Source organism: Actinomycetes bacterium (assembly GCA_022599915.1).
GTDB lineage: Bacteria > Actinomycetota > Actinomycetes > S36-B12.
This window is the reverse complement of record JAHZLH010000063.1, coordinates 1-53,041: the sequence shown is the minus strand read 5'-3', so window position 1 is coordinate 53,041 and position 53,041 is coordinate 1. Positions and strand designations below refer to the sequence as shown.

General features: G+C 61.7%; 48 protein-coding genes and 1 tRNA gene. 17 read left to right on the top strand and 32 right to left on the bottom strand.

From position 1 onward, the window contains the following. Both K0U62_10285 and K0U62_10280 read left to right on the top strand, forming a co-directional pair. Positions 1–1,003, top strand: a 1,003-nt coding sequence (locus K0U62_10285; GenBank protein ID MCH9801899.1) for a fibronectin type III domain-containing protein, incomplete at its 5' end; no start/stop codon positions are given. Positions 1,004–1,521: 518 nt separating this feature from the next. Beyond that, a complete protein-coding gene (locus tag K0U62_10280) occupies positions 1,522–1,803 on the top strand; it encodes a DUF2510 domain-containing protein (GenBank protein MCH9801898.1) in 282 nt (93 codons plus the stop codon). Between the two features lie 184 nt (positions 1,804–1,987). On the opposite strand, the gene K0U62_10275 is transcribed toward K0U62_10280, so the two are convergent. After that, positions 1,988–2,791 (bottom strand): Pr6Pr family membrane protein, encoded by an 804-nt coding sequence (locus K0U62_10275; protein MCH9801897.1) that lies wholly within the window; start codon positions 2,789–2,791, stop codon positions 1,988–1,990. A 170-nt stretch (positions 2,792–2,961) separates the two neighbouring features. Here K0U62_10275 and K0U62_10270 point away from each other — a divergent pair. Further along, positions 2,962–3,035, top strand: a tRNA-Ile gene (locus K0U62_10270). 127 nt (positions 3,036–3,162) lie between these two features. After that, entirely contained in the window at positions 3,163–3,636 is a 474-nt protein-coding gene (locus tag K0U62_10265; protein MCH9801896.1) for a hypothetical protein, read from the top strand. Here the strand turns inward: K0U62_10265 and K0U62_10260 are convergent. The 3 genes from K0U62_10260 to dnaG all read right to left on the bottom strand — a co-directional run bounded on the left by K0U62_10260 (position 3,613) and on the right by dnaG (position 6,753). Then, positions 3,613–4,260, bottom strand: coding sequence for a hypothetical protein (locus tag K0U62_10260; protein ID MCH9801895.1), 648 nt, complete (start codon positions 4,258–4,260; stop codon positions 3,613–3,615). The genes K0U62_10265 and K0U62_10260 overlap by 24 nt on opposite strands. A gap of 127 nt (positions 4,261–4,387) precedes the next feature. Continuing rightward, a complete protein-coding gene (locus tag K0U62_10255) occupies positions 4,388–4,870 on the bottom strand; it encodes a hypothetical protein (protein ID MCH9801894.1) in 483 nt (160 codons plus the stop codon). A 38-nt stretch (positions 4,871–4,908) separates the two neighbouring features. Continuing rightward, a complete protein-coding gene (gene dnaG, locus K0U62_10250) occupies positions 4,909–6,753 on the bottom strand; it encodes a DNA primase (protein MCH9801893.1) in 1,845 nt (614 codons plus the stop codon). Between the two features lie 85 nt (positions 6,754–6,838). Between dnaG and K0U62_10245 the strand changes: the two genes are divergently transcribed. After that, on the top strand, positions 6,839–8,110 hold the full coding sequence (locus K0U62_10245; GenBank protein ID MCH9801892.1) for an aminotransferase class V-fold PLP-dependent enzyme: 1,272 nt from the start codon (positions 6,839–6,841) through the stop codon (positions 8,108–8,110). Here K0U62_10245 and K0U62_10240 read toward each other — a convergent pair. The 4 genes from K0U62_10240 to dusB form a co-directional block, all read right to left on the bottom strand. Next, a complete protein-coding gene (locus K0U62_10240; GenBank protein ID MCH9801891.1) occupies positions 8,100–9,350 on the bottom strand; it encodes a deoxyguanosinetriphosphate triphosphohydrolase in 1,251 nt (416 codons plus the stop codon). The two genes, K0U62_10245 and K0U62_10240, sit on opposite strands and share 11 nt — an antisense overlap. After that, positions 9,347–10,006 (bottom strand): YdcF family protein, encoded by a 660-nt coding sequence (locus tag K0U62_10235; GenBank protein ID MCH9801890.1) that lies wholly within the window; start codon positions 10,004–10,006, stop codon positions 9,347–9,349. The genes K0U62_10240 and K0U62_10235 overlap by 4 nt, the downstream gene beginning before the upstream one ends. A 96-nt stretch (positions 10,007–10,102) precedes the next feature. Then, a complete protein-coding gene (gene ppdK, locus K0U62_10230; GenBank protein MCH9801889.1) occupies positions 10,103–12,811 on the bottom strand; it encodes a pyruvate, phosphate dikinase in 2,709 nt (902 codons plus the stop codon). Between the two features lie 111 nt (positions 12,812–12,922). Beyond that, complete coding sequence (gene dusB / locus K0U62_10225) at positions 12,923–14,071, bottom strand: tRNA dihydrouridine synthase DusB (GenBank protein MCH9801888.1); 1,149 nt, start codon at positions 14,069–14,071, stop codon at positions 12,923–12,925. A 240-nt stretch (positions 14,072–14,311) separates the two neighbouring features. Here dusB and K0U62_10220 point away from each other — a divergent pair, with 240 nt between their 5' ends. Beyond that, positions 14,312–15,643: a cation:proton antiporter gene (locus K0U62_10220; protein MCH9801887.1), complete on the top strand. Its 1,332-nt coding sequence runs from the start codon at positions 14,312–14,314 to the stop codon at positions 15,641–15,643. Here the strand turns inward: K0U62_10220 and K0U62_10215 are convergent. The 3 genes from K0U62_10215 to K0U62_10205 all read right to left on the bottom strand — a co-directional run bounded on the left by K0U62_10215 (position 15,628) and on the right by K0U62_10205 (position 18,278). Then, a complete protein-coding gene (locus K0U62_10215; GenBank protein ID MCH9801886.1) occupies positions 15,628–16,263 on the bottom strand; it encodes a class I SAM-dependent methyltransferase in 636 nt (211 codons plus the stop codon). The genes K0U62_10220 and K0U62_10215 overlap by 16 nt on opposite strands. 99 nt (positions 16,264–16,362) lie before the next feature. Further along, positions 16,363–17,736 (bottom strand): glycine--tRNA ligase, encoded by a 1,374-nt coding sequence (locus tag K0U62_10210; protein MCH9801885.1) that lies wholly within the window; start codon positions 17,734–17,736, stop codon positions 16,363–16,365. A 101-nt stretch (positions 17,737–17,837) separates the two neighbouring features. After that, on the bottom strand, positions 17,838–18,278 hold the full coding sequence (locus tag K0U62_10205; protein MCH9801884.1) for an antibiotic biosynthesis monooxygenase: 441 nt from the start codon (positions 18,276–18,278) through the stop codon (positions 17,838–17,840). Positions 18,279–18,363: 85 nt separating this feature from the next. Between K0U62_10205 and K0U62_10200 the strand changes: the two genes are divergently transcribed. The 7 genes from K0U62_10200 to K0U62_10170 all read left to right on the top strand — a co-directional run bounded on the left by K0U62_10200 (position 18,364) and on the right by K0U62_10170 (position 23,319). Beyond that, on the top strand, positions 18,364–18,753 hold the full coding sequence (locus K0U62_10200) for a hypothetical protein (GenBank protein MCH9801883.1): 390 nt from the start codon (positions 18,364–18,366) through the stop codon (positions 18,751–18,753). 141 nt (positions 18,754–18,894) lie between these two features. Next, a complete protein-coding gene (locus tag K0U62_10195; GenBank protein MCH9801882.1) occupies positions 18,895–19,389 on the top strand; it encodes an Hsp20/alpha crystallin family protein in 495 nt (164 codons plus the stop codon). 150 nt (positions 19,390–19,539) lie between these two features. Continuing rightward, positions 19,540–20,577 (top strand): metal ABC transporter substrate-binding protein, encoded by a 1,038-nt coding sequence (locus K0U62_10190; protein MCH9801881.1) that lies wholly within the window; start codon positions 19,540–19,542, stop codon positions 20,575–20,577. Further along, positions 20,568–21,347 (top strand): ATP-binding cassette domain-containing protein, encoded by a 780-nt coding sequence (locus K0U62_10185; GenBank protein MCH9801880.1) that lies wholly within the window; start codon positions 20,568–20,570, stop codon positions 21,345–21,347. Before K0U62_10190 ends, K0U62_10185 begins: the two co-directional genes overlap by 10 nt. Continuing rightward, positions 21,344–22,156: a metal ABC transporter permease gene (locus K0U62_10180; protein MCH9801879.1), complete on the top strand. Its 813-nt coding sequence runs from the start codon at positions 21,344–21,346 to the stop codon at positions 22,154–22,156. Before K0U62_10185 ends, K0U62_10180 begins: the two co-directional genes overlap by 4 nt. Beyond that, entirely contained in the window at positions 22,153–22,551 is a 399-nt protein-coding gene (locus K0U62_10175) for a transcriptional repressor (protein MCH9801878.1), read from the top strand. The genes K0U62_10180 and K0U62_10175 overlap by 4 nt, the downstream gene beginning before the upstream one ends. Positions 22,552–22,563: 12 nt before the next feature. Beyond that, positions 22,564–23,319, top strand: coding sequence for a DUF1275 domain-containing protein (locus K0U62_10170; protein MCH9801877.1), 756 nt, complete (start codon positions 22,564–22,566; stop codon positions 23,317–23,319). Here the strand turns inward: K0U62_10170 and K0U62_10165 are convergent. Further along, positions 23,316–24,548 carry a hypothetical protein gene (locus K0U62_10165; GenBank protein ID MCH9801876.1) on the bottom strand — a complete coding sequence of 411 codons (1,233 nt, stop codon included), beginning with the start codon at positions 24,546–24,548 and terminating at the stop codon, positions 23,316–23,318. The genes K0U62_10170 and K0U62_10165 overlap by 4 nt on opposite strands. Before the next feature lie 138 nt (positions 24,549–24,686). Between K0U62_10165 and K0U62_10160 the strand changes: the two genes are divergently transcribed. Next, positions 24,687–25,241 (top strand): hypothetical protein, encoded by a 555-nt coding sequence (locus K0U62_10160; protein MCH9801875.1) that lies wholly within the window; start codon positions 24,687–24,689, stop codon positions 25,239–25,241. Between the two features lie 7 nt (positions 25,242–25,248). Here K0U62_10160 and K0U62_10155 read toward each other — a convergent pair whose 3' ends face one another. The 6 genes from K0U62_10155 to recO all read right to left on the bottom strand — a co-directional run bounded on the left by K0U62_10155 (position 25,249) and on the right by recO (position 35,474). Then, positions 25,249–27,705 (bottom strand): glycogen/starch/alpha-glucan phosphorylase, encoded by a 2,457-nt coding sequence (locus tag K0U62_10155; GenBank protein MCH9801874.1) that lies wholly within the window; start codon positions 27,703–27,705, stop codon positions 25,249–25,251. Positions 27,706–27,857: 152 nt separating this feature from the next. Next, entirely contained in the window at positions 27,858–29,288 is a 1,431-nt protein-coding gene (locus tag K0U62_10150) for a pentapeptide repeat-containing protein (protein ID MCH9801873.1), read from the bottom strand. Between the two features lie 109 nt (positions 29,289–29,397). Continuing rightward, positions 29,398–32,379: an SMC family ATPase gene (locus K0U62_10145; GenBank protein MCH9801872.1), complete on the bottom strand. Its 2,982-nt coding sequence runs from the start codon at positions 32,377–32,379 to the stop codon at positions 29,398–29,400. Positions 32,380–32,402: 23 nt separating this feature from the next. Further along, positions 32,403–33,572, bottom strand: coding sequence for an exonuclease SbcCD subunit D (locus tag K0U62_10140; protein ID MCH9801871.1), 1,170 nt, complete (start codon positions 33,570–33,572; stop codon positions 32,403–32,405). 385 nt (positions 33,573–33,957) lie between these two features. After that, positions 33,958–34,794, bottom strand: coding sequence for an isoprenyl transferase (locus K0U62_10135; protein MCH9801870.1), 837 nt, complete (start codon positions 34,792–34,794; stop codon positions 33,958–33,960). After that, entirely contained in the window at positions 34,743–35,474 is a 732-nt protein-coding gene (gene recO, locus K0U62_10130) for a DNA repair protein RecO (protein MCH9801869.1), read from the bottom strand. The genes K0U62_10135 and recO overlap by 52 nt, the downstream gene beginning before the upstream one ends. Before the next feature lie 84 nt (positions 35,475–35,558). On the opposite strand from recO, the gene K0U62_10125 reads away from it, so the two are divergent. Continuing rightward, entirely contained in the window at positions 35,559–36,872 is a 1,314-nt protein-coding gene (locus tag K0U62_10125) for an AI-2E family transporter (GenBank protein ID MCH9801868.1), read from the top strand. Positions 36,873–36,882: 10 nt separating this feature from the next. Here K0U62_10125 and era read toward each other — a convergent pair whose 3' ends face one another. The 9 genes from era to hrcA all read right to left on the bottom strand — a co-directional run bounded on the left by era (position 36,883) and on the right by hrcA (position 44,320). Continuing rightward, entirely contained in the window at positions 36,883–37,815 is a 933-nt protein-coding gene (gene era, locus K0U62_10120) for a GTPase Era (GenBank protein MCH9801867.1), read from the bottom strand. Further along, positions 37,796–38,137 (bottom strand): cytidine deaminase, encoded by a 342-nt coding sequence (locus K0U62_10115; protein MCH9801866.1) that lies wholly within the window; start codon positions 38,135–38,137, stop codon positions 37,796–37,798. The genes era and K0U62_10115 overlap by 20 nt, the downstream gene beginning before the upstream one ends. 13 nt (positions 38,138–38,150) lie before the next feature. Then, positions 38,151–39,449, bottom strand: a complete 1,299-nt coding sequence (locus K0U62_10110) for a hemolysin family protein (GenBank protein MCH9801865.1) — start codon at positions 39,447–39,449, stop codon at positions 38,151–38,153. Further along, entirely contained in the window at positions 39,446–40,024 is a 579-nt protein-coding gene (gene ybeY, locus K0U62_10105) for an rRNA maturation RNase YbeY (GenBank protein ID MCH9801864.1), read from the bottom strand. The genes K0U62_10110 and ybeY overlap by 4 nt, the downstream gene beginning before the upstream one ends. Next, positions 39,915–40,922, bottom strand: a complete 1,008-nt coding sequence (locus K0U62_10100; GenBank protein MCH9801863.1) for a PhoH family protein — start codon at positions 40,920–40,922, stop codon at positions 39,915–39,917. Before K0U62_10100 ends, ybeY begins: the two co-directional genes overlap by 110 nt. Positions 40,923–41,047: 125 nt before the next feature. Beyond that, complete coding sequence (locus K0U62_10095) at positions 41,048–41,389, bottom strand: histidine triad nucleotide-binding protein (protein MCH9801862.1); 342 nt, start codon at positions 41,387–41,389, stop codon at positions 41,048–41,050. Positions 41,390–41,439: 50 nt separating this feature from the next. Next, on the bottom strand, positions 41,440–42,186 hold the full coding sequence (locus K0U62_10090) for a 16S rRNA (uracil(1498)-N(3))-methyltransferase (protein MCH9801861.1): 747 nt from the start codon (positions 42,184–42,186) through the stop codon (positions 41,440–41,442). After that, positions 42,183–43,301: a molecular chaperone DnaJ gene (dnaJ, locus tag K0U62_10085; protein MCH9801860.1), complete on the bottom strand. Its 1,119-nt coding sequence runs from the start codon at positions 43,299–43,301 to the stop codon at positions 42,183–42,185. Before dnaJ ends, K0U62_10090 begins: the two co-directional genes overlap by 4 nt. Next, a complete protein-coding gene (gene hrcA, locus K0U62_10080; GenBank protein ID MCH9801859.1) occupies positions 43,301–44,320 on the bottom strand; it encodes a heat-inducible transcriptional repressor HrcA in 1,020 nt (339 codons plus the stop codon). The genes dnaJ and hrcA overlap by 1 nt, the downstream gene beginning before the upstream one ends. Before the next feature lie 328 nt (positions 44,321–44,648). Between hrcA and K0U62_10075 the strand changes: the two genes are divergently transcribed. Further along, the gene (locus tag K0U62_10075; protein MCH9801858.1) at positions 44,649–45,272 is read left to right on the top strand and encodes an HdeD family acid-resistance protein; all 624 of its coding nucleotides are present in this window, start codon (positions 44,649–44,651) and stop codon (positions 45,270–45,272) included. A 27-nt stretch (positions 45,273–45,299) separates the two neighbouring features. On the opposite strand, the gene hemW is transcribed toward K0U62_10075, so the two are convergent. The 3 genes from hemW to lepA all read right to left on the bottom strand — a co-directional run bounded on the left by hemW (position 45,300) and on the right by lepA (position 50,343). Then, a complete protein-coding gene (hemW, locus tag K0U62_10070; protein ID MCH9801857.1) occupies positions 45,300–46,493 on the bottom strand; it encodes a radical SAM family heme chaperone HemW in 1,194 nt (397 codons plus the stop codon). A 90-nt stretch (positions 46,494–46,583) separates the two neighbouring features. After that, on the bottom strand, positions 46,584–48,422 hold the full coding sequence (locus K0U62_10065; GenBank protein ID MCH9801856.1) for a long-chain fatty acid--CoA ligase: 1,839 nt from the start codon (positions 48,420–48,422) through the stop codon (positions 46,584–46,586). Positions 48,423–48,549: 127 nt separating this feature from the next. Then, positions 48,550–50,343, bottom strand: a complete 1,794-nt coding sequence (lepA, locus tag K0U62_10060) for a translation elongation factor 4 (GenBank protein ID MCH9801855.1) — start codon at positions 50,341–50,343, stop codon at positions 48,550–48,552. Positions 50,344–50,522: 179 nt separating this feature from the next. Here lepA and rpsT point away from each other — a divergent pair, with 179 nt between their 5' ends. Then, positions 50,523–50,786, top strand: coding sequence for a 30S ribosomal protein S20 (rpsT, locus tag K0U62_10055; protein ID MCH9801854.1), 264 nt, complete (start codon positions 50,523–50,525; stop codon positions 50,784–50,786). An 89-nt stretch (positions 50,787–50,875) separates the two neighbouring features. Here rpsT and K0U62_10050 read toward each other — a convergent pair whose 3' ends face one another. After that, entirely contained in the window at positions 50,876–51,913 is a 1,038-nt protein-coding gene (locus K0U62_10050; GenBank protein ID MCH9801853.1) for a hypothetical protein, read from the bottom strand. 371 nt (positions 51,914–52,284) lie between these two features. Next, positions 52,285–53,041: pentapeptide repeat-containing protein (locus K0U62_10045; GenBank protein MCH9801852.1), on the bottom strand; the 757-nt coding region annotated here is incomplete at its 5' end.

The window sequence follows — 53,041 nt, the reverse complement described above, 5'->3', positions numbered from 1 at the left end:
GTATGAGGTGGCCATCACTCCCGACGGCAGCACCGCCTACGTCACCAACTTCGAGAACAGCAACGTGTCGGTGATCGACACCGCCACCAACACCGTCACCACCACAATCGCCGTCGGCGGCCTACCGGTTGGGGTGGCCATCACTCCCGACGGCAGCACCGCCTACGTCCCCAACTTCGGGAACAACAACGTGTCGGTGATCGACACCGCCACCAACACCGTCACCACCACAATCGCCGTCGGCAGCCGACCGTATGGGGTGGCCATCACTCCCGACGGCAGCACCGCCTACGTCCCCAACTTCGGGGACAACAACGTGTCGGTCATTTCGATTCCGCCCAGCCCCCCCACGACGGTGGTCGCCACAGCCGGGGATGGACAGGCTAACGTCTCTTGGCAAGCATCAACGACAACCGGCGGCGACCCGATCACTGGCTACACCGTCACCTCGGCTCCCGGGGGCAAGCTGTGTACTACCACCGGCGCCACCAGTTGCACTGTCACCGGGCTGACCAACGGCACCAGCTACACGTTTACCGTCACCGCCACCAACACCAACGGCACCAGTGCACCCAGCAGTCCCAGCGACTCTGTCACCCCCACCGCACCCGCCCCGACACCGACACCGACACCCACACCCACACCCACAGATACCGACCTGGTGGTCGAAGCCCGCTCGAAAGCCAAGACACTCACCCCAGGCAAGCGGACCAAAGTTGTCCGCACAGCTGCAACGAACGCACAGATCAAGAAAGTGAAAACCCGCTGCTACCTCTACGGCGACAAACTCACCGGCAAAGACAAACAAGCCGCCTGCAAGATCAAGACCAAGAAGACCAGCAGCAACGCCAAAGTCTGGGTCACCCCAACATGCAGCGTCGGCCTCAAAGTCCGCGTCAACATCGTCGCCAACCAAACCGGCATGGACAAAGCCACCTGGCAACGCACCTGGAAAGTCAAAGACCAGCCTCGAACCCACTGCCCTATCAACGCCAACGGATAACACCCACCCAGCCGACAGGCACAGCCCTTCGTCCAAGCAAAGCACGCACCCAACGCCTACTGCGCGCCTCCTACCCAACCTAACCAACGAGGCACTGGATCGATTCTTCCTAGGCCCATCAACCCCCACCTCGCGGAACGACTCATCTAGCCTTCCGGTAACCACCAGTTGAGAGCACCGAAGGAGCGAAAACGACCACCCTCACCAACAATCAGCCGCCACTGGGACACCCGTTGGACACCTAAACCCCCAGATACCTCCGATTCACCCCGAACCAAACCAGCCTTCTACACGCACCCCCACCTGAAATCCCGCTAGAGCCCACGACGCACCACCCCAACCGACACACCTACTCGGACGGCTACTGGTTCGAATCCAGTCGCGGGAGCCCACGACCCCCGTAGAGCGACGGGCCTCCACCCATCACCGACTCTGCGGTGAGACCCCCGGAGCGGATTCAACAGGGTGACGCGGGTACCAACCGACGGGAAGCCTTGTGGTCCAGTACGCTCGCCACTATGAGCCACACCCCTCCTGGCTGGTACGACGACCCCAATAATCCCGGGGAACAGGCCTATTGGGATGGGCAAGAATGGGCGGGTCCGCAAGCACCGGACCGGAACCCGGGGAACACGTTGGCCGTTGTGGGCATTGTCTGTGGCGCGATTGCGGTACTGGCTGCACTTTTTGGTCCATTCGCTATTCCGTTTGCCATCGCCGGGCTGGTCATCGGAATCTTGGCCGCTCTCCGCGGACGGAAGGCACTTGCCTGGGTCGCGCTGGGACTATCCATCGTCTGACTGGTGATTTCAGTGATGGTCACTACTTCCGCGTTGGATCCAGCAATTCTCTAACCGAGCTACCGACCCGCTGCCAAGACTTTCTGACTAATCCCCACTGGTGATCCGCAACTGCTGCCCACCACACCACCACGCAGTTGTGCGGGCCGCCCCAGTGGGCGACCCTCACAACTGCGAACAACGACTAGACCAGCATCGGTTCGCGAGATCTCGCCGTCACTGCTGAGTCGGTCATCTCGGCAACATCCACGGGGGCAACTGTGACCGACAAATCGGCGGGCTTCGCGCCTCGGCTCAGCAGCCGATCCAGACCCAGGTAGACGAATCCCAGAATCACCCCGAATAGCGTGATGACGATGACTGCGGCCGCCACACCTGTTTCCCCGCCTGCGTTGAGGCTCGGGTCCAGGAATGGGTACGGATACTCGCCGGCCGGGTTCAGTAACGCGCCGTAGGTGATGGCGTAGGCGGTATAGGTCAGCGGGATGATCGGCAGCGCCAGCAACGCTGCCCAACTGATCCGCGGTCGCGGGCCAAAGATCAGGAATCCCAGAACTGTGGCCCACGGCACGATGTAGTGCAGCGCGAGACTCGTATAGACAAAGACCCCAGTCAGGTCCGCACTGCCTGCCAACACCAGCGGGTACACGATCCCCACAATGGTGATCATCACCAGAGTACTGAGCCGCAACCAACGAAAGATCCGACCGTCTCGTTGCGGGTTCAGCACCAACGCAAAGCCCACAATGGCAACCAGGATGTTCGTCCAGTAGGTCATTTCGCTGAGCATGGAAACTAGCCCGGCCCATCCGCCATTGGTAGTGGCCACCGTCATTCCAGCCGTCAGGGCTGCAGTGCCGATCATCGCTACCAACCCGAAGTAGATGCGAGCTGCCAGGTTCTTCTTGGGTCTATCCGGGGATGCCTCGGCGCCACCGAGGGTTCCGGTTTCGGAATACATATCGAGTGTGTTCGTCCTGTTCTTCATGGGGTTGTTCTGTAACAAAAACTCACACTTCAAACCTGTATTTAGAAGAAAACTCTTGCAAGGGTCAGTCACCCTTCCCGCCGACGATGGACTCTCGCCGTCTAGGTCAACACATCAGCCACTCGCCCACTGCGGACCGTCCGCAGCACTCGGCTAGGCTGTGTGATTCCGGGGCGGTAGCTCAGTTGGTTAGAGCAGCGGACTCATAATCCGCCAGTCGTGGGTTCGAGCCCCACCCGCCCCACCGGCCGATGCGTTGCGGCTCAGTGGGTTGCTTCAACGCGCTGCTGCCGTGCCTATCCCTCGGCGGGTGCGGTGCGTCGTGGAGCACGAGGGTGTGCATCGACTAGCGGGGGTCTTAAACTGTGGCGGTGCGCGATTTCCGTTATCTGCTCCCCCCAGCTTCCGCGGACTACCGGGGATCCAGGTTCTCATTGTGGTTCTTGGTGTTCATCACCACGTTGAGCACGGCGCGCAGCCTCGTCCACATCTTCGCTGCCGACGGCGGCGCGAACTCCATCGCCGGCATCGATGTCGACGTCGAAGGCGGCGACAACCTGATTGCACTGTTCGCCCAATGGGGATGGGAGCAACTGCTACTTGCAATGGTTGCGTGGGTAATCATCGCGAAGTACCGATTCCTCGTGCCGCTAGCCCTCCTATTGCAGGTCCTGGACTGGGGAGGCCGGTGGGCGGTCGGAGAGTTCAAGCCGCTCGTGGTGGACACGCCACCGCCCGGTGCGGTCGGGAACTTGATCTTCCTCCCGTTGTCGGCGATCGCACTGTGGTTCGCGCTGCCGAGGAAGTCAGCTGCCGCCAACTCAATCCGAGAGGCCGGGCATTAGGTCCGCGCTCTCGGCGGCGTAGAGCCAGCTACCCGCAGGCGCCATGCTGGCGGCATGGCGCAGACGGTCGGCATCCGGATGCACAGTGGCGTCGATCGCTGCGAACCGCTTGCCCCGGCCGATGAGCAAGTCGTCGAACGATCCGCGCCAAATCCGCTGGCCTCCCGCCTGCTGAGCCTTCGGCGCTTGTGGGAGCAGCTGCACCAGGACCGGCCCGTCGGCCACGGGTGCCTCGTCAAGGGTGGTCGCTGATACGAGCCACTGGCCCAACAAGCCAGCCGCCCGGGCATCGGCCTTGCCGCCGCCCGTCCGCGCGAAGCGGAGAAATGCTCTCGGACTCGCGTACTCCAGAAAGGCGATCACGTCGAGGTCGGGACCCTCGGGGCTGAGCCGTTCCCGGCACTCCCCGCTCCACACCAGCCGGGACCCCATCGATCGCTGCGCCAACGCTGCGCCGCGCGCGTAGTCCTGGTAGGCCTCGCGTCCGCTGCGACCCGCATAGGACCCTGTGGCTCTTTCCTTGAAGGCGAGGAGGTTGACCATGACGACGGGTCCGCTCGGCCGCATGAGCAGCCGGGGCAGCTTGTCCACCCTGGGGTAGCGCCCCAACTTGTGGCGGTCCATGCGTCGAGCGTAGTGCCGACCGGTCGTGGGTGCGAGCCTCGGTTCGCGCTTTGGCGGCCCGGCCGCTGCACTGTGGTGCCGGGCTTTCCTCGTTGTAGCGGCTGCGGCTCGACAGCAGCCCTCATGATCACATCTGCCACTGCGAGCGCGCGTCTCGCAGCGCAGTCTCGATGGCAGCAGCCACTTCCGGCTTCTGCGGGTCAACACCCGGTCCGGGTACCACCCGCCAGTCCATGTCACCGGTCTCAAAGATTCGCCGCGCCACTACCCGCACCCAACTGCGGCCAACATCGATCTGGTTGTTGACCACAATGGAATCCGTCACCCGGTTACGGACGACGGCCGGCAGGTCTGATCGGTGATCCAACTCCAGCACTATCGTTTCAGCCACGGATTCGGTGTCTCGTCGCATGTCCAACGCGAGTGCTGGTGGCGACCAGTTGACGTTGTCGATCAGATCCCACCGGATACGATGATCGCGCAACTGTTCATCCTCCTGCGGCAACAGCAGATGAAGGGCCTGGTCGGTGGCTACTGCGTAGCCGCCGTCTTGCACCTCGACAGCGGCACGAACAACTTCACCACGCTGCAACTGCACAACGGTTTTCACATCATCTGGTAGCGGAGGGCGACTCCACGGCAGCCGCATCAGTCCACCGCCGCCCAATAGCCGCGCAAGTTTCGCCGATACGCTTCCAGCTCCTGCAGATCAGCCAAGACCGCCGCGGTGCGGGCACCGTCTTCCGCGGTCTCTTGGGAACCCAATGAAGCCCGCAGGTCACCCGCCCGCCGACCTGCGGCCTCGAACAACAGCCGGGCTACGATCCCGATGGCGTATTCCTGATCAGTGGAACCATCGGCAGCAGCCGGCAGTGGTTTGGCTACCATCGCCCCGATGAGTCGGCGTTCCTCATCGTCCTCGCAGTGCTCCATCACGACCCGCAACCACTGCGCACTGCCCAAGTCGTCTCGTCCAGCGGCAGCCACGGCTGCATACAGCGACTGGGTTCGTGGGTCCGCAAAAGCATCGGCGTCAACAGAGTCCAACCACTCCGCAACTAGATCGGGCGCCCGCACCAGCACTTGCAGCGCCTGCCACTCCCACTGGCCAGTGCCGGAGCCACTGGGCCGTCGCGGCGGTGGCGCCGACTTGCTGCTGTTGCGACCGGTCGGCGCCGCAGCGCGGGAACGACTGGCGCCCGCGGCCGCCCGCACCTCGGCAGGTTCCACTCCCAGCCAGCCAGCGACTTGCCGGTCATACTCTTGCCGCAGCAGCTCATCCTTGATACCGGCCAGGATCGGTGCCGCGGCGCGCAGCGCCCCGGAGCGACCCTCAGCGGTACCCAAGTTGAGTCCCTCGATGCTGTCGCGCAAGACGAACTCGAACAAGGGTGAACGACTGACCACCAGTTCCCGGACTGCTTCGTCACCATCACGCAATCGCAGGTCGCAGGGGTCCAACCCGTCCCGGGCAATGGCCACGTACGTGCCGCCGGCGAACTGCTGATCTTCCTCATACGCGCGCAACGCAGCCTTACGACCCGCCTCATCACCGTCGAAGGTGAACACTACTTGAGCGTTGCCGTCATCGAGTAACAACCGCCGCAGCACCTTCACATGCCCGTCACCGAAGGCAGTGCCACAGGTGGCAACAGCGGTGCTGATCCCAGCCAAGTGACAAGCCATGACGTCGGTATAACCCTCAACGACCACCACCTGCTGCTCTTTGGCGATGTCTTTGCGGGCCTGGTAGGCACCGAACAACACGTTGCTCTTCTTATAGACCAACGTCTCCGGCGTGTTCAGATACTTCGGTCCGCTTTCTTCAGCCAACCGACGAGCCCCGAACCCCACAATGTCGCCCGACAACTCCCGGATCGGCCAGACCACCCGGTCGCGGAACCGGTCGTAGGTGCGCCCCTCACCACTACCCGCGACGCCAGACTCCACGATGTCACGCTGCTCAAAGCCCTGGCTGCGTAGGTGGGCCACCAACCCGTTGCGCGGCGCATACCCCACACCGAAGTCAGCGCAGGCTTCCCGATCGAAACCACGTTCGGTGAGGAACTTGCGAGCGTGCTGGGCTTGTTTCGTTTGCAGCTGCTCGACAAAGTAGGCCGCTGCGGCGGCGTTCACGGCAAGCAGCGCCTTGCGCTTACCTTGCTCTCGTTTCTGGCCCGCCGAACCGCCCTCGTACCGCAAGGTCACTCCGGTACGGGCTGCCAGTTTTTCCACGGCTTCCGTGAAAGATAGATGCTCCAGTGTCATCAGGAAGTCGATGGCATCCCCACCCTGGCCGCAACCAAAGCAGTAGTACAGCCCCTTGGCCGGGGTGACATGGAAACTGGGGGTGCGTTCCTCATGAAACGGGCATAGCCCTTTCATGGATCCGCCCCCCGCGTTGCGCAAAGTGACCTGCTCGGCGACGACCTCATTAATACGTACGCGTTCGCGCACGGTATTAATGTCCGCTGCAGCGATCATTCCCGACACACGTTGATCCTACGTCGCCCTGCCGACGACACAAGGCTGCCGTGTCCGGTGCGCCGCAGTTGTTTCCGCCGCCAGATGTGTTGGAATGTCCCCCATGGAACGTCACGTGCTGGCCACCGCCGCAGACGTCACCGACGAGGACGAAATCTCGCTGACGCCCCGACAACGCGAGACCGGCGCCACCACCTTGGACCGATCGAAGTGGCGAGCCGACACCCCAGCCTGTGAGCACCTGGTGCACCTGAATAATGCCGGCACCGGGCTTCCCCCGAAAGTGGTCACCGAGCGAGTTATCAGCCACCTCCGGCTCGAAGAGCAGGTGGGTGGCTACGAGGCTGCCGACCGGATCGCAGTCGAATGGGAAGCAGGTCGAGAGTCGTTGGCGCAACTTGTTGGTGGCACCGCTGACGGCATCGCTGTGGTGGAATCAACGACTGCCGCCCTGCACAAGATCCTGGCGACTGTCCCGCTGCGGCGTGGCCATCGAGTGTTGGTCGCTGGTGCGGAGTACGCGAGTACGTTGCTGCCGCTGATGCAGCTTGCTCAGCGGATCGGGCTGCAACTCGAAGTACTGCCCGACGACGAGAACGGTGTAGTTGACCTCAACGCGCTAGCAGGAACTGTGCGAGACGACGTTCGACTTGTGCTCGCGGTTCACGCCCCCAGCCACAACGGACTGGTTAACGATGTTGCGGGTGTTGGTGACGTGTTGCGGGCTGCTGATTCGCCCGCTTGGTTTGTCGTGGATGCCTGTCAGTCGTTGGGACAACTGCCTGTCGATGTCGGCACGATCGGCTGCGACTTCTTGATGGCCAGCGGCCGTAAGTACCTGCGTGGCCCACGCGGTACCGGCATCTTGCATGCCTCGGATCGGGCACTTCAGGAACTTGATGCTTACCCGCTCGATATCCGAGGCGCGCAACTGACCTCGGAACTCGAGTTCGTGACTGATCCCACTGCGGTGCGATTCGAGTCGTGGGAACGATCGGTTGCTGTTGGCTTGGGCTTGATGGCCGCCGCGAACTACACGCTGGCGACCGGGATGCCTTCGATCACCACCGCGATTGGACGCAACGCCGAATACCTGCGGTCGAATCTGGGTGCATTACGAGGGTGGCGTGTCTTGGATCGCGGCAACCGTCGCTCAGGGATTGTGGTGGCTCGACATCGCAGCGTGGCTCCGGAGGAGATCGTGCCGGCACTGCGTCGGCAGCGGGTGAATCTGCACGTCGTGCCCGCAAGCAGCAGCCCGCGTGATCTGGGTGGCGAATCCGCGTTGCGACTCAGCCCACACGCCTTCAACAACCAGGCTGATCTGGATCGAGCGCTGGGACTATTGGCTGATCTCACCGAGTGATTGAGCGATGCCAGTGCAGGACGGACGCATCTGTCAGGCTCGCCACTTGGTCCAGCACCACCCGCATTCGACCAGCATCATCGTGAGCATCTTCCTCATCCGGTTGCAGCCACGGCTCTAGCGCCTGCGGGCCGGCAGCAAGCAACCCCGCGACCACGTCGCGAATAATCTGCCGTTGCCGTTCGTACTCGTCCTCAGCACCCGGGCGAGCCATGACGTATTCCGCAGCGACGGCTTTCATCATGGCCACCTCAAGCCGGGTATCGGCTGGCACGATCAGATCGGCGCGGTAACGCCGCAGCGGCTCCGGACCGAACTGCTGCCGGGTAGCGCGTTCCGCACTGCGGCAGAACCGGCCAATCAGCGAACTGGTCATGCGTTTCACGGCAGCCAGATCAGCCATCGAGCCATCGAACTGGCGCAACCAAAAATCTTGTTCCTGCAGTCGCTGCAACGCAGCGGCCAACTGCGCCGGCTCAGCGTCGGGGATGTACCAGGCTAGGCAACGCTGCACCACCCGGTCGCGGTGTTCGGCAGCCGTCAGCATGGCAGGATCGACGTGACCTAACTGAATCGCGTCGTCTACGTCGTGAACGCTATAGGCGACGTCGTCTGCCCAGTCCATCACTTGCGCTTCTAAGCAGCGCCGTTGTTCGGGAGCGTCGGCACGCATCCAGGCAAACACGTCTGCGTCGTCGGGATACACCCCGAATTTGGGGTTGTTTGGTTGCCGGGGCCAGGGGTATTTCGCAACCGCGTCCAGCGAGGCGCGCGTCAGGTTCAAACCAGCGCTGCGACCAGAGTCGGCGACGACCTTCGCCTCCAGCCGGGAGAGGATTCGGAAGGTTTGCGCGTTGCCTTCGAAACCACCGCACAGTTGGCCCAACTCGTTGAGGACCGCCTCCCCGTTGTGTCCGAACGGCGGGTGACCCAAATCGTGTGCCAGCCCGGCGACTTCAACAACATCTGGATCACAACCCAATGCTGCGCCCAGCTCCCGCGCGACCTGGGCCACTTCCAGGCTGTGGGTAAGCCGAGTGCGTGGAACGTCAGACTCCCCCGCCACCAAGACCTGGGTTTTGCCAGCAAGGCGACGCAACGCGGAACAATGCAGCACCCGGGCGCGGTCGCGGGCGAACCCGCTGCGCACCGACTCTTTTGGCGGCTCCACAACGAGTCGCTCAAGGTCAGTCGCATGGTAGCCGGAGGCAACTCCGTGCTGTTCGGTGTCAGTGGTCACCGCGTCGAGTCCAACACCCAGCGGTCGTAGGCAACGAATCGCAGCAGCCCTGCTGCTTCCCTACCCACGTAAGCGGGCGTGATCGCAGAGCCGTCACCGGCGGCTGGCCCGCTGACGTGCGCATCGAAACCAAGCGTGTCCGCGATGGCTGCAGAGCGGGCAAGGTGACTGCGGTCGGATACGACCGTGACACTGTCGATACCCAACTTCTTGGCGGCCCGAGACACTGCCCGCAAACTGCTGATGGTGTCGTCGCCCCGAGGCACCGCCACAATCGCTGTGGTCGGAATCCCCCGCTTGCTGAGGTAGTCCGCCCCTGCCTGCGCCTCGGTAGTGATATCCCCTGGCAGTCGTCCACCCACGGTGATGATGCGATCAGATACGCCGGCTTGGTAAAGGTCTAGGGCGTGATCCAACCGGTTCGCCAATACCGGCGAAGGTTCGCCGTCCCATTGCGAGGCACCCAACACCACAATGGCGTCGGTGGAGGTGGCGTCATATTGCCGCGCTTGGTAGACCACTGCGGCGGCAGCCAGACCTGCGGCTAGCAGGACCGCGGCGAGGCTGACGAGGATCAGCCGCCGCATTCCGCCACCTCGACGGCGCGGCTGGGCGGGTGACGAGACCCGGGGCCGCTGTGCGGTGGCATGAGACATAGGCAACAGTGTGTCCGATACCACCGGGGTAGAACTAGCCCCAAACGCAGATATTTACCGGATGCTCACATTCACCTACCGGGCGTTCCGCCGCCATCACGTGTCAGCAGCGATTGCGGCGCGGCCAGCCTCCAATCGGGCGACCGGAACCCGGAATGGGGAGCAGGACACGTAGTCCAGACCGATGTCGTGGAAGAAGTGAATGCTGTCGGGATCGCCGCCGTGCTCACCACACACGCCCAGCGCCAGATCGGGTCGCACCGATCGACCGGCGGCGCTGGCCATTTCCACCAGCCGCCCGACGCCGGCCCGGTCAATGGATTCGAACGGCGACACGCCAAACACCCCTCGTTCTAGATACTGCGCGAAGAAAGCGGCTTCCACATCGTCGCGGCTAAAGCCCCAGGTGGTTTGCGTCAGATCGTTGGTGCCGAAGGAGAAGAAGTGCGCCGAACCCGCAATCTGGTCGGCGGTGAGTGCTGCCCGCGGCAACTCGATCATGGTCCCGATCGGGAACTCCAAGGTGCAGCCGTGTCGCTGGGCCACATCCGCGAGCACAGCGCTGGCTTCGCTAGTCACCAGTTCCAGTTCTTGCACCGAACCCACCAGCGGGATCATGATTTCGGCGCGGGGATCACCGCCGATCCGCTGCCGGAAGCAGGCGGCCTCTGCGATAGCTCGCACCTGCAGGGCAAACAACCCCGGCAGCACCAGCCCGAGTCGAACACCCCGTAACCCCAACATCGGATTGTCCTCATGCATCCGCCGTACCGCCGCCAACATGTGCAGGTCGTTTTCCACCGGCTCCCCGAGTTGCTCAGCCAAGGCCACCCGCACTGACAGTTCGGTGTAGTCGGGCAGGAACTCGTGCAGTGGCGGATCCAGCAAGCGGATCGTGACCGGCATCCCGTCCATCGCCTCTAAAATCCGCACGAAGTCTTTGCGTTGCAGCGGCAACAACTCATCGAATGCCTCCTGCCGTTGTTCCTCGTCTTCGGCAAGGATCATCCGCTGCACGATCTGTTTCCGTTCCCCGAGGAACATGTGCTCGGTGCGGCACAATCCGATGCCGCCGGCCCCCATCCGACGGGCCCGGGCGGCATCAGCCGGAGTGTCAGCGTTGGCCCGCACCCCGAGCCCGCGAGTGGCATCGGCAATGCCCATCAACGCATCCACCGCATCCACCAACTCGCAGGTATCGGCGGTTGCGCCGTCTTTGGCTGCGTCGATTCCTTCGTCGAAATAGCGCACTACTGCCGAGGGGCGAACCGGTACTTCCCCGGCAAAGACTTCCCCGGTGGATCCGTTGAGACTGATGACCTCCCCTTCACCGACAACTCTGCCGTCGTCGAAAATCAACTGCCGTTCCGCCATATCGACTTGCAAACCGTTAGCGCCACACACCGCCGTACGACCCAGACCGCGAGCCACGACTGCGGCGTGGGAAGTCTTGCCACCGCGGCTGGTGAGGATGCCAGCCGCAGTGACCATGCCAGGCAGATCGTCGGGGTTGGTCTCCCGGCGCACCAACACCACCCGCCGTCCGTCCGCTGCCGCGGTCACCGCCGTCGCAGAATCCAACACCACCTCACCGACTGCTGCCCCCGGCGACGCCGAGATTCCTCGAGTGAGCAGATCGGCCGACGTGGTGTCCTCAAACTGCGGGTACATCAACTGCGCTAGTTGGGCGCCAGTCACTCGTTGCAGTGCCTCATCGGTGGTGATCCGCCCTTCCCGCAACAGCTGGTGGGCAATCCGAAACGCTGCTGCGGCGGTGCGCTTGCCTATCCGAGTCTGCAACATCCACAATTTGCCGGTTTCGACGGTGAACTCGATATCGCACAGGTCGCGATAGTGCTCTTCCAACCGGGCCATGATGTCAACCAGTTCTCGGTAAAGCTGCGGATCACGCTCCGCCAGCGCGGTCAGTGGCATCGCGTCCCGAATCCCCGCCACCACGTCTTCCCCTTGCGCGTTGGGTAGGTAGTCGCCGTAGTTACCGGGATTGCCGGTCGCGGGGTCGCGGGTGAACGCCACGCCGGTGCCGGAGTTGCCCGGCAGGTTGCCGAACACCATCGCCTGCACGTTCACTGCGGTACCGAGGTCATCGGGAATTCGCTCTTGTCGCCGGTACAACTGCGCGCGTTCGGTGTTCCAGGAGTCGAATACCGCCCGAATCGCCATAGCCAACTGTTCGCGGGGATCTTGCGGGAATGGCTGACCACTGTGTTCGGCGATCACCGCGAGGTACTGCTCGTACAACTGTTCCAAGTCATCCGCGGCCAACTGGATGTCGGACTCGACCCCAGCGGTTTGTTTGGCTTCATCGAGACGGGCCGCGAACTCGTGCCCAGCCACACCCAATACCGTTTCGCCGAACATGGCCAACAGTCGACGGTAGGAGTCCCAGGCGAATCGCGCATCACCGGTGAACCGCGCTAACGCGGGCAGCGTCTTGTCGGTCAGCCCAATGTTCAAAACCGTGTCCATCATTCCCGGCATGGAAAACCGTGCTCCGGACCGCACACTCAGCAGCAGTGGCGAATCCAAATCCCCCAACCGACGACCTACTGCCTGTTCGATCTTCCCGACAGCCTCATCTAGTTGTGCCGCGAGTCCCGCAGGCTCGTCGCCTTCGGACAGAAAATACCGGCAGGCCTCGGTGGTGATCGTGAAGCCGTCCGGAACCGGTAGGCCGAGTCGAGTCATTTCTGCCAGATTCGCACCCTTGCCACCCAGCAGATCGTTCCACTCGCGCCGACCCGCACCAAACGGGTAGATCCAGGTCGTCTCCGCATCGGCCATGCGGCACCTCCCGAGGGACCCGAGCGCATCGCCAACGTCGGCATCCCGACAATTCCAGTGTGGCACTTCCGCAGCTGCCTGGCAGCGAATCAAAGCGAAGTGCCCTAGCCGCTAGCCACCACTAACGGCCAGGGTCTCTTCGGGGATTGCTTGGGTATCTGCTTCCGCGATGGATCGGGAGTCCAGCCACCCGTGCGGCAACGCCACCGGCCGAGCACCGGAAGTGCGCCCGCGGGGTCCAGCAACTAGATCCGGGGCTGGTTGAGCGACATCGATCTCAGCGAGGAGAGCATCCATCTGCGCCAGGTTTTCTACGGTGCCAAAGCCCGCTCGCACATCCCGTCGAACGGTGTAGCCCTTGAAGTACCAGGCATGGTGTTTGCGGATTTCCCGCATCCCGACGTACTCGCCAAAGGCGGCCTGCAGCAGTTCTGCGTGTCGTCGATACACGGCAGCAATCTCACTCAGCGGTGGATCGGGCCGGGGCTCCCGCCCTGCGAAAGCATCAACCAGTTGACCGAATAGCCACGGTCGACCCAGGCAGCCACGACCTACGACAACACCATCGCAGCCAGTAGTACGGACCATGGTCACCGCATCGGCTGCCGACCAAATGTCACCGTTGCCCAACACCGGCACCGACAGCGGTGCCAGTTCCTCTTTGAGCCGGGTGATCGCCTCCCAGTCTGCGGTGCCGCCGTAGTACTGCGCAGCCGTCCGGCCGTGCAACGCTACCCACGCCACGCCACTTTCGGCCGCGATCCGCCCGGCCGTGAGGTAGGTGAGGTGCTCATCGTCGATGCCTTTACGCATCTTGACGGTGATGGGGATTCGACCATCGGCAGCGGCCACCGCGGCTGACACGATGTTGCGGAAGTGGTCGGTTTTCCACGGCAGCGCACTCCCGCCGCCCTTACGGGTCACCTTGGCGACCGGGCAGCCGAAGTTGAGGTCTACATGATCGGCGAGATCTTCAGCCACTACCCGGGTGACCGCTTCGCTGATGGTGGCCGGATCGACGGTGTAGAACTGCAGCGACCTCGGCGACTCGTCCGGATCAAAAGCGGTAATGCGTTCGGTCTTGATATCGCGCTCGGTGAACGCTCGCGCGGTCACCATTTCCGAGACGAACAACGCAGCGCCCTGCTCCCGGCACAACCGTCGAAACGCTCGATTCGTGATCCCTGCCATCGGTGCCAGAACCACCGGTGGCGACACCACTAAGCCCGGCACCTGCAAGGGAGCGACGAGATCGGCCATGGTGACATTGTGGGCGCTGTTCCCGATCAGGGGAAATCCACCGTTGTGACCACTTGATGAACCCGGGCAGTGGGGGCCACCACCGCACCCTACTTGCCCAGCGAGGACCGACTCAGCTACCCGCTACGTCGCTGAAGTAGCGGCATCGACGGTTGAGTTCTGCCAGCATCGACTTACGCCCGTGCGTGAACACAGTCTCGCGACTGTGGCGCAGACCAACCCGAAGGAGGCGGCCACACCATGGAGTCCAGCCTCCCCGTTGCTGCGCTAGCCGCGGGACTGGTGTTGCTGTATTCACTGGTCGCCCGATCGCTCGGGCGTTGGAATCTCACCGCCCCCATGGCGTTTGTCGCCGCTGGCTACCTACTGCACCTGTCTGCCGATTTCACCACCGCCAGTGCAGAGTGGCTGCTGCCAGTTGCAGAGTTGACGCTGGCTTTGGTCTTATTCCACGATGCGGCGGCCGTGCGACCTAGTCAGATGGAGCGCGACGGCGGCTTCGTCGGTCGACTGCTGTTGATCGGGCTACCACTGACAATCATGGCTGGTTATCTGCTGGCGGTGTTGTTATTCCCGGGTATCCCTTGGGCAGCGGCGCTATTGCTTGGTGCGATGTTGGCGCCGACCGATGCCGCCCTCGGCGCAGCCACCGTGTCCGACAAGCGCATCCCAGTACGGGTGCGGCGCATCTTGAACGTGGAAAGCGGGCTGAACGACGGTCTGGCCACCCCGGTGGTGCTCTTTGCTATTGCCGCGCTAGCCACCATCGAGGACGTCGATCCGCGCGGTTCAGCTACCGAAGCACTGATCGAGATCGGTGTCGCGGTGGTCTTGGGAGCGCTGGTCGGCTTCGTCGGCGGACAGCTGATCCGGATCAGCCAGCAGCGCAACTGGTCTACTGGTGCCAACCTGATGGTGGCCGGTCTCGCACTTCCGTTGCTGTGTTACTACGGTGCACCGCTGGTGGACGGCAACGGCTTCATCGCCACTTTCGTTGCCGGCAGTTTCTTCGGCATCGCTCTCAAGCAAGGCGTACCGGAGAAAGTGTTGGCGCTACCCGAGGGCCTGTCGCTGCCATTGGGAGACATCACCTGGCTGACCTTTGGTGTGCTGATGGTGCCGCAGTTGTTGGCGGGCATTGGATTCGCCGAAGTGCTGTACGCACTCGCGGCATTGACGGTACTGCGAATGCTGCCGGTATGGCTGTCACTGTTGGGCAGTGGCTTGCGCGTGCAAACTGCTGCGTTCATCGGCTGGTTTGGGCCTCGCGGTCTGGCCTCGGTGGTGTTTTCGCTGATTGCACTGGAGTCGCTGGAACGAAATGACACACTGCGCACCGTGCTGGGTACTGCCACATTGACCATCCTGCTGAGCGTCATCTTGCACGGCATCAGTGCCGGCCCTGGTGCCACCAAGTACAGCAGGTGGGTGAACCGTGCCGTGCCCCAAGTTGAGTTGGTTGAAACGCGAGAGCCAGTCTTGCGCGGCCGAATGAAACACCACCGCCACACCACGCACAGCGAGGAAAGCCCGACCGGGTCGGATTCGACACCGCCTCAGTCCGATACGTAGGCGGTACCCAAGATCGCCGGTGATGCAATGGCCAACCCCGCCAGTCGAAAGTCCCGGACAGGTGTGGTGTCGAACCCTGCCATGGTCAAATCACTGCGAGTATCGCGATCTACCTGACAGCCGCCGGCGAAATGCGGCCAGATCGGCGCGATTAACCGCTGGCCCCGCCGAGTCCAGGTTCCCTCTGGTGCCACGACATGTTCCATCACGCCCACAGGTGCCCCCGGACGCAGCACTCGCCGCAGTTCGGCCAACACCGCGGCTGGCGAGGTTACGCTGCACATCACCAACGCCAACAGCGCAGAGTCCACACTGTCGTCAGCCAGTGGCAAATCACCACCTTCCGCCGCGATTAACTCAACCGCCAACCCGGACTGCACCGCGGCGGCTACTCGCCGACGAGCCGCAGAGCGCATCGACGCCGACGGCTCGACTCCCACTACTTCGGTCACGGGGTCGGGTAGATAGGCCAAGTCGTGGCCGAGGCCGAGACCGAGAATCAACAGCCGACCGCGGCTGTGTTGCAGCGCCTCGGCCCGAACTTCGCCCAAACCGGAGCGCTCCCCCAGACCGGCTACCGCACGATAGGTCCGGGTGAACCAGGGATAGTCACACGCCATGACTCGAGCCTAGGCGCGACCGGGACACAACGCCGACCAACGGTGGCAAAACTCGTGCCGATCGCCGCACAACGGCGGCGAGGCAGGACTCCGGCGTAATTAGGCCGGGATGTGCTGGGCCAGCCAGCCGACAACGCTGTCCAACCCGATGCGCTCCTGCTCCATCGAATCCCGATGCCGCACGGTGACCGCATCGTCGTCGAGGGTGTCGAAGTCAACTGTGACGCAAAATGGGGTACCGATCTCGTCCTGGCGGCGGTAGCGGCGACCGATAGCACCGGCATCGTCGAAGTCGACATTCCAGCGCTTGCGCAACTCGTCGGCCAAACCGCGCGCCTTCGGCGACAGGTCAGCATTGCGAGACAGCGGCAACACCGCAACCTTCACCGGGGCTAGTCGGGGATCGAACCGCAGCACGGTGCGCTTGTCCACCCCACCCTTGGTGTTCGGAGCCTCATCTTCGGCATAGCTATCCAGCAGGAACGCTAGGACTGCTCGGGTCAACCCGGCCGCAGGTTCAATGACGTAGGGCACCCAACGTTCATTGGTGCTCTGGTCGAAGTACGACAGGTCGTTACCGGAGTGCTCGGAATGAGTCTTCAGGTCGAAATCGGTTCGGTTAGCGACACCTTCTAGTTCCGCCCAAGTGCTGCCGGCGAACTCGAACCGATATTCAATGTCAACGGTGCGCTTGGAGTAGTGCGACAACTTCTCCTGCGGGTGTTCATACAGCCGCAGGTTCTCCGGATTGATCCCCAGTTCGACGTACCAGTCCATCCGATCTTTGATCCAGTATTCGTGCCACTCCTCGTCCGTGCCGGGCTGCACGAAGAACTCCATCTCCATCTGCTCGAACTCGCGCGTTCGGAAAATGAAGTTACCTGGGGTGATTTCGTTGCGGAAGGATTTGCCGGTTTGGGCGATTCCGAACGGGGGCTTCATCCGAGCCGAGGTGGCCACATTGCCGTAGTTGACGAAGATGCCTTGGGCGGTCTCGGGGCGCAGGAAGTGGATGGAGCCTTCCTCCTCCACCGGACCGATGGAGGTTTTCAGCAGACCGTTGAAGTCACGCGGTTCGGTGAAGTCCCCCCGATTGCCGCAGTTGGGGCAGGGGATCTCCGCCAATCCCTCAGGTTCGCGACCCTTCTTTTCGGTGAACTCCTCCACCAACGTGTCGGAGCGGAAGCGTTTGTGACAGCTGCGACATTCCGTCAAAGGATCGACAAAGGCATCCACGTGACCAGACGCCGCCCATACCTGCGGAGCCAAGATGATCGAGGAATCCAGCCCGACCACGTCGCCGCGATTGCGCACTATGTGCTGCCACCACTGCCGGCGGATGTTCTCCTTCAGCTCCACGCCCAGTGGCCCGTAGTCCCAGGCCGATCGGGTACCGCCATAGATTTCCGAGGAGGGATAGACGAACCCCCTCCGCTTGGCGAGGTTGACTACAGCATCGACTCGTTGTGCCACGTGAACTCCACTCCGGCTGGTTGTCGGCGGCGCCACGGGCTAGGCCGGGCGTGTATCCAGCGTACTGGCCCGCCAGCAGCCAGTCCCCGTCGCGGGGCTGGTTACCCCGCTGGTGGGGAGGTTGCTGAGCCAGGTCCGGCGGAATCTGCGTCCCCGGCTCGGTCCGAACGACCTTCCCTCCGCTGACCCTGTTCAAAACGCAGCAGGGTTTCGAACACGCCGCCAGCGTCGATCGCGTGGGCCTGCAGCGGGCCGAGCGCCATTTTGGCGGCGTAACTTCCCAGACCATGGCGTAACCGGCCGGCACCTTCCCACTCGGTCAACAGTTGCCAACGCTCGGCGTCATCCGGAGATCTTCCCATCACCGCCCGTTCACAACCCGATTCCTGCGCCAGCACGGTGGCGGCCTCGACTAGCAGCGGCTCGATCTCCGGGCCACCGCGATACTCCATGACGACGATCACAATCCGATACTGCCGCACTCGTCGCCTACCCCACTCGTGGGGCCACAGTTTGGAGTCTGGGCGGTTTAGCCGCACCATAGGAGTCAGGTAGCCCGAGCACCAGCCTCGGGCGGACCGCCCAACACCGGGTCGGTTCTATCCAACGCAGCAGTTCGAGGAAGTCGTGTCCAACAGATCCCGCCGCAACCAGCCGCAACGATCCGGTAATCCGCAGCGCTCGCAGCGCAGCAAGAAGCAACAATCTGCCGCACCGCCGCCCACTGGTTTCCGGCCCGCATTGGAGCGGTTTAGTGCCCCGTTGGTACTGAAGTTGCACGCGATGCCGCGGTGGTTGGTGCCGATTCTGCTGGCGGTGTTCCTGTTTGTTGGCCTGATTACCTCTGGCCCGTGGATGTGGCTGGGCGCATTGCTGCTAGGCATCGTCACGCTGTTTGTCGCTTGGCTGTCCGCGCTGGCCTGGCCAGTGCTCACCCCTGGCTCCCGACTAGCCCGAGTGATCATCACCCTGGCGCTGGCCGGGGTCACAGTACTCAAGGCTATGGGCCGGATGTAGTCCGCAACCTCGTCATCAACTCCTGGCTGTACGCCGACACCGAATCCGATCAGCATTTGGAATCGCTGCCCGTCAACTGTCGTTAGCACTCTCATAGGCCGAGTGCTAAATCGGTCGCTCGTTACGACCCGAGGAGTTGACATGACTATTCGCCGATGGGACCCGTTCGCGGTCCTCGCCCGCGTCGATGACTTGAACGAATTCGACAACATTGTGCGCCGTACCTGGACTACCCCAGCCCGCAATCACAGTTGGGTTCCACCTATGGATCTGGTCGCCGACGGCCAAGACGTGGTGATTTCCCTGGAACTGCCCGGCTTGCGCGCCAATGACATTGACATCGAGGTGCACGAGGGTCGCCTGACCGTCAGCGGGGAGCGCACCGATCGCACCAGCCACCTCAGCGAGGACTGCAAGACTTTGGTGAAGGAGCTGCGCCACGGTTCTTTCCGGCGCGACTTTTCGCTGCCTGACGGACTGGAAGCCGACGCAGTTTCAGCTGACTACACCGATGGCATCCTGCAACTGCGAGTCAGCGGAGTCAGCAAGCCCCCCGCCAAACCGCAGAAAATTACCGTCTCGAACGCCACCACCGCGGTGGCCGAGGCCAAGCCGGAGGATGAGGTCGACAACTAGAACCTTCGGCTAACCGGACGGCGGGCGACTCCTCACTACCCCCGAAGAGGAGTCGCCCGCCTTTTCGTCCAATTTTGATAATGATTCCCATTTATGTATATTTGTGGCCACGCAGGCAAGCGAGAACTTGCACACCTATACGGAGGAACAATGGTTCGGCTACACGCCACTTTTGCAGCGGGAGGCGCGGCGCTGTGCCTGGCACTCGCGGGTTGCAGCACCGAAGAAACCGCCAGCCAATCGGCATCCACTGACGGACCCACCATCGTCACCGCAATGTATCCGATGCAGTACATCGCTGACAGTGTTGGTGGCGATCGGGTCAACTCCGTCTCGCTGGCCGAGCCGGGTGTCGATTCACACGACCTCGAACTGACACCTCAGCAGATCACGGATGTCACTGACGCGGATGTCGTGGTGTACATTTCCGGTTTCTCCCCCGCATTGGACAGTGCGGTCTCGGAGTACGCCGGCGATCGCGCCATTGACGTCATGGCTCTCGTCCCCACGCTGTCCGGTGGCGGTGGCCACGACCACGACGAAGAAGGCCACAGCGACGAAGAAGGCCACAGCGACGAAGAAGGCCACAGCGACGAAGAAGGCCACAGCGACGAAGAAGGCCACAGCGACGAAGAAGGCCACAGCGACGAAGAAGGCCAAAACGACAAGACCGCTAGCGTGGACCCTCACGTCTGGCTGAGCCCCGTCAACATGGTGACCATCAGCGAAGCCGTAGCGAATCGGCTGATTGAGGTTGACCCCGACTCCGCCGATCAATACCGCGCCGATAACAACACATTGACAACCGAACTTGAAGAACTAGACACCAAGTGGCGCAAGGGCACCAAGAACTGCGAGAGCCGGGACCTGGTGGTCAGTCACCAGGCGTTCGGCTACCTCGCCGACCGCTACGGTTTTGGGCAGTTCGGTATTAGCGGTTTGTCCCCCGAGGAGGAGCCCAGCCCCACAGCTATCGCTGCCGCCGCTGATTTCGTCAACGACAACGACGTCAAAACTATCTACTACGAGTCGCAGATTGACCCGGGCGTGGCGCAAACCGTCGCCGACGAAACCGGCGCGCAGACTGGAGTACTCGATCCACTGGAACTAGCACCGCAGCAGGGCGACTACATTACGGTGATGCGGTCTAACCTCGCCGCAGTGCAGGAAGGACAACCTTGCCAGTAGCGGCGGAGAACAGCACCCGGGACCCCTTCCTTGTCTCTGCGACAACCGTAGAACTGGGAGGGGACCCGGTTCTCGCCGATGTGGAACTTCGCGTTCCACCAGGGCAATGCCTGGCACTACTGGGAGCCAACGGATCCGGCAAGAGCACCCTGCTTCGGGTCATGTTGGGTCTGCAACCAGTCACGACCGGATCGGTACGCATCTTCGGCACGGCCGCAGCAAAGTACCGCGACTGGCAGCGAATCAGCTATGTTCCGCAGCATCTGCTGGCGTCTTCTGCTGTGCCAGTATCAGTTACTGAAGTCGTATCGGCCGGCCTTGCCGGTCAACGACTTCGGTTGAGTCGGGCCGATCGTGACGCCATAGCAAACACCTTGGCGGTCGTGGGCCTGCGGGACCGTCGCAAAGATTCCTTCCATGACCTATCCGGCGGCCAACAGCGACGCGCGATGATTGCCGCGGCCCTAGTCAAGGACGCCGAGGTCCTACTCCTAGACGAGCCCACGGCCGGCCTGGATAAGGAAAACATCTCCCGGCTCGCATCAATCTTGGCCGACTACAAGAAACGCAACCGGACGATAGTGGTTGTCACCCACGAACTCGGCGCCTTGGAGTCCTTAGTGGATCGGTGCATCGTCTTAGAGCACAGTGACGGGCCCAGCATTCGCTACGACGGGCCAGCGCCGGCGCCCGGAACATTCCATGACCCGCACGGACACCACGACGAACCAGGACCCGACAGCGATGAACTTTGGGGGCTTCCCCGATGAGCCCCCTTGACTACGACTTCATGCAGCGGGCGCTACTGGCGGCGATCATCGTGGGGGCACTCGCGCCCATGATTGGCGTCTTCCTAGTGCAACGTCGCCTCGCGCTGCTGGGCGACGGCATGGGTCACGTGGCTCTCACTGGTGTGGGTCTGGCCTTCTTGCTGGGCACCCAGCCCATCGCGACCGCTTTGATCGTCGCTATCGCTGGCGCTGCCTTCGTCGAGATAATTCGCGCAAAAAGTCGAGCGGTCGGCGACGTAGCCTTGGCGCTGGTGTTCTATGGCGGTATCGCTGGCGGCGTGCTGCTGGCCTCCCTCGCCTCCGGAAGCAGCAGCACCGCACTGAATCAGTACCTCTTTGGATCACTCGCTACGGTCACAGCGGGAGATGTTGTCGCCCTGGTCACGGTGGCAGTCGTGGTCGGGGTGTTGCTGGTTCTGCTTGGTCGGAAAATGTTCGCAGTATCGCTGGATCCGGACCTCGCCCAAGTACAGGGGATTCGGGTGCAGTGGATCAGTTTGTTGATTAGCGTTTTGGCCTCGGTGGTTGTGGTCATTGGGATGCGGACTGTGGGTCTGCTGCTCGTGGCCGCCATCATGGTGGTTCCGGTAGCAGCGGCTCAACAGGTGTCCCGATCATTCGCCAGCACAGCTGCGGTGGCGGTGGCGGTAGGCTTGGTATCAGCGATCGTCGGATTGCTGCAGGCCTTCTATCTCAATGTGCCCTCCGGACCGACTATCGTGATTACTGCGTTGGCCGCATATGTGTTGGCGGCAATCGGATCCCGAGTTATCGGAGCTCGCACATGACCACGAAAACCCCCCGGACGACCAAGCAGCGCACCGCAGTCCTGGAACTGCTGAATGAGGTCAACGAGTTCCGCACCGCGCAAACACTGCATCAACTCTTGGCGGAACGCGGCGACACCATCGGGTTAGCCACCGTCTATCGCACCTTGTCTCGAATGGCAGCAGCCGAAGAAGTGGATACGCTGCTGAACAGTGACGGCGAAACTCTTTATCGTCGTTGCAGCGACGGGCACCATCATCATCTGGTATGCGTGAACTGTGGCAAGGCAGAGGAGATTTCCGCTCGAGCAGTCGAGATCTGGGCACAGGAAACCGCAGCAGAACACGGATTCACCGACATCCACCACACCGTGGAACTTGCCGGCCGCTGCCGAGACTGCTCAGCATCCCGCTAGTAGGGGGTATCGGTGAGCGCCCCGTCGGACCCCATCAGTGCTGCCGAACGACCACCAGCCCCCGGCGGCCCCAGGATTGGTTTGTGGGCACCGATCATGCTGGGCATCATCGCCGGCTTCGTCGACGCGATTGCGTTCGTGCACCTGTTCGGTGTGTTTCCGGCCAATCAAAGCGGCAACGCCATCCTGGTCGGAATTTCCATCGGCGAACTAGACAGCGGCAAGATCCTGCCACCGATTACCTCGATTCTCGGCTTCGCCTTAGGCGTGTTCTTCGCAGTTCGACTTGCCTACCGACTGCCGGCGCGTTGGCAGACGGAACTACTCCTCGTCCTGCAAGTCTTTTTGCTCGCGCTCACCGCGGCACGACTGCAGTTCCTGCCGCTCAGTGAACTTCCACTAACTGGCACCGAGGGATTCTTTGCCTTGCTCTTCGTGTCTGGCGCTATGGGCGTGCAGACCTACGCCGTACATTCCACCTCGGGCATCCCAGTAACGACTACCTACCAGTCCGGCGCAGTCGACCAAATCGCCCGCCGCGCAGCTATTCGATCTGCCGGTCACGTCTGGCAGCATCCGACCCGACTTGTCGTCCTATTCTCGGTCTTCATCTCCTACATCGTGGGCGCGGCATTGGGTGCAGTGCTTGGTGATGCGGGACCCCGGTTGCTCTGGCTGTCGTGCATTGGCACTGGAGTGATCTTGCTGATCCGATTACTGGAGCGACGCCGACGCGGCAAATCGAGCGCAACTACATCGGGGACCTAGTTGCCTTCCGCTGCCAGTTGCTCAGCGACCAGCGTCGGCCAGAACACTTCCGTTGCGCCGCGCCGCTCCCCCGACCACGGCGCCCGCACCACATGCAGTCGGGCGGCTAGCGCGAACGCCGCCTCCTCGTAGGTGGCCCGAATCTCCTTGAAGGATTCCCACGAATCGTCACCACCGGCACCAGCGCGAATCGGTACACCCGCTAGCCGCATCAGCGCCACGGCCCGATCGAAATCTTCCCGAGGCAACTGACAGCGACCTTTCCGAATGGGACCGTCGGTGCGGTTCTCCCGTTCGGATCGTGTCCGATCGATACGCACCGCGCGGAAAAGCGCTAGTTGGCCAGCAGTTAGTTCCTTTGCCGGAAGTTGTGCTTCGGGGAGTGGATCACGTGTGAATCCCTTCCCGCGCAGTGCCATGTTGCGAAAGAGCGCCGCGAACGTTTCCGACCCTTCAACCACTAGCGCAACATCGCCATCTTCCGCCTCGTCGAACAACACCAGCCGTAGCGCAGCAGCGTCCATAATCGCCAGCATGGTGATCACCCAACTGCGCAGTGGTGTGTAGGAGCGAAAGAAGTTGAGTACCGGATAGATGGTTTGCGAGTTGCGCACATCGCTCACCCATTGCACGAGTTCCTTGGTGGAATGCAGCGGCGCTTCCCCGGCAAGGTACCGCCGGCAAATAATCTCCGGACCCCAGGCTGGTTGACCTGAGCGCATGGACGTGCGCACCACCACCGATTCGCGCTGGGTGTAGGCGGAATACAGCATGAACAAGTAGCCGATCAAGATGGCGATAATCGCCACCCCCATGAACGCGGCGAAAAAGTTGAGGATCACCTGGCCCGGATTATCGCGCTCAATCAGCCCCAGCGTGAATAGCGTCGATCCGGCCTGGAGTAGCGAATCGGTGAGGTCCATCCCGCTCACGCCATAGATCATCAGACCAAAGCCGAGCAGAAACATCAGCATCAACACAACCAGTTCGAGTAGCACTGAAACTGGACCCACCCCCGACAGCACGGCATCCTGTCGGGCGAAGCTCTTTTGTCGGGCAATGAACAGCCACGCGATCCGTTCGATCACGGCCCGTGACCCCCGAGCGGCAAGTGTGATCCGCGGCAGCGGCATCAACATACTGCGCACCATGCTGAGCAATCCGGCAATGATGACGACCAAACCCAGCATCGTCATGAGGATGCCCACTGGGGTCAGGTATGACTCCATGTCACCTCCGGTGATCATTTACCGCGAGGCTAGCGTGACCCGCTGCCGTTCGGAGTGGTTCTCGCGGGTTAGCTTTCCCCTAGGCTGCTGCCATGCTCTGCAAGTTGCTGTGTGGCCCAGCGGGTAAGGAGCACCCGCATGAACGATGAGCCGTTGGGGCTGGTCGATTGTGAAGCCCTAGGCAACGGGTGGTTGGCACAGCCGGCCGGGGCGGTCAGCAGTTTGGCCTTCCTCTTGGCGGCTGTCTGTGCCGGTCTGGCGCTACGTCGTGCTCCCGGTAAGACCACGGGAACCGCCTGGTTAGCAGTCGGGCTGTTAGCAGTGATCGGTATTGGTTCGTTCGATTACCACGGTTGGCAGTCAGCGGCCGCGATGTGGCTGCATGACGCTCCGATTGCACTACTCCTCGCGCTACTCGCGCTCACCTTGGGCGAACGACTGTGGCGTCGCTCCTACTTCTTCTTGGCGGCTACTCGGGTGCGAGTAGTCGCACTGCTAGTGCTGTTGCTGATTGGCGGCGTCGCCTATCTACTCGGCCGCACCGGATCCGCCGGATGCGACCCCAACTCTTGGTGGCAGTGGCACGCTCTGTGGCACACCATCATCGCCGCAGTCCTCGGCCTAGTGATCGTGATGATCTGGGGCGGCCCGGTACCCCCAGAGTCGGAAGCTTCGCCGAAATCACGCAGGTAGCGACTAGTTAGTCCACTGGTACCGGTTCGGCGTGCCAGATTCGATCCAGGTAGTCACGAATCGAACGATCCGAAGAGAAGAAGCCGGTACGAGCGATATTGAGGATCGCCGCTCGGCTCCACCAATCTGTGTCGCGATACCGCTCCTCAACAATCGCCTGTTCGGCGATGTAGGAGTCAAAATCCGCCAAGACCATGAACCTGTCCTCGTTGACCAGGTTGTCGACGATGCCGGCGAATACCGATCCATCACCATCCGAATAGGCACCACTGGCAATCGCATCCAGCGCACGCTTCAGATGGGGGCTGCCCTGATAAAACTTGGCGGGTTCGTAGCCCATCGCATCTAGGTCCGCTGCCTCTTCCTCGGTCATACCGAACAGGAAGAACAAGTCCGGTCCGACCAGATCGCGAATCTCCACGTTGGCGCCATCGAGGGTGCCGATAGTCAGCGCCCCGTTGAGCGAGAACTTCATATTGCCGGTACCGGACGCTTCCATTCCCGCGAGGGAGATTTGTTCCGATAGATCGGCAGCCGGGATCACGGTTTCCGCGATAGTCACGTTGTAGTTTGCCGGGAAAGCCACGGACAGTTTGCCGCGGGAAACCGGATCGTTGTTCACTACCTCACCGACGTGGTTGATCAGCCCAATGATTTCCTTGGCCATCTTGTAGCCGGGGGCGGCCTTGGCGCCGAATATGCAGGTGCGCGGCACGATGTCTTCGCCGTCCTGCAGCCGTTGATGCAACGTGACGATGTGCAGCACTTTCAGCATCTGCCGTTTGTATTCGTGCAACCTTTTCACCATCACATCGAACATGGTGTCTGGGTTGACGGTAATGCCATGACCCGCGAGCAGTCGGGTAGCTCGGTCCTTGTTGTTGCGCTTCACTTCCGTGATGGCTCGGCGAAAGTCCGGGTTATCAACGTAGGCTTCCAGTTCTTTGAGCTGGTCTAGGTCCTTCAGCCAGCCATCGCCGATTCTGCTGGTGATGAGCGCAGACAGGCCGGGATTGGCCAGCCGCATGAACCGGCGCGGCGTGACGCCATTGGTGACATTGGTGAATTTCTCCGGATATAACTCCGCGAACTCGTTCAGCACTTTGGTGCGCAACAGCATTGATTGCAGCTCCGCGACACCGTTAACTTTCTGGCCGGCAACAGTGGCGAGGTACGCCATCCGCACCGCCCGGTAGGGGTGCTCCTGGATGACCGACATCCGCCGGATCCGCAGTTCGTCGCCAGGGAACTTTTCTCGAAGTTCATCGAGGAACCAGGCGTTGATCCAGTAGATGATCTCCATGTGCCGGGGCAGCATCCGTTCCAACAACTCCACCGGCCAGACTTCCAGCGCTTCCGGCAGCAGTGTGTGACAGGTGTAGGCGAAGCAGTTTTGGGTGATTTCCCAGGCAGTCGCGGTGTCGTAACCCTGTTCGTCAATCAGGATGCGCATGAGTTCCGGTACCGCGATCACCGGATGGGTGTCGTTGAGCTGGAAAACTACTCGTTGCGGCAGGTCCGCGAAGTCAAAGTTCTCCGGGAGCACTTGATCGATGAAGTCACGCAGCGAGCAGGCGACAAAGAAGTACTGCTGCTTCAGCCGGAGCTCTTTTCCTTGCGGGGTGGAATCCTCCGGGTACAACACGCTGCTGATGGTGCTGGCTGCGGTGGCGTCCCGGACAGCGGCTTCGAAGTCGCCAGCATTGAAGACATCCAGCCGGAAGGTTTCGGTGGCGCGAGCGGCCCACAGCCGCAGCGTGTTCACCGTGCCGCTGCGGTAGCCGGGAACCATGTAGTTATACGGGATCCCCAGTACCTGCTCTGCCGGATTCCAGCGCACCCGAGCGTTGCCGTCCTCGTCGGTGTACTCCTCAGTTTCACCGCCGAAGCCGACCTCAACCGACATTTCCGGATGCCGGAACTCCCACGGGTTACCTAACACCAGCCACGGGTCCGGCTGTTCTCGCTGCCAGCCGTCCTCAAACTCCTGCCGGAAGATGCCATGTTCGTAGCGAATGCCATAACCCACTGCTGGAATCTGCAACGTGGCTAGCGAGTCAATGAAGCAGGCCGCTAGCCTGCCCAACCCGCCATTGCCTAGGCCAGGCTCAACTTCCATTTGGCGCAGTTCATCCAGATCCAGACCCAACGACTTCAGTCCTGCGTCGGCGACGTCCTGCAGGTCCACCGCCAGCAGGTCGTTGTCCAACTGCCGACCCAGCAGATACTCCGCTGATAAGTAGGCGACAGCTTTCTTGCCGGCGGACATCTGCCGTCCCAAGGTGTTCAGCCAATTGGACATCAATGCCCGCCGAACGGTGTGGGCCAACGCAAAATACTTGTCGTTGTCGGTAGCGCGATCAAGGGTGGCACCTTGCCCGTAATGCAACTCCTCCATGAAGGCGGTGGCGAACCCTTCTGGGCTAGAAATGTCTTCGCCAACGCTGGTGGATGAAACACTCATGCTGCAACTCCCGCGGTGCATTAACTGACGGTCTAGGGACTCTTGCAGACTCCCAGAACCAGGCAAAGGTGTCCCGCTTATTGCGCCATTTTTCGGTGGCATGTTCCGGGAACGGCTCTTCCTACCTGCCGTAGCGGCGGTTATCGCGAGGATCAGGGCTCGTTCTGACCCGGGCACAAACCCTTTTGCGGCTTCTTGACGCTGCCATCCGGCATAACGGTGTTGCAGTAGGTGGCGCCACTGAAATCGGCACCCTTGATGGTCGCCCCAGTTAGATCAGCATCCGACAGATTCGCGCCCGACAGATTGGCGTCAGTCAGATTGATACCGATGGCGTTGGAGTCGGACAGGTCCACCTTGGCCATATTGGCACCGGTGAGGTTCGTACCGATCAGTGAACTGAAGTCGAAGTCTGCTCCGGCGAGGTCAGCCTCGCTCATATTCGCCAGCGAGGCGGAGGCAAACGACCAAGTGGTTCCAGTGAGGTCAGCACCGGTCACATCGCTGCCAGAGAAGCCACCGCTGATGAAACTAACACCAGGAGCGATAAGTTCCCGCGCATCTGACAACACGATGTTCAGCCCCTCCCCCTTGGCGCCGGAAATATTCAGCCGCTGCAGTTGCGACAGGCCCATCATCACGTTGGTGAGGTCTTCACCCTCCAGGTTGGCGCCGACACATTCGGTGCGCTGTTCCAGGGTGCAGCCCCGCACGGTGTCGCCGTAGGGATGTGCCGATTCGGGGTTGGCTGCTGCCGCTGCCCCCTCGTACAGCGGGTTGTCGGGGGTCATAGTGACCGTGGCATCGGTCGCTCCGAAAGCAGGTGGATCGGGGCAACCGGAGTCTGATTCGCCCTTCACCGATCCGTCGGGCATCAACGTATTGCAGAACTTGGCGCCCTCCCATTTTGTACCCACATCGATGGCTCCGACGAAGTTGCTGCCGCTCAGGTCAGCTCCGGTGAAGTCGGCGCTGCTGAGGTCGGCTTTGTTGAAGGACACCCCGTTGATGACAGCATCAGTGAAGCTCACCTCAATAAGTTTGGCCCCGACGAAGGAGGACGAGACGATCGTCGCACCGTCTAACTTGGCGGAGCGCATATTCGCTTCCGTATTGTCGTTCAACACCATCTGGGTCTTGCTGAGGTCGCTATTCGCCAGCTCGGTACGCACCATGGAGGTCGCCGACAGTTCAGCACCGCTGAAGTTCACGTCAGTGAAGTCCCCGAATGAGATCGAGCCAGCCTTGAGGTTCGCATCACTGATATCCGCCCCACTCAGGTCGGCGTAGGACAGGAACGCTCCTTGCAGGTATTGCCCCGACAGGTCGACTTTGGGGCATTTGGTGTAACTCGCGATCGAGCAGCCGTTCACCTTCGTGTCGGACAGCACCTGGCCTTTCGGGTCGGTGTAAGTCGTCTGCATCAGGTAGTACGGATTCGTTGACGTCACCGTGATGGAACCGTCTGACGATGATGGACTGGGCGAACTGTCTGAGTCGGAGCCACTGCAACCGGCGAGGGCGAGGCAGCCGACGGCAGCGACGAGCAAAGACGAACGGATCGAACGAATCGAACGGATCATGCGCCATACCTTAGCCACCTGCATGTGCCGACCCAAGGACTTCTGCAGTTCGTAGCGGGAGTGGCTGCTGCGTTCGCCACAACTCGCAGACGTGAAATAAAGCCAGCGGCTAGGCGATGACTTCGACGCTGGCCGGTCCGTCGACCTGCGGCCGTCGGATTTCGATCCGCTCCGACACCCGCTCCTTTAACTCCGTCACGTGACTGACGATCCCCACTGATCGGCCGTTTTCGCGCAACCCATCAATCACCTCAATGACGTCCTCCAGCACATCAGGATCGAGAGTTCCGAAGCCTTCATCGATAAACAGGGTGTCCAGCGCTGCTCCGCCGGCCTCAGCCTGCACCACATCCGCGAGACCCAGCGCCAATGCCAGTGAGGTGTAGAACTTCTCCCCGCCGGACAGCGTCTTGGGGCTTCGTTCCTGGTTGGTGTGGCGGTCTAGCACCTGTAGCCCCAGACCAGTGCGGTCGGTGGCTCGCCGGACTGCGTCACTTTGGACTAACTCGTACTTGCCGCCAGCAATCCGAGTCAGACGATGATTGGCCGCTGTGACGACATTCTTCAGGTACTGCCGCAACACATAGCTGGTCAATGCGATCCTGCCCTGACGACTGGGTCGTGTGCCTGCGGCGAGGCCCGACACTTCTTGGATCGGTTCTGCTTCGGCGGTGACTCGTTCCAGTGTCGCGATTGAGTCCTCAACTCGGGACATTGCCTGCTCGAATCGCTGGACTCTTCCTTGGGCCTGAGCACGCTCACCCGTTGCTTCTTTTGCTGCTTGTTCGGCCTTGCTGAGAGTAGCTTTCGCCGCTTGAGCCTTGGCTGCCACTTCATCGGAGTTGATCGAGTTTGGGTCGATCCCCTGTAACTCTTTGTCTTTGGCTAGTTCAGCCAAGCGTGCTTCCTCCTTGGCGTCCTCTTCGACGACACCCACCAGTTCCTGCAACTCATCTTCTGGTAACAGCGCTTCTTGTAGTTCAGCCAGTGAATCGAATCCGACCTGTCGACGGTCGTTCTCGAACTGCGCCTGCTGGTCCTCGACCTGCTTAACCGCGGTATTGAGTGCTGAGATCGCCTCAACTAGCTTGTCCAGTTTCAGCCGCTGCGTTGCTAGGTCCTGTTGTCGGGCAGCAACAGTGTCAAAGTCTTCGCGCAACTCTGCGAGCCGCTTCTCCACATCGGTGAGGTCCTGCTGTGCCGAATCCACTTTCGTTGTGAGTTTCTTTTCGCGGCCAGTGCAATCGAGAATCTTCGCCGCGATCTGCTCCCGCTGCTCCTCCAACTCCTTCAGCGCAACCCGCAGATTCGATAGTTCCGCAGCCGCAGCCTTAGCCTGCCGTAGTTGCTCGGCGACCTTGTCGAGTTCGGATTGCAGATCTTCCCGATCGGCATCGCTGGCGGTCACTTGCTGAGCCACCAGTTTCTCGTTGAGATCGACCACGTTCTTGTCGGCCTGCTCGCGTTCCCGCTCGAACTGCTTCACTTTCGTATCAGCAGAATCGATCTGCTCCTGAGTTACCGCCTGGTCATCAGACTGGGCCGGCTGCGGATGTTCGGTCGAGCCACACACGGCGCAGGGTTCACCCGATTGCAACTCACCGGCGAGTTCCGCCGCCATACCGGCAATCCGACGCTGGACGAGTTCCTGTTGCCGCTCCCGTACGTCTTGGAAATGATCGATTGCGGTGCGCTGAGCATCTTTCGCCTTCACGAGTTTCGGTCGCAGTTCTACTACTGCTTTCGCCGCAGTCAACTGCTCGGCGATGCGGGAGGAGTCCTTCGTTAGTGCCTCAACTCGACCAGCAACCTCTGCTTGCTCCGCTATCTGCTCCTCCTGCGCAGTAATCAACTCCGGCAGTTGTTCTTTCTGCTGGTTGAGTTCCTGTAGTTCTTCTTGAGCAGCTGCAGCCTTGGCCTGCAGTTGATCCAGTTCTGCCTTCTTCCTCGGGAGGTCCTTCTCATCAGCGACCGCTGGCCCCAACCCTGCGGCGGTGTCGCCGACGTTCTTGAGGAGTTGCTTCAAGCCACCCAGATCAGCGGACCACCGTTGCAGTTCCTCGCGACCGCCGGCCGCTTCGATCGCCTCCGCTTCTGCCTTCGCTCGCTTTTGCTTCGCTGCCTGCAAGGCCGCCAAAGTACGTCCCGGGCCCACTGCTTGTCGGGCTGCCGTTAGCCGAGCCTTGTCTTGTTCTCGTCGTTGCGCGCTCTGCGCAAACTCGCGCTGTCGCCGAGCGAAATCCAAAACTTTGTCGATTCGTTCCTTCTGCTGAGTGGCAGTAGTTGCTTCCTTTTCTGCCTGCTGTTTTTCCCGATCAGCGCTATCGGCCGCAGCAGTAGCCGAGGTGACCGAATCGGCCAGCTCGACCGTGATCGAATCCAGTTTTCCCGCAAGCTCTGCTGGGTCTGCTTCTGTGATCTCTGCAATCTGCTCATCAGGCAGGGCCGCCGCTTCCAGCGCTGCTCTTAGTTCCCCGGTGACGGTGATCTGCTGCTCAGCGATTAGCGCTTTAGCTTTCTTGGCCCCTTCCGCCAGCAAATCAGTGATCTTGTCGTACTGCCATGCGCCAAACAGGCTGGTGAGTAGTTTGCGGCGCACGTCATCATCGGCCTCCAAGAATCGGCTGAACTCACCTTGCGGCAACAGCACTACTTTGCTGAACTGGGCCCGATCCAAGCCCACCAATTCCTGGACGCGACTCCCGGCTTCCTTATGGTCGCCAGTGATCTGCTCAGTGCCACCAGCGTCGTCCAGCCGGGATAGCGACACTGCCGCCTTTTCCTTGGTAAAGCCATCCCCCTTCAACTTGGGGCGCTGGTGTTGCGGGCTGCGCGTAATTCGGTGCCGTTGACCTGCGACCGAGAAATCGAGGGTTACTTCCGGCGTCACCCCGGGTTCAGCAAAATGCGAATGCATTCGAGCCGGGTCAGCGGAGTCACTCGCCACCCCGCCATAGAGGGCAAAGGTGATCGAATCCAACACTGTGGACTTGCCGACACCAGTGGGGCCTTCCAAGAGGAACACCCCGCTATCGGCGAGCCGATGGAAATCCACTACCTGCGTATCCGCGAACGGACCTACCGCAGTCATAGTCAACTGATGTAGCCGCATATCTACTCACCGCCCTGACCGCTCGCAGTAACAACGTCATCGATCAGGTCAACACGCACCTGATCGGGTTCTTCTCCGGTGTGAAACTCCATGAAGTTCTTGGTCACTTGAGCCGGGTTCTGTTGCTCCAGTCGGCCCAGCGCTGGCAGTTCGGTATCTCCTGCCGCCCCGGCCGGCTGGAAGTCCAGCGCAATCGTGTTCGGCCACACCGCACGCAACCGCTCCATAGGCGATTCAGGTCGGACGTTGTCGGTCAGGATCACCTTCAGATAGGCGTCGGTATCCCCCGGATCGCTGGCAGCCTGGGCAAGGAGTTCCGCAAGATTCCCCTGCTCTTGACGCATCCCACGACCGATCGGGACCGGTAAACGATCCATCGAAACTGCGCCGGCGCCGTCGATCTCCACCAGGGTGACCGACTTGGCGTGGTTGCGTTCTGAGAACGAGAATGCCAGTGGCGAACCGCTGTAGGCGACCACGGTGTCTGAATCGGCTAAGGACACCGTCTGTGGTCCGTGCAGATGACCAAGGGCTGCGTAGTTGAAGCCGTCGAAAACCGCTGCCGAAGCATCAGCAACACCGCCGACGCGAATATCACGCTCCGACTCCGACACCTCCGGATCGGCCGACCCACCCACGATGAAGGCGTGCGCCATCACCACGGTGCGTTCCAACCCGCGCTGGCTGGCATCCGCCCTAATCCGGTCAGCGGCAGCCGTCAACACCGCCTCGTGACTGCGATCAGCCTCCAACTCGACGCGCACCGCATCGGGCAGCAGGTAGGGGATGCCGTAGAAGCCAACCTCGCCATGCTCGTCAGCGAGGACAACGGGTTCAGTAATGCCGGGCACATCGGTCCGAAGATGAACGCCACTGTCGGCCATCACTCGACCGCCATAACTGAGCCGGACTGCGCTGTCGTGATTGCCAGAGGTGAGAATCAACGCCACATCGGACCGAGCAAAGGCCGCCACGGTCTCGTCGAGAATTTGCACTGCCTCTATTGGTGGCAACGCTCGATCGTAGATATCACCGGCAACCACCACTGCGGCCGCTTGCTGCTCGTGTGCGGTGGCCAGCAGCCAGTCACAGAACTCGCGCTGGTAGTCCAGCAACTCCTGGTTATGCAGTTTGCGGCCCAGATGCCAATCCGAGGTGTGAATGAATCTCATCGATCCCCCATTTCGTTCTCGTTCGTGCACAACGTCTGCTGGACGCAGTTGTACCTTGCTAGGTCCGCCCTATCCGATCATGCGCCAGCACGACTGTGGGAAGCGCCCCCGCCTTCCCCCGTACAGCGGGGGCACTCCCTCGTCAAAGCCAGCTCTTGCCGGAGTTGAACAAACAAATCACCGCTGATCATGAGCGACTAGTGACCTAGTGACCGACCATTCGATGACCTGACAAGAGGAAAACATGGGGCTCCGACAAAACTGCACCATCAGTGGGTAACGGGTCACTTCCGCAGCCCCGAACCAACCGCGGCGGGAGATCCGCCAGGCAGCATAAGCCTCGCGAGCACACGACCTGTCCGTGTCCCGCCGCGGCCCGTGACGACTACTTACGACCCGGCGCCTCGTTGGGAATCGCACCGCCGTAGCGGCGGTCTCGACTGGCGTACTGTTCGATTGCCCGCCACAGGTGTCGTCGGTCCACATCGGGCCACAGTTCCGGGATGAACACAAGTTCCGCATATGCGGACTGCCACAGCAAGAAGTTACTGATCCGCTGCTCGCCAGAAGACCGCAAGAACAAATCCACATCCGGCATATCCGGCTCGTCTAGGTAGGAGGCGAACAGTTTCTCGTCCACCTTGTCAGGCTTCACCAATCCGGCCTTGGCGTCTGCCGCCAGCTTGGCTGCAGCATCGGCGATCTCGGCACGACCGCCGTAGTTGACGCACATGGTCAACGTCATCACGTCGTTGTCCTTGGTGAGTTCCTCCGCGATCTCCAATTCCGAGATCACCGACTTCCACAATCGGGGGCGTCGACCTGCCCAACGCACCCGAACCCCCATCTGGTGTAACTCATCGCGGCGACGACTGACCACTTCTCGGTTGAAGCCCATCAGGAACTTCACTTCGTCCGGTGAACGCTTCCAGTTCTCGGTGGAGAATGCGTAGACACTGACCCACTTCACCCCGATCTCGATGGCCCCACTGACGAGGTCGTAAAGCGCATGTTCACCGGCCTCATGACCACTGGTGCGCGGCAACTCGCGCTCTTTGGCCCAGCGACCGTTGCCATCCATCACCACTGCCACGTGCTGGGGCACCAACTCAGCGGGGATGTTGGGCGGTCGCACACCGGTGGGGTGCGGTTCGGGGGGACGGTAGTTGCTCATGTTCGCTCCACGAGGCGCAGTGATCGCAATCCCCGCTCCAAATGCCATTGCAGGAAAGCCGCCACCAATGTGCTGCCTTCCTTCCTGCTACGTTCCGGCGCTGCAATAGCGGATGGCCAGTCCCCGGACAGCAGCGCACCCAATAGTTGCAGCGTCTCAGGTCGCGGTGACGACGACCCGGGGGGTCGACAGTCCGGGCACACCGCCCCACCCGAAGCGAAATGAAAGCCCCGATGCGGACCAGCGGCACCGCACCGAGCGCAGTCGGAGAAAGACGGCGACCATCCCGCCACCGCGATGGAACGCAACAGGTAGGCGTCCAAGATCAGACTTGGGTCGTAGCGGCCCTCACTGAGTGCTCGCAGTCCCGCCACCAGCAGCAGGAACTGTTGGGTGGCTGGTTCGCGTTCCTCGGCGGTGAATCGCTCGGCAGCTTCCAACATGGCCGAGCCGGTGGTCCAGCGCGGATAGTCCGCACACAGCACCGCTCCATGGGATTCGATCGACTCCGTCTGGGTGACGGTGTCCAGGTTGCGCCCCTGATACAGCTGCACGTCGACGTGACTGAACGGTTCCAGTCGCGCCCCGAACCGACTTTTGGAACGCCGCACCCCTTTCGCTACTGCTCGGATCCGGCCATTCTCCCGCGACAGCATGGTGATGATCCGGTCAACTTCGCCGAGATCATGCGTGCGCAACACCACGGCTTCGTCTCGATATGTGCGCACCTGCTCATTCTTCCACCTGCGGCGGAAAAAACCGATGACCGACCGCAAGCAGGAGTTGTCGCCACCGTGGATTAGGCTGTGCCCGTGGCACAGGATGACGGGCATGATCCCGGTGCCGACGACGGCACCACCAGTTCCCGGCGCCGTCGCGTCCGCATCCCCGAAAGCCTGAAGCCGATCACGCCCCGGCAGCACCATACCGACCCTGGGGCTGCGTTGCGGTCCACGAAGCCTGACCTACCGGTCAGCGACGATGTCCAGTTGATCGCATTGGAGCCACGCCGGCTACGCCGAGTGCTGATCCTGCTCCTGGTCGCGCTTACGCTCTACCAGCTGGCGATGTGGCTATTCACCGCCACCGGTCACTTCCTGTTTCTGATCCTGCTGGCCTGGCTGGGTGCGATTGCGATGGAACCGGCGATTCGCTGGTTCGAACGTCGTGGCCTGCGCCGAGCGTTGGGCACCTCGATCACCATGTTCATCGGCGTGTTGTTGTTCGGCACCGTCATCGTGATGTTCGGCGGGGTGTTCTCCGCCCAGATCGCGCAGTTGACGCGTAGCCTGCCGGGGATCATCAACGAGGTCGTGTTGTGGGTGAATGATCGATTAGGTCTGAGCATCAACCCCAACGAGATCATCCAGCAGTTCAACTTGGACGCCAACGCCATTGCTAACTTCGCCACCGACTTCGCCGGCGGCATCGTTGATGCATTCGGCTCGGTCTTCGCGGTCACCTTCGACTTGCTGACCGTGTTGGTCTTCGCCTGGTACTTGGCCGCCGACAGCCCCCGACTGCGCCGCACCATCGCCTCCTGGCTACCACCGACTCGGCAGCGGGTACTGCTGAAGGTGTGGGACATCAGCCTGGCAAAAGCCGGTGGCTTCGTGGCGTCAAAGTTGATCCTGGCGCTTATCTCCGCTGTGGCACACGCGGCGTTCTTCTGGATGATCGATCTGCCCTACTGGCTGCCGATGGGCGTGTTCGCTGGCTTCACCGCCCAGCTGATCCCGATCATCGGTACCTATCTCGGTGTGGCAGCACCGCTGGTCATCAGCCTGACTGATCAGCCCAGCGACGGTATTTGGATCATCGTGTTCGCCACCATCTATCAGCAGATCGAGAACTACTACCTGACTCCGCGCGTCAGCCGCGCCACTATGGATATCCATCCCGCGGTGGCATTGGGAGCGGTCTTTGCCGGTATCGCTATTTGGGGTCCGATCGGTGCATTGATCGGCATCCCGATCGCGGCTGCGGTCATCGCGGTACTCGATACCTACGGCAATCGCTATGAGCTCATCGCGGAAATGGACGAAGAGTCCCGCTCGGGCACATCCGACGGCAGCAGTACCCCGGGGCAACCGAAAACCCCTACGCCGACCGCACCCGGTGTCTAACGACTCGGGACTAGAACCCCAGCCGGTTCATCTGCTTCGGGTCCCGCTGCCAATCCTTGGCGATCTTCACCCGCAAATCCAAAAACACTCGGGTGCCCAACAGCGCCTCGATGCGTTTGCGTGATTCGGTGCCGATCCGGCGAATCCCCTCCCCCTTGCGACCGACCACAATGGCTTTTTGGCTGTCCCGTTCCACGAACACCCAGGCGATGACGTCCACCAACGGGTCGTCCGCCGGTCGGTCCTCCCGCGGTTCCATCTCTTCCACAACTACAGCGATGGAATGGGGCAGTTCGTCACTCATCCCCTGCAACGCCACTTCACGGATGATCTCCGACACCAGCGACTGCTCCGGTTCCTCGGTGATCACCCCATCCGGGTACAGCGCGGGACCCTCGGGCAGTTTCGCCAGCAGTACATCCGCCAACGTGTCCAGGCGCTCACCGCTGACCGCGCTCACCGGCACGATCTCGTCCCAGTCCCGTTCCAGCTCCTGACCCAGTGCGGCTACCGCTAGCAACTGCTCGCCGATGCGCTGCGGAGCGGCCAAATCAGTCTTGGTGACCACCGCGACCCGACGGCCACGGTTGGCGGCAGCAGATTCCTTGGCGATCAGCCGGTCACCGGGGCCCGGTTTTTGGTCGGCAGGGAAACATTGCACCATCACATCCACTTGCGCCCAGGCCTCCCGCACCCGATCGTTCAGTCGCTTGCCCAGCAGCGTGCGGGGTTTGTGCAGACCAGGGGTGTCTACCAAGACCAGTTGGGCATCGGGACGGTGCACCACCCCACGGATCACGTGTCGGGTGGTCTGCGGTCGAGCCGAGGTGATCGCGATTTTTTGACCCACCAGGGCATTCACCAGCGTGGATTTGCCAACGTTGGGGCGCCCGACCACACAGGCGAACCCAGAGTGCATCTGCTCAGCGGTCATCAAACACATCCACTACTTCGCCCGCGGCGTTCGCCCACACCACAACTCGACAACCCATGTCAGCCGCAGAATCAGTCGTTGGTCGCTGCTCGAAGGGCCCGTCGGTAACGATGACCATGGCACTGATCTGCTCAGCCCCGGATGCGGCCGCTTGCCCCACCGCAAGCTCCACCGCACTTATCACCAGCGACGACAAATCCACATCGGCACCGACATAGGTGCGCCCAGTCTCATCACGGACCGCAGCGCCGTTATTGGCTCGGATTCGCGCCCGCGCCGCCCGTGCCAGCGTAACTAGCTTCTGATCATCTGCGTTCAATTCTGTCACGATGTACTCTCCCTACTCACGGCGACGATTCGTCGGAGTCAGTTTGATCCGGCGGGATCGCCAGGATCGAGCCAATCCGGTTGCGACGGCCTTCAGCCGACTCCGCCCGCAACCGCCATCCCTGCTCCACAATCTCGGCGCCAGGAATGGGTACTCGGCCCAGTCGGCGTCCCATCAGACCACCGATCGTGTCGACTCCCTCGTCGTCAGCATCCAGATCGATGTCGGCCGCTTCACTGAAATGTTCCAGCGTGATTCGTGGGCTGACCCGCAGCAGCCCTTCTTCCAGTTCCACCATTTCGGGGACACCGGTGTCGTACTCGTCAGCGATCTCACCCACGATCTCTTCCAAGATGTCTTCGATCGTGACCAAACCAGCGGTGCCACCAAACTCGTCCACCGCGATCGCTAGGTGTTCGCGCGACGCCTGCATCTCCTGCAGCAGATCGTCTACCGGCTTGCTGTCGGGTACGTAGGTGACTGAGCGCATCAGTGATTCCACCCGTTCCGCCCGGTCTGCATTGCGATCCGCAAACAACCGTTTCATCACGTCTTTCAGGATCACCACACCCACGATGTCGTCGGTGTCCTCACCGATGACTGGCAACCGGGAAAAGCCGGAACGCAAGGCCAGTGATTGCGCCTGCCGCAGGGTTTTGTCTCGCTCAATGAACACCATTTCGGTGCGGGGCACCATCACCTGCCGGGCGGTGGTGCCACTGAGATCGAATACCGACTGGATCATCCGCGATTCGTCGTCCTCGATCAGCGCGGCCTGCAAAGCCGCATCCACCATTTCCCGCAGTTCTGCCTGGGTGGCGAATGGGCCACCACGGATCCCGGGTCCGGGGGTGATGGCGTTACCGAGCAGGATCAGCAGTCGAGCCAACGGGCCGAAGATCGCCGCGATGACCTGAGAAAGTCTCAGCGACACCAGCGCTACCCGGATCGGCTGCCGCTGTCCCACCGTCCGGGCGGATACGCCCACCACCACGTACCAGACCAAGGCCATGATCGCGCAAGCCAGCAGCACCGCCCAGCCCACCGACCAGGTCAGCCCACTCACCACAGCCACCGCTAGGGCACCGAACGCACCAACCGTGGCCAGCGTGCCGGCAAGCAGCAGCGAGTTCACGTATTTGGCGGAATCGTCCGCCACCCCCAGCAGTCGCTCGGCACGCTCATCGCTGTCGTTGAGTTCTTCTTCGACTCGGGCGCGTGACAATCGGGAAAACGCAGTCTCAGCCGAAGCCAAAGTCCACGCGATCGCCACCAGGACGACGAAAAGGACCAGCAACCAGATCTGGTCGGTCATCCATCGACCCCCGCGCCCAGGTCTGCTTCGTAGCGTTCCACGAGTTCCCGCTGCCGAGTGAACATGGCCCGTTCCTCATCCGGTTCAGCATGATCGTGACCCAGCAGGTGCAACACACCGTGGGTGAGCAGGATCCGCAGCTCTCGCTCACTGGAGTGCCCGGCAACGACTGCCTGACGGGCCGCAACAGCCGGACATAGCACCACATCACCCAAAATCCCGGAGACTGCCGGTTCATGCGGGGCCGGTTCGCGCAGCTCGTCCATTGGGAAACTCAACACATCTGTCGGACCGGGTTCGTCCATCCATTCCACGTGCAGCACTGTCATGGCGTCCTCGTCTACCAACGAGATCGACAACTCTGACTCGGCATCCATGCGCAACTCATCCAACAGAAAACCGGCAAGTTGCAATAGATCAGCGACGGGCTGGTCATCCCCGGTGTCATTGCTGAAATCGAGGCGGCTATCGGTTCCGGTGCTCACGGTGCTCACTTCGGCGGTGGTTCTGTTCGCTCTCGTCGTAGCGGCCGTAGGCCTCCACAATCTTCCCCACCAACTTATGCCGTACGACATCTTGCGCACCCAGGCGACAAAACGCGACGTCATTCAAACCGGTGAGAATGTTCTCCACGATACGCAGTCCCGACGACTGCCCCCCGGGCAGGTCAACTTGGGTCACATCCCCGGTGACGACCATGGTGGATCCGAAACCCAATCGGGTAAGGAACATCTTCATTTGTTCCGGGGTGGTGTTTTGGGCTTCGTCCAAGATGATGAATGCGTCGTTCAGCGTACGACCGCGCATATAAGCCAACGGGGCAACTTCGATGGTGCCACTGGTCATCAACCGCGGGACCGAGTCCGGGTCGATCATGTCGTGCAAGGCGTCGTACAACGGACGCAGATACGGATCGATCTTCTCGATCAGCGTGCCGGGGAGGAATCCCAGTCGCTCACCGGCCTCCACCGCCGGCCGCGTCAACACAATCCGGTTCACTTCCTTGCGCTGCAATGCCTGGACGGCCTTGGCAACCGCCAGATAAGTCTTCCCGGTGCCCGCCGGGCCAATTCCGAAGGTGACGGTGTTGGTTGCGATCGCGTCTACGTAGTCTTTTTGACCCAGAGTCTTGGCTCGGATCGTCTTACCGCGCGCGGACAAAATATTCGCGGTCAGCACGCTAGAGGGCTGATCGTGCCCAGACCGCAGCATGACGATGGAACGCTCTACCGCGTCTGGGGTCAATGACTGTCCAGTGTCGAGCACAGCAAGCATTTCCGCGAACACCTGTTCGCACAGTCGGACCTCAAGTTCCAGTCCGGCGATGGTGAGTTGGTTGCCGCGAGCGTGGATGTCGAGCCCAGGGAATGCGTCCTCCACGATGCGTAGCAACTCATCACCCGCCCCGAGCAGGCCCACCATGGGTTGCGAGTTGGGCACCGACAGGCGGGCCTCTGCGGTCACCGACGCCATTCGCGCCTCTTGCTTCGCATCAACGGAGTTGACTCCTCACTCGGGGAACTCCCCCATGGTAAGGCCGCGACCCGCTTACGTGCATACTTCGCGACTCAGCAATAACATCCGACTGCGGGCGAGCATCATCCCGGCGGCCACACCATCTGCCGAGCACCCAAGATGTGTACATGCACGTGATGCACGGTTTGGCCGCCTTCATCGCCGGTATTGACGACTAATCGGTAGCCACGGCCAAGTTCCTCCTGCTCCGCAACCCGGGTGGCGGTACGGAAGAGCCGACCGGTGAGTTGCGGGTTGGATTCGGCTAGACCAGCCATCGTCGCGTGATGCTCCACCGGGATCACGAGCACATGGGTTGGCGCCACTGGGTTGATGTCGGCGAAAGCGACGAACTCGTCATCGCGATACATCACATCAGCTGGGATGTCCCCAGCCACGATATTGCAGAACAGACAGCCGCTCATGGCCTCACGATACTGATCTTCTGCCCACTCATCAGCCCGAACGACCAGGGTTACTGCCAGCGACCGCTACGGGTCATGACCACCGCAGCCGCCACTACCCCGGCCGTCGATGTTCGCAGCACCGAACCACCCAACCGGACCGGCGTCGCACCTGCGGTCCGGAATCGATCCAGTTCGTCGTCGCTGATGCCGCCCTCTGGTCCCACGACCAGTACCAGTTCGCCGATCGAAGCTAGCGGCACCGTCGACAACGGCTGCTCGGCTGACTCATGCAAAACCAAGGCGGTGGCAGCGCTACCGAGCAGTTCCGCCAACTGATCGGTATTGTGCAGCGGCGCCACCTGCGGGAATCGAGCTCGCCGGGCTTGCTTACTCGCCGCCCGCACCACCGCGTTCCAGCGGCGCAGACCGCGTTCAGCTCGCTCGCCCTTCCAGACCGCGATGCTGCGCGACGCCGACCAGGGAATGATGCGATCCACCCCGGCCTCGGTCATCATCTCCACGGCGCTATCGGCACGATCCCCCTTGGCCAGTGCTTGCACCGCGGTGATGCTCAGGGCCGGTGGTGGCTCATCGTGAGGTGTGGCCAGTTCAACGACGAACGAGTCCCGTGTCACGTCGGCAACAGTCGCCGGAACCCGCCGGCCGTCACCGTCGACCAGAACTACCGATTCACCCGACCGCAGTCGTAGCGCGGCGGCACCATGGCGGCCTTCCTCGCCGGTTACCGGGAACCGATCGCCAGCCTGGACCTTAGCCAGGTCAGTGGCAGGGATCAGAAAGACCGGCGGGGTCATCGGCCCGCGAACGCGTCCTTGAGCCGACCGAAGAAGCCGGAGTTATGTTCCACTGGATTGACGGTGATTTCTTCTTCGCCGCGCAGCTGGGACAACTGCTCCAGCAGTTCTTTCTGCTCACCAGTGAGCTCGGTGGGGGTCAGAACTTCGACCTCTACGATCAAGTTGCCGCGACCCTGGGCGCGCAAATGGGGCACCCCAAGTCCAGGCATGGTGCGTTGCGAACCCGATTGCGTGCCGGAATCCACGACGACGGTTTGTTCACCATCTAGCGTTTCCAGCGGAATGGAAATGCCCAGTGCGGCAGCAGTCATCGGCACCCGCAGCGTGCAGTGCAGATCATCGCGATCCCGTTGGAACACCGGGTGTGCTTTTTCCAAGATTTCGATGTAGAGGTCACCGGCCGGGCCAGCACCAGGACCCACTTCCCCTTCACCGGTCAACTGGATGCGGGTACCGGAGTCCACCCCGGGCGGCACCCGGAACGCAACGGTGCGGCGGGTACGCACGCGACCATCCCCCGAGCACTCGTGGCAGGGGTTGGGAATTTGGTTGCCAAAGCCACGGCATTGCGGGCAGGCGCGAGTGGTCATGACTTGGCCCAGGAAGGAACGCTGCACCATCTGCACTTCGCCGCGGCCCTTGCACATGGTGCAGGTGATGATCTCGGTATTCGGCGCATTACCCGCGCCCTCGCACACCCCGCAGGCGATGGCGGTTTCGATCGTGATGTCCCGCTCCGAACCGAACAGCACCTCGGCCAGTTCCACCTCAATACGCACCAACGCGTCCTGACCACGCTGACTGCGAGGCCGCGGGCCACGCGGGCCACTAGTGCCGAAGAAGGTTTCCATTAAGTCGAAGGGGTCGAACCCAGCCGACGGACCGCCACCACTCAGCGGATCCACACCGCCGTCATACAGTCGCCGCTTTTGCGGGTCGCTAAGTACCTCGTAGGCCGCGGTCACCATCTTGAACTTGTCTTGCACTTCGGGGTCAGGATTAACGTCTGGGTGCAGTTCCCGGGCCATTTTCCGATAAGCACGCTTGATTTCTTGTGCATCAGCATCGCGAGCGACACCGAGGACCTCGTAGTAGTCGATCTGAGCTGCCATTACTGCTCCGAGAGGATTCGGCCGAGATACCGGGCAACTGCCCGAACCGCGGTCATACTTGCGGGATAGTCCATGCGGGTCGGCCCGACGACCCCCAAGTGGGCCACGGCTCGGTCCCCCGGGCCGTACCCGGAGGTAACGACGGACGTTTCCACCATATCTGCCACATCGTTCTCTCGCCCAATCCGGACGTGCACTTGATCTGTGGCATCCGCCTCACCCAAAAGGTGTAACAGCACGACTTGCTCCTCCAGCGCCTCCAGCACTGGGTGAATGGATTGCGGAAAATCGCGGTCGTAGCGGGCCAAGTTGGCGGCACCCGCGACGACTACTCGCTCTTCCACTTGTTCCACTGCGGCTTCCACCAACGTCGCCAGCAGCACACCCACCAACGGACGCTCGCTGGGCGGGAACTGCGACTCTAGTCCAGCCACCACATCGTGGATATCGTCAAAGGACCGGTCAGCAAGTTCCGTATTCAGCCGAGCGCGGATGTCAGCGAGCAGGCTGGGGTCGATCGGCGTGGGCGAATCAATCACCCGCTGCTCTACCCGGCCGGTGCTCGCAATCAGCACGATTAGCACGCGCTGCGGCCCCATCGCCACCAGTTCCACATGCCGCACGCTCGAGCGGGCAAGCGACGGGTACTGCACGATGGCGGCCTGGCTGGTCAATTGCGCCAGCAGTCGGGTCCCGCGTTGCACCACATCATCCAGATCCACCGCACCGTCGAGGAAGGACTGAATGGCGCGTCGTTCCGGCGCCGACAGCGGTCGAACGTCGGCCAGCCGGTCCACGAACATTCGGTAGCCCTTGTCGGTGGGTATTCGACCTGCGCTGGTATGCGGCTGTGCGATGAAGCCTTCTTCTTCCAGTACGGCCATGTCGTTGCGCACCGTGGCCGAGGACACCCCGAGATCATGCCGATCGACGAGTCCCTTGGAACCGACCGGCTCCTCGCTGGCGACGAAGTCTTGCACAATGGCGCGAAGCACGGTGAGACGCCGATCATCGGACATCGCCTACTCCCTCCTCGCAGTCCCACCCTGGCACTCCAGTTTTAAGGCTGCTAATACTACCGTCGAGATCGGCTCACTGCCGGTGCATTCGACGCGGCAGTGAGCTTGGGAAGCTGCGTTGGAACTCTGCTACAACACCATCGCTCCCGGCATCACGATCGACCGCAGTTCGGTTCGTCGATCCCGCCGCGGCAAATCCCCCAACTGTGATAATCATGTGACCGACGTCGCCGCGCTGTTCCTCAGGCAATCGGTGCCTCGCTGCTACTTTAAATGTGTTGATCATCTTGATCATGGTGACCAATCACCGACCCGCGAAGGAGCCATCGTGGCCTACATAACTCCCGCTTCACCGGATCGAGAGCCCACTGAGGAAGACGTCCGTAACTTCATCAGCGAAGCGGGCCGCCACTGGGGTGTTGCGCTGTCCTTTGGCATCATCTCGCTGTTGATCGGCATCGCCATCATGGCGTGGCCGGATGCCACCGTGGGACTGGTAGCGATCCTGTTGGGCGTGTGGCTGCTGATCAGCGGCATCTTCTCCCTCGTGGGTAGCTTCACCACCGGCGGCGACACTGCCAGCCGGGTGTTCATGGGGATCGCCGGCGCCATCGCCATCATTTTGGGCGTCCTGTGCTTCCGCGGTGACGAAGTGGAGATCCTGGCGCTGTTCGTCGGCATTAGCTGGCTACTGCAAGGCATCTTCCAGCTGATCGTGGGTATTCAGTCCAATGGTCAGGAAGGCCGGGGCTGGGACATTTTCCTCGGAGTTATCGGCATGATCGCCGGTGTCATCGTGCTGGTCTGGCCGGCACCATCGCTGATCGTGTTGGCCTGGGTGGCCGGTATCTGGTTGGTCATCTTGGGCCTGATCACGATCATCGCCGCCTTCCGGTTGCGCTCAGTGGCGGACAAAATCCAGACCGCGCCCGAAGATCAGGTTTCTATCTGATTTTCCCTACGCTGCCCGCGGCACTGATCAACTCAGTGACTCGAGCAGCTCGATAGTGACCCAGTCGGCTAGTAGCCGGCCCGCTCGAGTCAGTCGCAGCGGTTCCGCGTCCAACAGCAAACCTTGTTCCCGCAGTCGGGTCGCCGTGGTCTGCCAATCCTGACTGGTGGCTACCGCATCGATTTGCTCGGCTGACAACCCCGCTGGCAGCCGCAAGCCCAGCATGAGCAGTTCCGTGGTCAGTTGCTCCTCGGTCAACTGCTCTTCACCGGCCCGCGGGTCGCGGCCCGCTGCGAGCGCTTCGGACCACGCCACTGGATTGCGCTCATTCCACCACCGCACCCCAGCAAGGTGACTGTGGGCACCGGGGCCGATCCCCCACCAGTCGGCGTTGCGCCAGTAACCCAGGTTGTGTCGACATTCCTGACCGGGCATTGCCCAGTTGGAGATCTCGTACCAACTCAATCCGGCTTCGGTCAGCAGATCGTCAGCGATCTCATAGGCGGCTGCGGCGTAGTCGTCATCCACCCCCGCGATCTCCCCGGACCTGACGCGACGGAACAGCGCGGTCCCGCGCTCCACCTTGAGGGCGTAGGCCGAGATATGACCAACCCCAGCGGCTAGCGCAGTGTTGAGCGAGTCTCGCCAACTCGACAACGTCTCACCGGGCGTGCCATAGATCAAGTCCAAACTGACCTGCTCAAATCCAGCGTCAGCGGCCAGTTCCGCTGCGCGAACCGCCCCACCGGGGGTGTGTTGCCGATCCAACACCGAGAGGACCTGCGGGTCGGCGCTTTGCATGCCTATGGAGATCCGGGTGAATCCTGCCGCCCGCAGCCCAGACAACACCGCTGGGTTCAACGTCTCCGGATTCGCCTCGACGCTGACTTCCGCATCGACTGCTAATCCGATCCGGTCGTCGATCTGACTGAGCACCTGACCCAAGTCTGCCGGCGGCAGGAGTGTCGGGGTGCCGCCACCGACGAAAACTGTCTCGACCCGACGCCGACTTCCCAAGGCATCGGCAGCCCGATCAATCTCGGTGGTTGCTGCATCGAGCCAGTTTTGCCGGGTGCGGTGCCCATCCTCGCCCGGCACGTAGGTGTTGAAATCGCAGTAGCCACACCGAGCACTGCAATAGGGAACGTGCACATAGAACCCCAGCGCGCTGACGGAAGCTTGCTGGGTGGCGGGGACGTGGCCGCCAGTGTTCACATGCACCTCACCAGTGTCTCGCGACAATGTGTAGACATGCAGCGGGGCGGACCCGATGGGCCCGCCCCGCTGCGTAGTCGCGCTAGTGCCCCGGTATCAGCCGGAGTACATGTTGTCGATCAGTTCGCTGAACTCCTGCTCCACGACCTTGCGTTTCACCTTGAGGCTCGGCGTGAGCTCGCCACCGTCCACAGAGAGTTCCTTCGGAAGGATCCGGAACTGCTTGATGGTCTCCCAACGGTTCAGACCGGAGTTGAGCTCGTCGACTGCAGCCGCAACGATGGCCTTGACGTCGTCGTCCTTCGACAGCTGCTCGATGCTTGCACCGGCCTTGCCGTTCTTCTCGGCCCATGCGGCCGCGGCATCCGGATCCAATGCGACTAGGGCACTGGCGAACTTGCGCTCGTTGGCGATGACACACACCGCACCGGCGATGCCGCACTTGGCCTTGAACTGCGCTTCGATCGCACCTGGGGCGATGTACTTACCACCCGAGGTCTTGACCAGGTCCTTCTTCCGGTCGGTGATCTTGATCCGGCCAGCGTCGTCGATGACACCGATGTCACCGGTGGCGAACCAGCGTTCCGGACTGGGTGGCTGATCGCCGAAGACTTCTTCGTTGGCCTCTTCCCGATTCCGGTAGCAGCGCATCACGCCACCGCCGCGGACCATGATCTCGCCGTCATCAGCGATCTTGATCTCGGTACCAGGCAGGGGCTGACCGACGGTGCCGGCCATCTTCGATTCTGGCCGATTCACGCAAGTCGCTGCGGAGGTCTCGGTGAGGCCGTAGCCCTCCAGGATCGGCAGACCCACGATGTCGAACCACTCGTTGATCTCCGCGCTCAGCGCTGCCGAACCGGACACCATGTAGCGCAAGTTGCCGCCGAGTCGTTCACGCACCTTGGAGTACACCAGTTTGTCGGCCAGATTTAGCTGCCAACCACCGTAGTTCTCGCCGTTCATCTTTTTGGCGTGCTCGCGCTTGCCTACGTTGAAGGCCCAGTGGAAAATTTTCTCCTTGAGGCCACCATCTTCGGCGGCCTTGGCCTGCACACCGGCGTAGACCTTCTCAAAGATTCGCGGTACGGCCGCCATCAAGGTCGGCTGAATCACCGGGAGGTTCTCTACGATCTTGGGTACCCGGCCGTCAACGACGGTGACGCCGCCGACCTGCAGATGTCCACCGAGGAGGACCTTGCCGAACGAGTGAGCTAGCGGCAGCCACAAGAACTGCACGTCGGCCTTGTCCATGATGCCGAGCGCATCCATGGCAGCGGCCTCATAGGTCCAGTTGCCGTGGGTGAGTTCCACGCCCTTGGGCTTGCCGGTGGTGCCGGAGGTGTAGATCAGCGTGGCCAACTTGTCCGGACCGGTAGCGTCTACCCGCTCCTGAATGAGATTGGGGTTTTCCGCCAGGGCCGCTTTGCCCTTTTCCCGCAGTTGGTTCCAACTAATAACCTTGTCGCCATCACCTTCACCGTCGATCAGGATGATCGTCCCCAGCCGGTCTATCTTGGCAGCTAGTGCCTTATCCGCCTGTGACTGATCTTCTGCGAACAAAAGCTCGGTACCGGAGTCCTGCAGGATGTAGGCGACGTCGTCGTCGCCGGTGCTGGGATAGACCGTGGTGGTGGCTGCTCCCGACAGCATGATGGCGTAGTCGGCGAATACCCACTCCAGCCGGGTACTGCTGGCGATAGCGACCCGGTGTTCCATTTCTGCGCCGAGGGCGACTAGACCTGCGGCGAGTTCGGAGCACTCTTGCAGCGTCTCGTCCCAGGTATATGATTTCCAGCCGGACCCGGCTGGCTTGCGGAAGCCCTCCATTGGCCCGCTTTCTTTGACCCGATTCAGGATTAACTGTCCGAACGATGGAGCAGGTGTGGGCATTTTTTCAGTGAGCGAGCCACTGGTGCGACCTGCCGACGGCATTGCTGACATTCCGTGCGCCTCCTTAGGCGTATGTGCGACTACTCGCAACATAGTGATCTAGGAGCGTCTTCGCGCGCGGTTGGGCCAATTGGTTCGAAGTGTCGGCGCAAGCAAGCGCAGCAAAAATCTACTTCTTGTCGGAATCAGTGGACAACGCCGCAATGAATGCCTCTTGCGGCACCTCAACCCGACCCACCATCTTCATCCGTTTCTTGCCCTCTTTTTGCTTCTCCAGCAGCTTGCGTTTGCGACTGACATCGCCGCCATAGCACTTCGCCAAGACATCTTTACGCATCGCTCGGATGGTCTCGCGGGCGATGACTCGAGATCCGATGGCGGCCTGGATTGGGACCTCGAACTGCTGCCGTGGGATCAACTCTCGTAATCGGCTGGCCATGGCCACGCCGTAGGCGTAGGCGCTATCTCGATGGACGATGGCGCTGAAAGCGTCCACTGGATCGCCGTGGAGCAAGATATCCACTTTCACGAGGTCGGCCGCCTGTTCCCCATCGGGTTCGTAGTCCAGCGATGCGTAGCCCTTGGTTCGGGATTTCAGTGAGTCAAAGAAGTCGAACACAATTTCGGCCAACGGCAGCGAGTAACGAAGCTCCACCCGATCCGTGGACAGATAATCCATGCCCAGCATGGTGCCTCGCCGAGATTGGCACAGTTCCATGATCGTGCCCACAAAATCGGAGGGGGCAATGATCGTTGCTTTGACGACAGGTTCGGTCACCTCCGCCACCTTGCCGGTCGGAAACTCCGACGGATTGGTCACCACGTGAGTGGCTTCGTCTTCCATCAACACCCCGTACACCACACTCGGTGCGGTGGAAATCAGATCAAGCCCAAACTCACGCTCCAGCCGTTCTCGCACGATTTCCAAGTGCAGCAAGCCCAAGAAACCGCAGCGGAAGCCGAATCCCAGCGCGGTGGAGATCTCCGGTTCGTACACCAACGCAGCATCGTTCAACTTCAACTTGTCCAGCGCATCCCGCAGATCCGGGTAGTCGGAGCCATCGATCGGGAACAGTCCGGAGTAGACCATCGGCCGTGGGTCGCGGTAGCCGCCGAGGGACTCTGCTGCCCCGGTGTTGGCGGTGGTGACAGTGTCACCCACTCGGCTTTGCCGAACATCCTTCACACCAGTGATCAGGTAACCGACCTCACCCGCGCCCAACCCGTCGGCGGCTTCGGGCTCCGGGGAAATCACTCCGACCTCAAGGAGCTCATGGGTGGCACTGGTGGACATCATCTTGATTTTGTTTCGATGCGACAGTGAGCCGTCCATCATGCGCACGTAGGTGACCACGCCACGGTAAGTGTCGTACACCGAGTCGAAGATCAGCGCGCGAGCTGGCGCCGAGGGGTCGCCGATTGGGGCGGGGATATCGCTCACTACCCGCTCTAGGAGTTCGTCCACACCTTCGCCAGTTTTGGCCGACACCCGCAACACTTCGTCTGGTTCGCAGCCGATGATGTGGGACAACTCAGCGGCGTACTTGTCTGGTTGCGCAGCAGGTAGATCGATCTTGTTCAGCACCGGGATGATCTGCAGATCGTTTTCCAACGCCATGTAGAGATTCGCCAGCGTCTGCGCCTCAATCCCCTGTGCCGCATCCACCAGCAGCACCGCCCCCTCGCAGGCGGCCAAACTGCGCGAAACCTCGTAGCTGAAATCCACATGCCCGGGCGTATCAATCAAATTGAGCACATATCGGACGCCGTCACTGGCCCGGTACGGCAACCGCACCGCCTGGCTCTTGATCGTGATCCCCCGCTCGCGCTCAATATCCATCCGATCGAGGTACTGAGCGCGCATATCGCGGTCTGCCACGAGGTCAGTGGCTTGCAGCATGCGGTCAGCGAGCGTGGATTTGCCGTGATCAATGTGCGCGATGATGCAGAAATTGCGGATCACCTCGGGTGGGGTGGCTCCAGGCTGGGTAGTTGTCACAGCGTTCTGCTCCGTCGCGAGCACCAGGATTTGGTGGAATGGGGTGCTACACCGCTATCCTAGAGCCCGTTGCCGTGGAACCTAGTTCCGCGGTTCCAAGACATTGATAACTAACCACTGACAACAAGCAGGATCGGCGAAGCATGGCGAATCTCCAATCACAGATCAAGCGCAACCGCACCAACGAGAAAGCGCGGCTGCGCAACAAGTCGGTGCGCTCAAACATCAAGACCTCCATCCGGCGGTTCCACGAGGCCGTCGCCGCCGGCGAGAACGAGCGTGCCCAAGAGCTGGCTCGTATCGCTGGTCGGGAGTTGGACCGTGCCGCCAGCCGTGGTGTGCTCCACAAGCGTCAGGCCGCGAACCGTAAGTCGGCCATCTTTACTGAGGCCGCGAAACTCAGCTGAGCGCCGGGTGCTGCTGCACCCGTCCGTCATCCCCTCGTTGACACAGCTTGTCCGCAGGTCTTCGTCGTCCTGATGCGACGGCGTGATCGCTAGTGATTGGGCGGATTCTCGAGATTGGCGAGCCGGGTTAACTCTTGCTCTAACACCGCCATCTTCTGTTCATCGTCGAGTGCGGTCCCGCCGGCGATGCTGCCTTTCATGTCGGCGTCGATTCCCGGCAGCCGCACGGCAAGTCGAGCCACTCGGGCGCCAGTCGCTTGCCACGATTGCGCGTTGCTGCGGGCGCGTTTCGCCATCCACGGCCTGATTGCCGGATCAGGCCGCGCTCCCCGCATCCCAGCCAGAGCCATCATGCGTAGCCCGTGGGCGAGGGCTGCCACTACGGCGACCGGCAGTCCCCGGTCTCGTTGCTCCATCAGCCGCAGCAGCCGCACCGTCTGCGCCCCGTCGCCTGCCCATACCAAGTCGGCGAGTTGGAAAGCCGACGAACGAGTCTGCACCGGCAGCATGTGCTGCACCTGATCGATGTCGACGCGACCGTCGCGGCTATCAGCAACTGCCTGCTGGACTGATCCGATCAGCAGGGAGAGCGAGTCGGTGCCTAGCGCGTCGATCAGCCACTGTTCCGCCCGGTCGCTGATCTGGCCACCGGCGGCTTTCGCTTCAGTGCGCAGTAGGTCCCGGACGTCACGCTCGGATGGTTTGTCGCATTTCACGACCAGCCCGCCGGCCTTTTCGGCAGCGTTGATCACGCCACGACCTCGCTGACCGCCCAGGTGGGTGATGAGCAGCGGTGGCGCTTCCGGGTCGTCGATCGCCGCTTTCAGGGCCTCGGCGATCGCCTCGTCGGCTTGGTCTACTGCTTCCACCTGCAGGATGGGCGGCTCACCAAACAAGCTAGGTGAGGCAGACTGCGCGATATCTTCAGCGATCGGGATGCCACTGTCGGCTTTGCGGCCACAGTGCAGCCGTTTGATCTCTCTATCCGGGTGCTCGTTGCGGATCTGCTCCATGAAGCGCGCAGCACTGCGATCGACCAGTACCTGTTCCGGACCGGTCACCACGACTACTCGTTGACCGGGGTGCCACTGTTGGGTTGCGGCCCCACCGGATCGCTTTGCTGCCACGCCCCGATCCTGACACGATCCGGTCCTCGCACCCGGCAGTGGGTCAGCCGAGTCGCTGAGCACCAGCCGGCCGCTGCGGCTAGCCGAGTCGGGTGTAGTGCACCTGGTCGTCGGCCACGGCTGGCGCGAAAACTGCGCGGAGGTGGAGCCTAGTTTCCATGATGGAAACGGTAGCCATCTAGGGAATCTGACGCTCGGCAGCACCCACCATCGCCGTCTGCGGGCCTACTAGCAACCGCCGCATAGCCCAGTACCCCCAAAAACATCCCTAAACCGCCACAACCGAGGTGCTGCGCCTTCCCCGAACAGCAGCTCGGGTGTGGTTGAGATGGCCTCTTTATACAGACACCCCCCGACAACTATCTGGTCGGTCAGCAGTTGGTGTTCCGGATGCTGCCGTCCGGCATGGTCGTATTGCAGTAGATCGCGCCGGTCAGGTCCGCGACGTTCAGGTTCGCTTTGGTCAGGTTCGCGTTGGTCAGGTTCGCGCCGTTCAGTTTCGCTTCGTACAGTTTCGCTTCGTACAGGTACGCGCCGTACAGGTTCGCGCTGGTCAGGTTCGCGCCGGACAGGTACGCGCTGGTCAGGTTCGCACTGGTCAGGTCCGCGCCGGTTAGATTCGCGTTTCTCAGGGTCGCGTCGGCGAGGTCCGCGTTGGTCAGGTTCGCGCCGGTTAGATTCGCGTAGTCCAGGCACGCGCCTTCCAAGTCCGCGTTCCTCAGGTTTGCGCCGGTGAGGTCCGCGTCGATCAGGTTCGCGCCGGTCAGATTCGCGCCGCGCAGGTTCGCGCCGTACAGGTCCGCGCCGGTCAGGTCCGCGTATTGCAGGTCCGCGCCGGTCAGGTCCGCGTATTGCAGGTCCGCGTCGGACAGGTCCGCGCCTTGACAGTTGGGGGCGCATCCGGGGGTGGCTCGTAGTTGCCGGCCTTTGGACGTGGTGTTGGTGGCGGGTCCGAGTTGAGCGTTCTTCAGGTTCGCACCAGGCAACTGGGCGTGTTTCAGGTTTGCTCTTTTCAGGTTCGATTTCTTCAGCGTCGCCTCATGCAGCTGCGCATGTTTCAGGGTGGTGTTAGTGAGTTTGCCTTTCGTCAGATTGACGCCACGGAAATCAGCGCCGTGCAGTTTCGCC

Excerpts from the sequence above, each read along its gene's own strand:
- K0U62_10205 (MCH9801884.1), bottom strand. The coding sequence starts at position 18,278 with ATGGTGCGGCTAAACCGCCCAGACTCCAAACTGTGGCCCCACGAGTGG.
- K0U62_10215 (MCH9801886.1), bottom strand. The coding sequence starts at position 16,263 with ATGGCGTGTGACTATCCCTGGTTCACCCGGACCTATCGTGCGGTAGCC.
- ppdK (MCH9801889.1), bottom strand. The coding sequence starts at position 12,811 with ATGGCCGATGCGGAGACGACCTGGATCTACCCGTTTGGTGCGGGTCGG.
- K0U62_10095 (MCH9801862.1), bottom strand. The coding sequence starts at position 41,389 with ATGAGCGGCTGTCTGTTCTGCAATATCGTGGCTGGGGACATCCCAGCT.
- K0U62_10235 (MCH9801890.1), bottom strand. The coding sequence starts at position 10,006 with ATGTCTCATGCCACCGCACAGCGGCCCCGGGTCTCGTCACCCGCCCAG.
- K0U62_10280 (MCH9801898.1), top strand. The coding sequence starts at position 1,522 with ATGAGCCACACCCCTCCTGGCTGGTACGACGACCCCAATAATCCCGGG.
- dnaJ (MCH9801860.1), bottom strand. The coding sequence starts at position 43,301 with ATGGCAGCTCAGATCGACTACTACGAGGTCCTCGGTGTCGCTCGCGAT.
- K0U62_10150 (MCH9801873.1), bottom strand. The coding sequence starts at position 29,288 with ATGATCCGTTCGATTCGTTCGATCCGTTCGTCTTTGCTCGTCGCTGCC.
- ybeY (MCH9801864.1), bottom strand. The coding sequence starts at position 40,024 with ATGTCGTACGGCATAAGTTGGTGGGGAAGATTGTGGAGGCCTACGGCC.
- K0U62_10245 (MCH9801892.1), top strand. The coding sequence starts at position 6,839 with ATGTCCCCCATGGAACGTCACGTGCTGGCCACCGCCGCAGACGTCACC.
- rpsT (MCH9801854.1), top strand. The coding sequence starts at position 50,523 with ATGGCGAATCTCCAATCACAGATCAAGCGCAACCGCACCAACGAGAAA.
- K0U62_10220 (MCH9801887.1), top strand. The coding sequence starts at position 14,312 with ATGGAGTCCAGCCTCCCCGTTGCTGCGCTAGCCGCGGGACTGGTGTTG.
- K0U62_10155 (MCH9801874.1), bottom strand. The coding sequence starts at position 27,705 with ATGAGTGTTTCATCCACCAGCGTTGGCGAAGACATTTCTAGCCCAGAA.
- K0U62_10175 (MCH9801878.1), top strand. The coding sequence starts at position 22,153 with ATGACCACGAAAACCCCCCGGACGACCAAGCAGCGCACCGCAGTCCTG.
- hrcA (MCH9801859.1), bottom strand. The coding sequence starts at position 44,320 with ATGTCCGATGATCGGCGTCTCACCGTGCTTCGCGCCATTGTGCAAGAC.
- K0U62_10275 (MCH9801897.1), bottom strand. The coding sequence starts at position 2,791 with ATGAAGAACAGGACGAACACACTCGATATGTATTCCGAAACCGGAACC.
- K0U62_10195 (MCH9801882.1), top strand. The coding sequence starts at position 18,895 with ATGACTATTCGCCGATGGGACCCGTTCGCGGTCCTCGCCCGCGTCGAT.
- K0U62_10140 (MCH9801871.1), bottom strand. The coding sequence starts at position 33,572 with ATGAGATTCATTCACACCTCGGATTGGCATCTGGGCCGCAAACTGCAT.
- K0U62_10145 (MCH9801872.1), bottom strand. The coding sequence starts at position 32,379 with ATGACTGCGGTAGGTCCGTTCGCGGATACGCAGGTAGTGGATTTCCAT.
- dusB (MCH9801888.1), bottom strand. The coding sequence starts at position 14,071 with ATGGCCGATCTCGTCGCTCCCTTGCAGGTGCCGGGCTTAGTGGTGTCG.
- K0U62_10090 (MCH9801861.1), bottom strand. The coding sequence starts at position 42,186 with ATGACCCCGCCGGTCTTTCTGATCCCTGCCACTGACCTGGCTAAGGTC.
- K0U62_10110 (MCH9801865.1), bottom strand. The coding sequence starts at position 39,449 with ATGACCGACCAGATCTGGTTGCTGGTCCTTTTCGTCGTCCTGGTGGCG.
- era (MCH9801867.1), bottom strand. The coding sequence starts at position 37,815 with ATGTGTTTGATGACCGCTGAGCAGATGCACTCTGGGTTCGCCTGTGTG.
- K0U62_10100 (MCH9801863.1), bottom strand. The coding sequence starts at position 40,922 with ATGGCGTCGGTGACCGCAGAGGCCCGCCTGTCGGTGCCCAACTCGCAA.
- K0U62_10260 (MCH9801895.1), bottom strand. The coding sequence starts at position 4,260 with ATGGACCGCCACAAGTTGGGGCGCTACCCCAGGGTGGACAAGCTGCCC.
- K0U62_10190 (MCH9801881.1), top strand. The coding sequence starts at position 19,540 with ATGGTTCGGCTACACGCCACTTTTGCAGCGGGAGGCGCGGCGCTGTGC.
- K0U62_10065 (MCH9801856.1), bottom strand. The coding sequence starts at position 48,422 with ATGCCGTCGGCAGGTCGCACCAGTGGCTCGCTCACTGAAAAAATGCCC.
- K0U62_10165 (MCH9801876.1), bottom strand. The coding sequence starts at position 24,548 with ATGGAGTCATACCTGACCCCAGTGGGCATCCTCATGACGATGCTGGGT.
- K0U62_10160 (MCH9801875.1), top strand. The coding sequence starts at position 24,687 with ATGAACGATGAGCCGTTGGGGCTGGTCGATTGTGAAGCCCTAGGCAAC.
- K0U62_10180 (MCH9801879.1), top strand. The coding sequence starts at position 21,344 with ATGAGCCCCCTTGACTACGACTTCATGCAGCGGGCGCTACTGGCGGCG.
- K0U62_10135 (MCH9801870.1), bottom strand. The coding sequence starts at position 34,794 with ATGGCATTTGGAGCGGGGATTGCGATCACTGCGCCTCGTGGAGCGAAC.